General features: G+C 56.7%; 53 protein-coding genes and 1 pseudogene. 24 read left to right on the top strand and 30 right to left on the bottom strand.

Annotated features, from left to right (window positions below; genetic code table 11):
- The coding region (locus A7976_RS14700; protein WP_165601716.1) for a glycosyltransferase at nucleotides 1-368 on the top strand (368 nt) is incomplete at its 5' end.
- Here the strand turns inward: A7976_RS14700 and pseI are convergent.
- The 14 genes from pseI to A7976_RS15135 all read right to left on the bottom strand — a co-directional run bounded on the left by pseI (nucleotide 334) and on the right by A7976_RS15135 (nucleotide 13,064).
- Nucleotides 334-1,401: a pseudaminic acid synthase gene (gene pseI / locus A7976_RS04155; protein WP_067107577.1), complete on the bottom strand. Its 1,068-nt coding sequence runs from the start codon at nucleotides 1,399-1,401 to the stop codon at nucleotides 334-336. The two genes, A7976_RS14700 and pseI, sit on opposite strands and share 35 nt — an antisense overlap.
- 22 nt (nucleotides 1,402-1,423) lie before the next feature.
- A complete protein-coding gene (locus A7976_RS04150) occupies nucleotides 1,424-2,326 on the bottom strand; it encodes a class I SAM-dependent methyltransferase (RefSeq protein ID WP_067107574.1) in 903 nt (300 codons plus the stop codon).
- A gap of 64 nt (nucleotides 2,327-2,390) precedes the next feature.
- Complete coding sequence (pseG, locus tag A7976_RS04145; RefSeq protein ID WP_067107571.1) at nucleotides 2,391-3,905, bottom strand: UDP-2,4-diacetamido-2,4,6-trideoxy-beta-L-altropyranose hydrolase; 1,515 nt, start codon at nucleotides 3,903-3,905, stop codon at nucleotides 2,391-2,393.
- A gap of 11 nt (nucleotides 3,906-3,916) precedes the next feature.
- Complete coding sequence (locus A7976_RS04140; RefSeq protein ID WP_067107569.1) at nucleotides 3,917-5,944, bottom strand: aminotransferase class III-fold pyridoxal phosphate-dependent enzyme; 2,028 nt, start codon at nucleotides 5,942-5,944, stop codon at nucleotides 3,917-3,919.
- Entirely contained in the window at nucleotides 5,941-6,834 is an 894-nt protein-coding gene (locus tag A7976_RS04135; RefSeq protein WP_205633449.1) for an aldo/keto reductase, read from the bottom strand. Before A7976_RS04135 ends, A7976_RS04140 begins: the two co-directional genes overlap by 4 nt.
- Nucleotides 6,807-7,445, bottom strand: a complete 639-nt coding sequence (locus tag A7976_RS04130) for a class I SAM-dependent methyltransferase (RefSeq protein WP_067107564.1) — start codon at nucleotides 7,443-7,445, stop codon at nucleotides 6,807-6,809. Before A7976_RS04130 ends, A7976_RS04135 begins: the two co-directional genes overlap by 28 nt.
- Entirely contained in the window at nucleotides 7,442-8,599 is a 1,158-nt protein-coding gene (gene pseC / locus A7976_RS04125; RefSeq protein WP_067107561.1) for a UDP-4-amino-4,6-dideoxy-N-acetyl-beta-L-altrosamine transaminase, read from the bottom strand. The genes A7976_RS04130 and pseC overlap by 4 nt, the downstream gene beginning before the upstream one ends.
- Nucleotides 8,596-9,594 carry a UDP-N-acetylglucosamine 4,6-dehydratase (inverting) gene (pseB, locus tag A7976_RS04120; RefSeq protein ID WP_067107589.1) on the bottom strand — a complete coding sequence of 333 codons (999 nt, stop codon included), beginning with the start codon at nucleotides 9,592-9,594 and terminating at the stop codon, nucleotides 8,596-8,598. The genes pseC and pseB overlap by 4 nt, the downstream gene beginning before the upstream one ends.
- Nucleotides 9,595-9,696: 102 nt before the next feature.
- A complete protein-coding gene (locus A7976_RS04115; protein ID WP_067107586.1) occupies nucleotides 9,697-10,635 on the bottom strand; it encodes a UDP-glucuronic acid decarboxylase family protein in 939 nt (312 codons plus the stop codon).
- Nucleotides 10,636-10,938: 303 nt separating this feature from the next.
- Nucleotides 10,939-11,109 carry a rhodanese-like domain-containing protein gene (locus tag A7976_RS15475; RefSeq protein ID WP_371440603.1) on the bottom strand — a complete coding sequence of 57 codons (171 nt, stop codon included), beginning with the start codon at nucleotides 11,107-11,109 and terminating at the stop codon, nucleotides 10,939-10,941.
- Nucleotides 11,106-11,717 (bottom strand): cyclic nucleotide-binding domain-containing protein, encoded by a 612-nt coding sequence (locus A7976_RS15345; protein WP_240483797.1) that lies wholly within the window; start codon nucleotides 11,715-11,717, stop codon nucleotides 11,106-11,108. The genes A7976_RS15475 and A7976_RS15345 overlap by 4 nt, the downstream gene beginning before the upstream one ends.
- 14 nt (nucleotides 11,718-11,731) lie before the next feature.
- A complete protein-coding gene (locus tag A7976_RS15340; protein ID WP_240483796.1) occupies nucleotides 11,732-12,001 on the bottom strand; it encodes a hypothetical protein in 270 nt (89 codons plus the stop codon).
- Nucleotides 12,002-12,019: 18 nt separating this feature from the next.
- A complete protein-coding gene (locus A7976_RS04105; protein WP_205633451.1) occupies nucleotides 12,020-12,784 on the bottom strand; it encodes an MBL fold metallo-hydrolase in 765 nt (254 codons plus the stop codon).
- A 4-nt stretch (nucleotides 12,785-12,788) separates the two neighbouring features.
- Nucleotides 12,789-13,064 (bottom strand): hypothetical protein, encoded by a 276-nt coding sequence (locus A7976_RS15135; RefSeq protein ID WP_165601715.1) that lies wholly within the window; start codon nucleotides 13,062-13,064, stop codon nucleotides 12,789-12,791.
- Between A7976_RS15135 and A7976_RS04100 the strand changes: the two genes are divergently transcribed.
- A complete protein-coding gene (locus A7976_RS04100; RefSeq protein WP_067107555.1) occupies nucleotides 13,063-13,728 on the top strand; it encodes an alpha/beta hydrolase in 666 nt (221 codons plus the stop codon). The genes A7976_RS15135 and A7976_RS04100 overlap by 2 nt on opposite strands.
- Here the strand turns inward: A7976_RS04100 and A7976_RS04095 are convergent.
- Nucleotides 13,725-15,419, bottom strand: coding sequence for a hypothetical protein (locus tag A7976_RS04095; RefSeq protein ID WP_067107552.1), 1,695 nt, complete (start codon nucleotides 15,417-15,419; stop codon nucleotides 13,725-13,727). The genes A7976_RS04100 and A7976_RS04095 overlap by 4 nt on opposite strands.
- 129 nt (nucleotides 15,420-15,548) lie before the next feature.
- On the opposite strand from A7976_RS04095, the gene A7976_RS04090 reads away from it, so the two are divergent.
- Genes A7976_RS04090 through folE2 form a run of 4 tightly spaced genes read left to right on the top strand, consistent with a single transcriptional unit; the run spans nucleotide 15,549 to nucleotide 19,348 of the window.
- On the top strand, nucleotides 15,549-15,779 hold the full coding sequence (locus A7976_RS04090; RefSeq protein WP_067107549.1) for an exodeoxyribonuclease VII small subunit: 231 nt from the start codon (nucleotides 15,549-15,551) through the stop codon (nucleotides 15,777-15,779).
- Nucleotides 15,772-16,662, top strand: coding sequence for a polyprenyl synthetase family protein (locus A7976_RS04085; RefSeq protein ID WP_067107546.1), 891 nt, complete (start codon nucleotides 15,772-15,774; stop codon nucleotides 16,660-16,662). Before A7976_RS04090 ends, A7976_RS04085 begins: the two co-directional genes overlap by 8 nt.
- Nucleotides 16,663-18,507 carry a 1-deoxy-D-xylulose-5-phosphate synthase gene (gene dxs, locus A7976_RS04080; protein WP_067107543.1) on the top strand — a complete coding sequence of 615 codons (1,845 nt, stop codon included), beginning with the start codon at nucleotides 16,663-16,665 and terminating at the stop codon, nucleotides 18,505-18,507.
- Nucleotides 18,508-18,544: 37 nt separating this feature from the next.
- Nucleotides 18,545-19,348: a GTP cyclohydrolase FolE2 gene (gene folE2, locus A7976_RS04075; RefSeq protein WP_067107539.1), complete on the top strand. Its 804-nt coding sequence runs from the start codon at nucleotides 18,545-18,547 to the stop codon at nucleotides 19,346-19,348.
- Between the two features lie 93 nt (nucleotides 19,349-19,441).
- Here the strand turns inward: folE2 and A7976_RS04070 are convergent, their stop codons facing one another.
- From A7976_RS04070 to A7976_RS04050, 5 genes are all read right to left on the bottom strand, one after another.
- Nucleotides 19,442-20,083: a TIGR02281 family clan AA aspartic protease gene (locus A7976_RS04070; protein WP_067107536.1), complete on the bottom strand. Its 642-nt coding sequence runs from the start codon at nucleotides 20,081-20,083 to the stop codon at nucleotides 19,442-19,444.
- 30 nt (nucleotides 20,084-20,113) lie between these two features.
- Nucleotides 20,114-21,274 carry an MFS transporter gene (locus tag A7976_RS04065; protein WP_067107533.1) on the bottom strand — a complete coding sequence of 387 codons (1,161 nt, stop codon included), beginning with the start codon at nucleotides 21,272-21,274 and terminating at the stop codon, nucleotides 20,114-20,116.
- Nucleotides 21,275-21,333: 59 nt separating this feature from the next.
- Nucleotides 21,334-22,431: a chorismate synthase gene (gene aroC, locus A7976_RS04060; protein ID WP_067107531.1), complete on the bottom strand. Its 1,098-nt coding sequence runs from the start codon at nucleotides 22,429-22,431 to the stop codon at nucleotides 21,334-21,336.
- A 90-nt stretch (nucleotides 22,432-22,521) separates the two neighbouring features.
- Nucleotides 22,522-23,229 (bottom strand): type 1 glutamine amidotransferase, encoded by a 708-nt coding sequence (locus A7976_RS04055; protein ID WP_067107527.1) that lies wholly within the window; start codon nucleotides 23,227-23,229, stop codon nucleotides 22,522-22,524.
- 16 nt (nucleotides 23,230-23,245) lie between these two features.
- Nucleotides 23,246-23,803, bottom strand: a complete 558-nt coding sequence (locus A7976_RS04050) for an rRNA large subunit pseudouridine synthase E (protein ID WP_067107524.1) — start codon at nucleotides 23,801-23,803, stop codon at nucleotides 23,246-23,248.
- Between the two features lie 28 nt (nucleotides 23,804-23,831).
- Between A7976_RS04050 and icd the strand changes: the two genes are divergently transcribed.
- A complete protein-coding gene (icd, locus tag A7976_RS04045) occupies nucleotides 23,832-25,070 on the top strand; it encodes an NADP-dependent isocitrate dehydrogenase (protein WP_067107521.1) in 1,239 nt (412 codons plus the stop codon).
- A 45-nt stretch (nucleotides 25,071-25,115) separates the two neighbouring features.
- On the opposite strand, the gene A7976_RS04040 is transcribed toward icd, so the two are convergent.
- Complete coding sequence (locus tag A7976_RS04040; protein WP_067107518.1) at nucleotides 25,116-25,319, bottom strand: cold-shock protein; 204 nt, start codon at nucleotides 25,317-25,319, stop codon at nucleotides 25,116-25,118.
- Between the two features lie 324 nt (nucleotides 25,320-25,643).
- On the opposite strand from A7976_RS04040, the gene pilB reads away from it, so the two are divergent.
- Together pilB and A7976_RS04030 are read left to right on the top strand one after the other, a co-directional pair.
- Complete coding sequence (gene pilB, locus A7976_RS04035; protein ID WP_067107515.1) at nucleotides 25,644-27,365, top strand: type IV-A pilus assembly ATPase PilB; 1,722 nt, start codon at nucleotides 25,644-25,646, stop codon at nucleotides 27,363-27,365.
- A gap of 12 nt (nucleotides 27,366-27,377) precedes the next feature.
- Entirely contained in the window at nucleotides 27,378-28,589 is a 1,212-nt protein-coding gene (locus A7976_RS04030) for a type II secretion system F family protein (protein ID WP_067107512.1), read from the top strand.
- 43 nt (nucleotides 28,590-28,632) lie between these two features.
- On the opposite strand, the gene A7976_RS04025 is transcribed toward A7976_RS04030, so the two are convergent.
- The 6 genes from A7976_RS04025 to A7976_RS04000 are packed head-to-tail and all read right to left on the bottom strand — an operon-like array spanning nucleotide 28,633 to nucleotide 34,680.
- Nucleotides 28,633-29,352: a DsbC family protein gene (locus A7976_RS04025; protein WP_067107511.1), complete on the bottom strand. Its 720-nt coding sequence runs from the start codon at nucleotides 29,350-29,352 to the stop codon at nucleotides 28,633-28,635.
- A 16-nt stretch (nucleotides 29,353-29,368) separates the two neighbouring features.
- Nucleotides 29,369-30,544 (bottom strand): UbiH/UbiF family hydroxylase, encoded by a 1,176-nt coding sequence (locus A7976_RS04020; RefSeq protein ID WP_067107508.1) that lies wholly within the window; start codon nucleotides 30,542-30,544, stop codon nucleotides 29,369-29,371.
- The gene (locus tag A7976_RS04015; protein ID WP_067107505.1) at nucleotides 30,541-31,713 is read right to left on the bottom strand and encodes an FAD-dependent monooxygenase; all 1,173 of its coding nucleotides are present in this window, start codon (nucleotides 31,711-31,713) and stop codon (nucleotides 30,541-30,543) included. The genes A7976_RS04020 and A7976_RS04015 overlap by 4 nt, the downstream gene beginning before the upstream one ends.
- Nucleotides 31,710-33,011: a Xaa-Pro aminopeptidase gene (pepP, locus tag A7976_RS04010; RefSeq protein WP_067107502.1), complete on the bottom strand. Its 1,302-nt coding sequence runs from the start codon at nucleotides 33,009-33,011 to the stop codon at nucleotides 31,710-31,712. The genes A7976_RS04015 and pepP overlap by 4 nt, the downstream gene beginning before the upstream one ends.
- The gene (gene murU, locus A7976_RS04005) at nucleotides 33,008-33,676 is read right to left on the bottom strand and encodes an N-acetylmuramate alpha-1-phosphate uridylyltransferase MurU (RefSeq protein WP_067107499.1); all 669 of its coding nucleotides are present in this window, start codon (nucleotides 33,674-33,676) and stop codon (nucleotides 33,008-33,010) included. The genes pepP and murU overlap by 4 nt, the downstream gene beginning before the upstream one ends.
- On the bottom strand, nucleotides 33,676-34,680 hold the full coding sequence (locus tag A7976_RS04000; RefSeq protein WP_067107496.1) for an aminoglycoside phosphotransferase family protein: 1,005 nt from the start codon (nucleotides 34,678-34,680) through the stop codon (nucleotides 33,676-33,678). Before A7976_RS04000 ends, murU begins: the two co-directional genes overlap by 1 nt.
- Before the next feature lie 188 nt (nucleotides 34,681-34,868).
- Between A7976_RS04000 and A7976_RS03995 the strand changes: the two genes are divergently transcribed.
- From A7976_RS03995 to adk, 5 genes are all read left to right on the top strand, one after another.
- Nucleotides 34,869-37,232: an LPS-assembly protein LptD gene (locus tag A7976_RS03995; RefSeq protein ID WP_067107493.1), complete on the top strand. Its 2,364-nt coding sequence runs from the start codon at nucleotides 34,869-34,871 to the stop codon at nucleotides 37,230-37,232.
- A gap of 10 nt (nucleotides 37,233-37,242) precedes the next feature.
- Nucleotides 37,243-38,559: a peptidylprolyl isomerase gene (locus A7976_RS03990; protein WP_067107490.1), complete on the top strand. Its 1,317-nt coding sequence runs from the start codon at nucleotides 37,243-37,245 to the stop codon at nucleotides 38,557-38,559.
- Between the two features lie 261 nt (nucleotides 38,560-38,820).
- On the top strand, nucleotides 38,821-39,753 hold the full coding sequence (gene pdxA, locus A7976_RS03985; RefSeq protein ID WP_067107487.1) for a 4-hydroxythreonine-4-phosphate dehydrogenase PdxA: 933 nt from the start codon (nucleotides 38,821-38,823) through the stop codon (nucleotides 39,751-39,753).
- Nucleotides 39,754-39,797: 44 nt separating this feature from the next.
- A complete protein-coding gene (gene rsmA, locus A7976_RS03980) occupies nucleotides 39,798-40,562 on the top strand; it encodes a 16S rRNA (adenine(1518)-N(6)/adenine(1519)-N(6))-dimethyltransferase RsmA (protein WP_067107483.1) in 765 nt (254 codons plus the stop codon).
- 30 nt (nucleotides 40,563-40,592) lie between these two features.
- On the top strand, nucleotides 40,593-41,243 hold the full coding sequence (adk, locus tag A7976_RS03975; protein WP_067107480.1) for an adenylate kinase: 651 nt from the start codon (nucleotides 40,593-40,595) through the stop codon (nucleotides 41,241-41,243).
- A 68-nt stretch (nucleotides 41,244-41,311) separates the two neighbouring features.
- Here adk and A7976_RS03970 read toward each other — a convergent pair whose 3' ends face one another.
- Nucleotides 41,312-42,199, bottom strand: a complete 888-nt coding sequence (locus tag A7976_RS03970) for a phosphoribulokinase (protein ID WP_067107477.1) — start codon at nucleotides 42,197-42,199, stop codon at nucleotides 41,312-41,314.
- A gap of 174 nt (nucleotides 42,200-42,373) precedes the next feature.
- Here A7976_RS03970 and leuS point away from each other — a divergent pair, with 174 nt between their 5' ends.
- The 10 genes from leuS to A7976_RS03920 are packed head-to-tail and all read left to right on the top strand — an operon-like array spanning nucleotide 42,374 to nucleotide 52,032.
- Nucleotides 42,374-45,067 (top strand): leucine--tRNA ligase, encoded by a 2,694-nt coding sequence (gene leuS, locus A7976_RS03965; protein ID WP_067107474.1) that lies wholly within the window; start codon nucleotides 42,374-42,376, stop codon nucleotides 45,065-45,067.
- A gap of 3 nt (nucleotides 45,068-45,070) precedes the next feature.
- Entirely contained in the window at nucleotides 45,071-45,601 is a 531-nt protein-coding gene (lptE, locus tag A7976_RS03960; protein WP_240483794.1) for an LPS assembly lipoprotein LptE, read from the top strand.
- 16 nt (nucleotides 45,602-45,617) lie between these two features.
- Nucleotides 45,618-46,652, top strand: coding sequence for a DNA polymerase III subunit delta (gene holA / locus A7976_RS03955; RefSeq protein WP_067107467.1), 1,035 nt, complete (start codon nucleotides 45,618-45,620; stop codon nucleotides 46,650-46,652).
- 8 nt (nucleotides 46,653-46,660) lie between these two features.
- Nucleotides 46,661-47,917 (top strand): glutamate-5-semialdehyde dehydrogenase, encoded by a 1,257-nt coding sequence (locus tag A7976_RS03950; protein ID WP_067107463.1) that lies wholly within the window; start codon nucleotides 46,661-46,663, stop codon nucleotides 47,915-47,917.
- Entirely contained in the window at nucleotides 47,918-48,592 is a 675-nt protein-coding gene (gene nadD / locus A7976_RS03945; protein WP_088178382.1) for a nicotinate-nucleotide adenylyltransferase, read from the top strand.
- A gap of 4 nt (nucleotides 48,593-48,596) precedes the next feature.
- Nucleotides 48,597-48,947, top strand: a complete 351-nt coding sequence (gene rsfS / locus A7976_RS03940; protein ID WP_082877981.1) for a ribosome silencing factor — start codon at nucleotides 48,597-48,599, stop codon at nucleotides 48,945-48,947.
- A 9-nt stretch (nucleotides 48,948-48,956) separates the two neighbouring features.
- Nucleotides 48,957-49,430, top strand: a complete 474-nt coding sequence (rlmH, locus tag A7976_RS03935) for a 23S rRNA (pseudouridine(1915)-N(3))-methyltransferase RlmH (RefSeq protein WP_067107457.1) — start codon at nucleotides 48,957-48,959, stop codon at nucleotides 49,428-49,430.
- Nucleotides 49,417-50,883, top strand: a complete 1,467-nt coding sequence (locus A7976_RS03930; RefSeq protein WP_067107442.1) for a deoxyribodipyrimidine photo-lyase — start codon at nucleotides 49,417-49,419, stop codon at nucleotides 50,881-50,883. The genes rlmH and A7976_RS03930 overlap by 14 nt, the downstream gene beginning before the upstream one ends.
- A 3-nt stretch (nucleotides 50,884-50,886) precedes the next feature.
- Nucleotides 50,887-51,426 (top strand): DUF488 family protein, encoded by a 540-nt coding sequence (locus A7976_RS03925; protein WP_067107440.1) that lies wholly within the window; start codon nucleotides 50,887-50,889, stop codon nucleotides 51,424-51,426.
- Nucleotides 51,427-51,429: 3 nt separating this feature from the next.
- The gene (locus tag A7976_RS03920; RefSeq protein ID WP_067107437.1) at nucleotides 51,430-52,032 is read left to right on the top strand and encodes a uracil-DNA glycosylase family protein; all 603 of its coding nucleotides are present in this window, start codon (nucleotides 51,430-51,432) and stop codon (nucleotides 52,030-52,032) included.
- Nucleotides 52,033-52,036: 4 nt separating this feature from the next.
- Here A7976_RS03920 and A7976_RS03915 read toward each other — a convergent pair whose 3' ends face one another.
- Together A7976_RS03915 and A7976_RS03910 are read right to left on the bottom strand one after the other, a co-directional pair.
- A complete protein-coding gene (locus A7976_RS03915; protein WP_088178381.1) occupies nucleotides 52,037-52,291 on the bottom strand; it encodes a hypothetical protein in 255 nt (84 codons plus the stop codon).
- A gap of 12 nt (nucleotides 52,292-52,303) precedes the next feature.
- Nucleotides 52,304-52,548 (bottom strand): annotated as a pseudogene (locus A7976_RS03910) (fructose-bisphosphatase class I); the annotation flags it as partial.

Here is a 52,548-nt window from a genome sequence, read left to right as displayed (position 1 = left end):
ATCTGGGAAATCTCTCTCATACCGAGGTACCCAATGTGTTCGGCGCGCTCGACATCGGCGTCGTCTGCAACCGGGATTCGCTCTTTGCCCGCTACTGTCACCCGCAGAAGATACTGGAAATGCAAGCATGTGGGCTGCCGGTAATCGCAGCGGGAGTAGGCGTACTGGCAGGAGAGCAGGATCCCAGCGGCATCGTGACCTACGCGCCAGAGAACGATACTGATCTGGCAAGCAAAATCAAAGCGGTCTTGGCTGAGGCGAGGTCTGGGGACGACAAAACCGTGCCGACTTGGGGAGGCCGCGCGATGGAACTGGAAAAGCTATTACAGGCAGTCAGTCATCCCTTGCGAGCAGTTGCCACCCCATAGGCGTGCCTCGCCCAACGTCCCGCGCCACCCGCTTGCCAACCAGCACTTCCATGTACTTCGGGGGCAGACCCAAGCCGGGCCGAATGGCGCGCAGGTTCACATGGCTGAGGATATCCCCCGCCTTCATGTCCTGCACAATGTAGAGGGATCGCCGGAACTGCAGGGATTTCTTTTCTGCCTCGGTCGGACCATAGCTGACATGCCCCAGTGCCTGCCACGCACGCTCCGTTTCCGCCACGAGTTGAGCCATTTCATCAGGCTCCATGGAAAAGACGCTATCCACGCCGCCATCAGCCCGGTTCAAGGTGAAGTGCTTTTCGATCACCGTCGCCCCAAGCGCCACACTGGCCACGGCCACCCCCACCCCCATGGTATGGTCCGAGAGGCCGACCTCGCAGCCGAACAGCTCGCGCATGTGCGGGATGGTGAGGATATTAGTGTTTTCCGGGGTAGCCGGATAGGTGCTGGTGCACTTGAGCAGGACCATATCCCTGCATCCCGCCTCGCGCGCTGCTTGCACGGTTTCACCCAGTTCGGCAACGGTTGCCATGCCCGTGGAAATAATGAGCGGCTTGCCGGTGGCCGCCACGCGGCGAATCAGCGACAAGTCGGTATTCTCGAACGATGCGATCTTGTAGCAAGACACGTTCAGGCTTTCGAGAAAATCCACCGCCGTGTCGTCGAACGGCGTGCTGAAAGGGATCAGCCCGCGCGTCCTGGCATGCGCGAAAATGGACTCGTGCCACTCCCACGGCGTGCAGGCTTCGCCATACAACTTGTAAAGCGAGGTACCGCTCCACAGACTTTCCGGATCGCCAATGTGGAATTCGCGCTCATCCAGATCGATGGTCATGGTATCGGGCGTGTAGGTCTGTAGCTTGAGGGCACTTACCCCGGCATCGGCAGCGGCGTCAACAATCTGCAAGGCGCGCCCCAGCGACTGGTTATGATTACCTGACATTTCGGCAATCACGAAAGGCTTGTAGCCTGGGCCGATAGGAATGCCGGCGATCTCCATAGGCAAAGCTACCATACGAGCGTTTCAAACGCTGTTGTCAAAACTGCCGCACTGGAGCGCATGATCGGCATTCCCCCGATGATGGGATAGGCATATCCATGTTGTGGGGAGAAATAGCAGTCTGACAACCGAAGCAGCCGTGAACTGGTTCCCGGATCGGAATATGGCTCCCCGCGACCTTCTGGCAGGCAAAATCCCTTTTGTTCGTGTCGATGATGTAAGCCGCCGTCGGGTTCAAAGGATTGCCTGTCGACTTGATCATTACATAGTCCAGCAGTTTTCCGCCGCTTGCATTGATGGCTTCCGGAAGACCGCGGATATAGCCAAGGCGGGACATCCGCTCTTTACCTTCCGGCGAATTGTTTTCGAAACTAGGCTCGAACAGCACCAGCTTCTTCCGCGCAACCCGCATAAGCTCCTTCATCAATTCCGTTTCCTTGCCGCCGTTCGGTTCCAACGCATGGCTGCTGATCACAACGTCAATGGAATTGTCCATCAGAGGAATCGCGTGGATATCCGCAGTAAACAACCTAAGCCTTCCATAAATGTCCGGCCTAAGTCTGGACTTGGCAAATCGCGCACCATAAGCCACTCGGCTCCAACTGATATCGAAGGCATATATTTCGGAAATATCCATACTGACCTTGTCGACAAGACCAGTCAGCGTTGTGAGTTCGCCTGTGCCCACGTCCAGAATACTATCTCCTGCTGTAAGATACCTGTCTAGAATCTCGGACAACTCGGTGGTATACGATTCGAAATAGCCTGGGTTCCCAGCAACTTGAGTTATATAACTCCCGGCTTGGAGGTCATAGGCTATCTCTATGATTTTAGTTGTATTTTTCTCCACTCCGGCTTGTTTTCTCAGGAATTCAGTTACATTCTCTCCTTTCTGGTATACAGCACGCGCTTCTGCGAAATCAAAAAATGAGTTGTCCATAGTTTTTATATCCTGAAAGCCCCGGAAGATTTTATCGACGTATAAGCAATCTTGAATTCATGATTCATATCGGATTGAGTTTCTTAACATAGAAAATTGACTCGACCCCATAACCCGCCCTTTGAAACAAGCCGACTGAACGTCCATTCGCACCCATCACGTGGGCATGAAGTATTTCCACATCCAGGCGGTTCCGAGCTAACCAGGCTTCTGCGCTTTGCAGCAAGTCGCGCCCGCTTGCCGCACCTGGCTGTCCAGGTACCAGGTATAACGAAATTTCTGCCTTGGCATCCTGGATATCGAAACGTACGACGCCGACCGGCACGGCATCCATTTCCGCGATCAAGAGCAATCTGTTGTGATTATTGAGCACTTCCGAGAACCATACCTTATGATTGTCCCATGGTATTGGCGCGGGGCTGCGGGAAACCTCCCTGATACTAAGATGGTTACGCCAAGCAAAAACAGCCTCGGAATCCTCTGGGCGAGCCATTCTGAGTACCAGGCCAGCACACCCCATCATGCTGGCCACACGAAGCGCGCCTTTGCCGTCGACGGCCTGCATACCATTACGAGAAACGAGGCTCCGCAACTCGCCGTTATCCAGCAACGCGGGCAAATGCAGCGCAATCGCCTGGGCGAATCCCGGTTTACTGTCCGGCGCGTACAACAGACCTTCCGATGCGGCACCTCGGATTTGATCCAACTGGTTTTCCGCCGTGGCAAATGCGATGGTGGGCAATCCAAGGCTGCAAAGTTCCCAAAGCGTCGCCCCCCCCGCCCCAATGGACAGATCCGCCGATGCCATCAGTTCCGCCATCCTATTCGTCTGCACATGACAGCAGTATCCATGCTCAAGGCACATAGCCTCGATCTGGGCGCGTGCCGGATGCTGTATGCCGATCACCACATCCACCCGCATGACTGGCAGCCCGATTTTAGCCAACGTCTGCAAGGCAAGGCTGGTATGGTCATCTACGTCCATGCCGCCGAAGAATACTAACAGTCTGTTTACAGGTCCCTGGCGAAGGGAAAGGTGTTGACGGAGGATACTAAATTCTTCACGTAGCAGTGCGTAACGCGGCCCAAGCAATTGACGGCATTTCTCCGGCACCTTGCCAAGGTATCGCGACTGCTTATCAGGATATACATTCTGATCCAGCAGTAGGTCGCAATCATGCTGACGATTCGCAATGTCATCGATGACGAAAATTCTCCCGACCACTGGACGAAGCACCGATTCCCAATGAATATCCAGCGCATAATGGTCGACGACCAGCCAATCCCAACCATCTCCAAATAGCGCCTCAAGGGTATCCATCGCATCCCTGGCCTGACTGACTCCCAGCCAGGCCGAGTGGTCGAGTTTCCCAAGTTCGACATCTTCCGTTGTCGTTTCGAGCAGTTTGAAGCCATGCGGCCTAGCGTCGAGCATCGCGCGCAAATGGTCTGGCAGATGCCGGGACACGAAGCAGACTTCGGCGCCGCGCGCCTTGAGCGCATCCGCCAAGGTCAGGCAGCGCATGAAATGGCCTGTCCCAATCTGCACGGAAGCATCGACGCGGATGGCGACTCGCATGACCGGTTTTCTCAATTGAGGCGCTTGAATCCGCTGTGGCAGACCGGCCCCTTGAGCAGTCCCGTCACATCACGGCCGTCCTCGCACTCCCTGATGAGAGCGAAGATGGGATCGAGCGCATCGAAATAAGCGGCTACCACCTCGGGCGTGTGTTCGATGCAGGCATAGATGCTGTTGCCTGCCAGATAGCCCTTGGCGAGCATTTCCTGCGTGATCAGGGTCTTGTAGGCGAGTGCAACAGGGCTCTTGATGGTGAACCCGGTAAGCGCGGGAAGGCCCCAATGCTCGAGCATAAGCCCGTGCCGCTGGGCGAGGGCCTGCCATCCCTCGCGAATCCGGTATCCGGTCTGCGTGATGGTCTCCCACGACTGCAGGCGCCCCATCACTTCGAGCGTCTTCAGGGCGGCGGTAGGCCCGATGCGCTCGGTCCAGAAGGTACTGCTGATGAAAGTGGATTGCGCCGCTTCCATGATCTCGCGCCGCCCGATGGTAGCGGTAATGGCGTAGCCGTTGCCGAGTGCCTTGCCGAACATGGCCATATCGGGTTCCACCCCATACATTTTGTGCAGGCCGCCGAAGGTTTGTCGGAATCCGGATGTACACTCGTCGAAGATCAGCACTATGCTGCGATCCGTGGCCAGCTTACGTACCTTGTGCAGAAAATCGTCTTCCGGCCCCTTGTTGCGCGACACTTCCATTTTGATCACGCCGATGTCATGCTCACTGACCAACGCCTCCAACTCGGCAAAATTGTTGTAGTTGAAAGGGAATACCGTGCCGCGCAGGCTTTCCGGTACCCCCTTGGGCTCGAGTCCCGGCAGCAGGTGTCCGGCCAGGTTCTTTTCATCGCCAAGGTTGGCTGAAAGATACCAGTCGTGCCAGCCATGGTAGCCGCAGATGGCGACCTTGTCCTTGCCCGAAGCCGCCCTGGCGATGCGTATGGCGATGGCGTTGGCCTCGCCGCCGGTGCGTGCCAACCGAACCATGTCGGCCCAGGGGTGAATCTCGACTAGCCGCTCGGCCAAGTAGACTTCTTCCGGACAATTGAGGGTGGACATGTTGCCGTCCCCGACTGCCCTGCTTACAGCCGCATCGACTTCAGGGTGGCCGTACCCCAGGATGTTGGTGCCTATGCCCATGATAGACATGTCGATGAACTCGTTGCCGTCCATGTCCCATACCTTGCAGCCCTTGGCTCGGCTGAAATAGGCCGGCCATTGTTCCGGCAGGAACATCTCGGCCCGCTTGGAAAGCAGCATGTTGCCGCCTGGGATCACCTGTTTGGCGCGCTTCCACAGTTTCTGCCCAGTGCCCAAAACGGCACCTTCGTTGCGCATCAGGTTCTGGTTGGCCGAGAACAGCGCAGGCTCACGCTGCTGCAGGTCCAGCACCTGCAGCCAGCCGAAATCCGTGTGCGGGGCGAAATGTTGAAAGACTTTCTCGATCACCTCGAAGTCGGCAGCTTCGTCGACCGTCCAGCGCAGCGCAGAAAGATCGTTGGAATGCTGCATATTCGCTTGCCTGAAGCTGCCAGAAGTGCGCAGATAGGGTGTCACGTGTTCGCGGTCGAAGGGCTTGTCGGTCTCCCGGCTCGCCTGGTCCAACGCATCACGCGTGAAGACCTCGATATCGAGTCCATCCGGGTAAGTCGGTGGGCTGACATTGCTGAAATAATCCACTCCGGCAGCCTTGAATCGCCGTACCGCCTCGTCCACCAGCCCCGGATCGACGAGCGGACAATCGCCCGTAATGCGGACGATGGCATCCGCATGATGCGCCTTGGCGGCCTGCAGGAAACGGTCCAGCACATCGTTCTCGCTCCCTTGCTCTATGGCAATGCCGAGTTTCCTGACATGTTCCACCAGCGGCGCATTTTCCGCGGCGTGCGAGGTTGCCACGACGACCTGGTCGATCTCCCTGGCCTGCTTGAGCCGCGAGAGCAGCAACTCGATCATGGGCACGTCCGTCATGGGTTTCATGACCTTGTTGGGCAGACGGGTTGAGCCCATGCGGGCTTGTACTATGGCGACGGTTTTCATTTCAGCATCCAACGCGAGGGTTCGAGTAGTTTCAGGTTGTCGGAGTATAGATCAGGCAGAGGCAACGGTGGCTGGGCACTGGCTTCGAGGATATCTTCAAGCTGGCTGATGGAGTCGACGCCAACGATGACACGCTCCACGCCCTTTTGTGCCAGAGCGAAGCCCAATGCCGACCGAAGCGCGGAACAGCGATGTTCGCAACACCATGCTGACCAAGCGTCCAGCAGTTCCCGCCAGGGTTGGAAGTAGTCGGGGCGCGATTGTGCGGACATAAGCAGCAGCCCCTGCAGGAATACGGATCGGATATGGACACGCACCCCTACCTTATGCAGACGATCGAGCCAGCCGGTATGGATCAAACGACGATCCAGCACGTTCAAGGGCACCTGAACCAGATCCGGCCTGAACACCTTCCACAAACGATCCAGCTCATCAGGAGCATAAATCGATACGCCGATGGCTTCGAACAAGCCCCCCTGCCGCAGGGAATGCAAGGCCTGGAGCAGTTGTGGACCTCGCTCTCCCAGCAGATCCATCGGACGATGCAGCAACAAAGCGCCAAGCCTCGGTATGCGCAATCGCTCCAGAGAACAGACCACCTGGCTTTCCACCCAGGTCTCGACATTGGCTAGCGTATTCGGCAGCGCCGGCAACTTGGTGATGACATGCCAATCAGCAACACCGTACTCGCCCAGACAGGCCTCGCTGTCACCATAGGCAATTGCCGTGTCCAGCGTATCGATGCCGGCTTGTGCGGCTCGCTCCAGTATGGAATAGGCGGCATGCCGTGGCACCTGGCCGACGGTGTTAGCCACACCGTAGCGGAGACCCAACTGGGCCGTACCCAGAGCCAACCTGGACGTCATGTCCGAATCGACTTCCTCATGCATGACAGGCTCACCCACTCATCACGCTCGTCAGTCCACTGCAATGTCTCATGATGAAATTTCCTATAACCCGAGAGAGTGTAAGCCGGGTGCCACAGGAACATTTGCTTATAATCCATTTTGCGCGACCTGATGCCTTCACGATGGTGGTATGACCGATACGTCGGCGCCTTGGCTTCGAAATCCAGCAGCAGCAGCCAGCCGTTTTCCGACAGCACGCGGTCAGCCTCGCAGGCAATGCGGAATAAATCATTGTCGTCACACAGGTACAGACAGAATCCGAAGATGACGATGTCGAATACACCCCCAGCATAGGGAAGACTGTCCGCAGTCCCCACGTTCGCGCTCAGTCCTTTGCTTGTGGCAACAGAAATGGCTTCACTCGAAGGGTCGATCCCTGCTACCTCGCAGTTCAGGCGATCCCGCAAGTGCGTGAGGCGTGAGCCGTCTCCGCAACCGATTTCCAACACTTTGGCAGTCTTTCCGGTTTCGACCAGCTCAGCCACCTGCAAACAGATGGGATCGCGGGACCAGTCGCGCTCAGCCAGCACCGCCTGATTCCGTCGAAACCACGCATCCCCCTCTGACTTCTTGAATATTTCCTTTTGCTTCATGCCAAAATTCCCTTGAGCGCCTCTGCCACACGATCCTGCATGCTTTCCGTCAGATCTGGGTACAGGGGCAGGGTGATCGCCTCGGCATAATACCTTTCCGCCTCTGGGAAGTCGCCAGGCTTGAAGCCCATGCGCCGATAGTAAGGATGAGTGTGGACAGGGATATAGTGCAGATTGACGCCGATGCCCGCTCTCCGTAGATTTTCAAATACTTCGCACCGTCCAATGCGGGCGTGTGCGGGATCAAGCCGCACGACATAAAGATGCCAGGACGACCTCCGGTCTTCCTTGACAACGGGCAAGGTCAGCGGCAGGCCTTCCAGCAGGCTCTCGTAGCGTGCGGCGAGCTCGTTGCGGCGTACGATGAAGTCATCGATACGGGTCAGCTGACAGAGCCCCAGAGCTGCCTGCAGGTCGGTCATGCGGTAGTTGTAGCCCAATTCCAGCTGCTGGTAGTACCAGGGGCCGTGTGATGGCTCCGTCATCCTGTCAGCATCACGGGTAATGCCGTGAGACCGCAGCAGGACGAGCTTTTCGTAGAGGTCCTGCCGATTCGTAAGCAGCATCCCCCCCTCCCCCGTCGTGATGATCTTGACGGGATGGAAGCTGAATACCGTGAGGTCCGAATACTCACAGCTGCCGATTGGCGCACAACGGTAGCTTGCGCCAATGGCATGAGCCGCATCTTCGATGACGGCGAACCCGTACTGCCACGACAGTTCCCGAATGCGCTCCATGTCGCACGGCTGCCCACCGAAATGCACGGGGATCACGACCTTGGGAATCTTGCCATGCTGGGCCGCTTGCTCGAGCTTGCGCGCAAGCTCGTCAGCATCGAGATTCCAGGTTTCCGAATCGATATCGACAAAATCAACCTTCGCTCCGCAATATCGCAGACAGTTTGCGGATGCAACGAAAGTGATCGGCGATGTCCAGCCCGTATCGCCCCCCCCCAAGCCGAGGGCGAGGCATCCCAGGTGCAAGGCCGCCGTTGCATTGCATGTCGCCACGGCATAGCGTACCCCGCAATAGTCCGCCACCGCCCGTTCGAACCGCTCAATAGCCGGCCCTTGCGTAAGCCAGTCAGAATGAAGCACTGCCACTACCGCGTCGATATCTTCCTGAGTGATGTTCTGCCTGGCGTAAGGAATCATCTGGCGCAGTTGTCGGTCAGGGCTTCGAGTTCCGGCACCGTCAGAAAGTGGGGATTGGTCCCTGAACTGTATTCAAAGCCAGGGCCTACCGGCCTGCCGGGCTCGCCAAGCATGCTCTGGTTAAAATCCACATACGAGTTGAAATTGATAGTCGGCCTGATAACGTAATGGTTGTCGAATTCCAAAGTCAGATGTGCATCGTCGGCCGCCACCATCAACTCATGCAGTTTCTCGCCGGGGCGTACGCCAATGACGCGGTGAGGTAGCCCAGGCGCAATGGCCTCCGCTAGATCTGTAATGCGTGCGGAGGGTATCTTTGGGACAAAAATCTCGCCCCCATGCATGCGCGCGAAGCTGTTTCGCACAAAATCCACCCCTTGCGGCAGCGTGATCCAGAAACGCGTCATGCGGACGTCAGTGATGGGTAGGTTGCTGGCACCCTGAGCTAGGAGCTTACGAAAGTAGGGGACCACCGAACCGCGCGAACCAACTACATTACCATAGCGCACCACGCTGAAGCGGGTGCGCCGGCGCCCCACGATGTTGTTAGCAGCAACAAATAGTTTGTCTGAGGCCAGTTTGGTCGCGCCATAGAGGTTGATGGGGCTAGCCGCCTTATCCGTGGAGAGGGCGATCACCTTTTCCACACCGGACTTAATGGCGGCCGTGATTACGTTTTCGGCACCATGGACATTGGTCTTGATGCATTCCATCGGGTTATATTCCGCGGCCGGCACGTGCTTCAGAGCCGCCGCATGAACCACGTAGTCGATCCCTTCCATGGCCTGTCTGAGCCTAGACAGGTCTCGCACGTCGCCGATGAAATAGCGCATGATCTCATCGTCGAACTCCTGGGCCATTTCGTATTGCTTCAATTCATCACGGGAGTATACGACCACTCGACGGGGCTTATATTCGGAGAGCAAAACACGCACAAAAGCCTTGCCAAACGATCCAGTACCTCCAGTAATCAGAATCGCTTTGTCATTAAACACTTGATTTCCCTGCCATTCCCTAGATTTGAACCATGGTCTTAACATCAGTAGAACATCAACGTTGAGAGACTACTCATAGCCCGTTAACACCGAGAGCCTCGGTCATGCATTCATGCAACCCCTAAAATAATGGATCGTTTCTTTTAATCCATCTTGCAGCGAAACTTTCGGCTTCCATCCTAACGATTTGCTGGCTAACGTAATGTCTGGCTGACGCTGCTTGGGATCATCCATTGGCAATGGCTTAAAGAGTATTTTGGAATGGCTATTGGTCAATCTTAAAACAATCTCCGCCAGTTCCAACATCGTGAACTCTTCCGGATTACCGATATTCACTGGCCCGACGAAATCGGATCCACTCTCCATCATCAACAACAGTCCGTCAATCAGATCATCAACATAACAAAAACTGCGAGTTTGCTGTCCATCACCGTAGATCGTGATATCCCGACCTTGCAATGCTTGAACAACAAAATTGCTTACCACTCGTCCATCATTTGGATGCATCCTAGGGCCATAGGTATTGAAGATTCGAACGACCTTGATATCCAATCGATGCTGTCGATAGTAATCAAAGAATAATGTTTCTGCGCAACGCTTGCCTTCGTCATAACATGACCTAGGCCCGATCGGGTTTACCCGCCCCCAATAAGATTCCGTTTGTGGATGAATTTCTGGATCCCCATAAACTTCCGAGGTCGAGGCCTGCAAAATACGCGCCTTAACCCTTTTTGCCAGGCCAAGCATGTTAATGGCGCCATGGACACTGGTTTTGGTCGTTTGAACGGGATCGTATTGGTAATGAATAGGGGAGGCCGGGCAGGCAAGATTGTATATTTGGTCTACTTCCACATACAGCGGAAAGGTAACGTCATGCCTCATGAATTCGAATTGCGGATGCCCCATCAAATGCGTGACATTCTGCCTACTCCCGGTAAACAGATTGTCAACGCATAAAACCTCATGGCCTTTCTCAATCAGTCTGTCACATAAATGCGAGCCAAGAAACCCCGCTCCCCCGGTTACCAATACACAGGACATATAAAGAACCCAATTAAATTGCCAACTATTGATCAGACCAACACACTTTAACATTAAATCTGTTCTGGCCATCTGAAAAGCTGCAGCCGATGCCCAGCGCCCACATCTGCAATAAGTTAAGTAATGTATTTCTTCTTTTTATCCAAACTTTCCATCAAATCACGAACTTGAAGTAACGATGCATTCACACCCGGTTAATGGCCAAGGCTGAATTCCGACGGTAAACGCACTTCTAGCAAAATCACCCATTTATGTTATTAATTAGTACAAAGATGAGCACGCCGTCGACTTTTGCACTGGAAGTCACAACTCAAACATCGGGTTGTAATTCAGCGTAACCACCAAAAACCCATGCTGCGTCATGACAAACGCAGCTGCCGCAGCCCTTCTCCCCGTCTGACAGACGGATATGTACTCCACATTTTTATCCATCGCTTTCATCGCTTCGCGGATGTCATATAGTGGGATATTCAATGCATTCGGCAATTGCTTGAAGCTGAATTCCTGGGGGTGCGTACATCCAGCAAAACTGCGCCTTTTTCGATTTTTCGCTTGGCTTCATCAAGTCCGATTTCATTCACTAGCGGCTTTTTCAGCAATTCAATAAAATCCTGCTTGCCGAGACGCAACAGTACACCATCTGTTTTCATCATCACGGTAGCATTACGCTTGTTGCCCGATACCAGCGCTTCCTCACCAAATGCACTACCTGCATCGAGCTTGGCAACAATGGCTTTGGCGGCACCTACTTGGGATGAGCGGCTTACTTCTGCAGCGCCACTTTCAATCAGGTAATAATAATCACCCTCGTCACCCTGCCGGATAATAACCTGCCCCGCCTTGACAGGAACTCGCTCCATACGACGAAACAATTCCTCCACATTTGCCGGCGGCAGCGCCCGGAAAATGCCGTTTTTGAGAGACGCGGCATTGAATACACCCGTGCTATACATCCACTCTCCAGCATTACGCTCCTGCTTATCGGATTTGTGTGCGCCTTTCTCGTACCCGGCGAGTTGGTCCCAGGTGAGCATAATATCGAGCAGGTCGGCATCAATGCATAGTATCTGGATGTCCGTCATGGCAACGGCTTCCTTCAGCGGCGCCTTATCGGAAACGACGGGATGGCGGGTAATATCGCTGCCGCCATGCAGTACATCGCTCTGGCCATCCACATAGATAAGCTAAGATCGCCTTTCAACAAATAGAGCAGTTGCTCGCTCTGGACGATATTCATGCGAAAGGGATTCAGCCCTTGGCTCACAGTCTCCACCACGCACATGGCGGCGAGCTCATCCACTCGCCCGGGGGAAAGGGCAGCTATCGGTTCCAGTGTATTAAGCAATGAGGTTTGTGCAGGTTGCATGGTGGGCTCTATCGCAGATTACAAAATGAAGGTCTGTTGGGGCATAAGCGGTTGCAGGTTAATCCCCATTGCGCCATTGCTCACCTGACGCATGATTTCACTTTCCTCGCCTGGTTTGAGGTGCGTGACAAAAATTTCCGGGGAGCTTTCCAGCTTCTTGAGCTCCTCGAACAATAGCGACGGATAAAGATGATGCGAGAGCTGGGCAAGTGCAGCTTCGCCATTCCCGAATGCGGTTTCGATAATCAAGTATTTAAGATTACCGATGCGGTTGAGTGCCTCCCAAAGTGGATCACAGCTTGTCGTATCGCCGGTAAATACCAGGCTCGCCCGACCGCTATCGAGCTGAAAGCCAACAGCCGGGACCGTGTGATTGGCCGGAACTGGCGTTATCTTGCAGCCGTTGAGATCGATGGTTTCACCGAGCCGGATTTCCTGGTGCCTGAGAAAAGGATCGACCTCATCCGGAATCACGCTAAAATCCGGCCAGATTTTCCAGTTGAAAATATGATCCTTGAGGATTTTCCACGTTTCGCAGGTAGCATGCACCGTAATGTGCTTTTCGCGCATGCCGATGACGGTATCTACCAGCAAGGGGATACAGGCAATGTGGTCGAGATGCGAATGCGTCACGAAGATGTGGTCGATAGCCATCATGGCTTCGATAGAAAGATCAGCGACGCCGGTCCCCGCATCAATCAGGATGTCGTCATCCACCAGGATGGAGGTGGTGCGCAAATTGCCGCCGATTCCTCCGCTACAGCCCAATATGCGGACTTGAATTGAATTATTGTTTTTCATTTTTTGGTGAAGGTAAACGCGCCATTCCTGCCCACGCTTGAAGGATGCTCGCGGAAGTAAGCGATACGCTTGAAATATAATTCATAAAGACATCATTCGGGATAATGTTGCTTAAGTAAACCGAACTTCTCTCCGGCGAAGCTCCAATATTACGCACGATATAACGCCAGCGCCTCGCCGTAAAGCGCCCGGCATCATCTCTTAGAGATCTCAGGCAGGTGACATGGCAAAATAGCAATTTCTCTCCCGCATCCAATATCATGACCTCATTGGAATCCCTCGAAATATGCTCCGGCCAGTCGCCCAATGCCAGCATCATCTGGCTACATGGTCTTGGCGCGGACGGTTACGATTTTGCTCCCGTGGTCGAAGCGTTGCAGCCGATGCCCCATACTCGTTTCATCCTTCCGCACGCCCCGGCCGTGCCGGTGACGATCAATGGCGGTTATGTCATGCCGGCCTGGTATGACATATACGGCAACGATATCGCCGACCGGCAGGACGAAACCGGTATACGCGCCTCCCAGTCGCAAATCGAGGCCTTGATTACCGAGGAAAAACGCCGAGGCGTCGCAGCGAGCCGTATTCTGCTCGCCGGATTCTCGCAGGGCGGTGCCATTGCGCTGCATACCGGACTGCGACATGCGGAAAGACTGGCGGGGATCATGGCCCTATCGACGTATCTGCCCTTGCATGAGAAATTCCCGAGTGAGCGCAGTGAGCAGAACCAGCACACGCCTGTTTTCATGGCGCATGGCAGTTTCGACGACATTATTCCGCTAAACACGGCTGCCGCCTCGAAAACCTTGCTGGAAAAACTCGGATACGCTGTGGAGTGGCATAACTATCCCATGCCGCACTCTCTATGCAATGAAGAGATCGCCGACATTCGCGATTTTATTTTACGCGTATTGCCGGACGCTTAACCCAGCGGGATTTCGCTTTCCGGCAATTGGATTTCGACGCGTACCCAATCGTCCTTTTGCTCAATCACCCGGCCGAGCCGCACCTGGCTGTGGTGGTGCTCGGTGCGTAACTCAAAGATGCCACCGGCGATAAACTCTACTCGCGGCAACAGGAGCGTGGATGGAATATCTTTTTCATCATCCCGGGACAAATAAAGCGCGGGAAATGGCGGTTGCCCCTGGGTAGCCAAGCACGCGGCAAGAAAGATATCGGTCGGCAGAAAATCCTGTGGATGTATGCTCTGTGAAAGATTGCGCATCCGCACATACGCTGGGGTATGACAAAGCACTTCAATACCCACATGCCGCTTATCCCCGGCAAGTTGTTTAACGCTACGCACCACGCCGACGACCGGCATATCGGGATTCAATTCGTAATCGAGCGCAATAACCCTGCCCGGCCGCAGCCATAGGTTAAGTTCCCCGCTCACCACAGCGCCGAAACCGTACTTGCTTTCGTTATTGATGGTCCACTTTTCGCCATTGGCACCAGGCAGAACGATACCGCCGGCTTCCAGGCGAGCCTCGGGTTTGATCTCCGACTCGGGCAAAGGGCGGGCGTTGATAGCATCGGGCTGCAAGGGCCGGCCACGGCTGTAGAGCACGTTCTTCACGTGCTGGCATACATTCACGATACCGTTCACCACTTCCGCAACCTTCGCCACCTCATCGCGCTCATCGGTTCTTCGTTGACGGCGATATACATGACGCGACCACTCCACCAGCATGTGCTCGGTCAGCAGCAGACAATCCGAAAACCCAAGGCTCAGCGGCAACATCAAGTCCGGAGGCATTTTGTTCTGGCGGGCATATTGCGTCAGCCGTTCCACCTGCAGCACTACCTTGTCCGTATCCCAGTAGCGATAACTTGGACTTGGCTCGAAATGCCGGATACGCCGCCCGCCGCGGTCTTCTTCCAGTCCGACGAAAAACAGATGCCGCTCTTCCGAATAGCTGCTCTCCAGCGTCAGCATCTCGCACCAGCGCGAAAGCCAGTCGGCGAGGGTTTCTATCTCGACCTTGAGCATGCTGGTATGGTTCAGGGTATCCAGCATCAAGGCCTGAAGATAGCAGGACATCAGCGACGTCTCGGAGCTGTCCGAATAACGCTTCAGTACGTTCCTGGTGCAACCCAGGCTTTCTCCGAGCTGATAGAGTCTGTGCAGTCTCGTCCAACCGCCTTCAGACATGGATTGATAGCGCAAATAGCGCCATTTGGCCGCACACCGCAGGCAGTCGACCAGATTCAGCAATAATTGGGGAAAATCATTGGCGATAGGGGAATCGGGCAAGCGTCCGTCGTAGCGATCAAGAAAGGCCTGATAGGCCCGCTCCAGGACATGATAATAATTGTAGACGGACTGCCACAGACGCTCGTCGATTTCGTATTGCAGCATGGGCGCGGCAATATATTGTTTCGTAAGAGCGGCCACGTTGAGCCGGGCTCGCTCGTCTATCCTGATCAGCGCCTGGAGTGACTGGGCATTGAGCGGGTTATTGTCATCGACAAAATCCCTCAGTCGCTTTAGCACAATATCTTGCGCAATGAGATAATTGTCACGGGGGAGATCATCAAGCCACGCTGTATCAAGGAGCGTCTCTCCCTTGGGCTTGACGAGTGCATGCAGTTTATCGATCAGGTCAACGTTCACTACGAGCCTCGAAATTTTGTTGTCTGCTAAAGCGACTATGACAGATTTCCAAAATATTTGCACCACACGGGCAATTGACCGAACGCAGCTATTTTGTTACGGTTCATCCCCTTCACAGGCCTTCCTTTCATGAGTAAAACCACCCAACCGATCAGCTTCGAACAGGCACTTGCCGAACTCGAAGCCCTTGTTTCCCAAATGGAATCCGGACAGCTTCCATTGGAGCAATCGCTCGCCTCTTACAAGCGTGGCGCCGAGCTTCTTCAGTTCTGCCAGAAATCCCTGGCCGATGTCGAACAGCAGGTACGACTGTTGAACGAAGCCAATACACTGCAACCTTATATCAATAACGATGAGTGATTTCCCTTCCTGGGCTGCACGGATACAAGCCCGTACGGAATCCGTGCTCAGCACGCTTCTGCCCTCCGTAGATGTCGCCCCGCAGCGCCTGCATACCGCAATGCGCTACTCCATCCTGGGCGGGGGCAAGCGCGTGCGCCCTTTGCTGGCGCATGCCGCAGGAGAATTGTTCGGCTCTCATGCAGACAAAGTCGATTACGCCGCGGCTGCTGTAGAGATGATCCATGCCTATTCGCTGGTACATGACGACATGCCATGCATGGACGATGACGACCTGCGCAGGGGCAAGCCGTCTTGTCACAAGCAATTCGACGATGCCACCGCACTGCTGGTCGGCGACGCATTGCAAAGTCTGGCTTTTCAAACCCTGGCGCGCCCCGAATTATGCAAGGATGCACAGCAACAGATGAAAATGATCCATCTGCTGGCGATAGCCAGCGGATCGCGCGGCATGGCCGGCGGGCAAGCCATCGATCTCGCAAGCGTCGGCATCAGCCTGACCCAGCAAGAACTGGAATTCATGCACATCCACAAGACCGGCGCGCTGATCCGGGCCGCCGCATTGCTGGGAGCTTATTGTGCGGAAGCGCCTGAAGACTCCCGATTGCAAGCGCTCGACCGCTATGCCAAATGCATCGGCCTGGCCTTTCAGGTCGTCGACGACATCCTGGATAATCAGGCCGATACCGCTACGCTCGGCAAGACTGCCGGCAAGGACGCCGAGAACAATAAACCCACCTACGTCACCATTCTCGGCCTCGCCCGCGCCAAGGAATTCGCGCGCGAATTGCATACCGAAGCGCTCGACAGCATCGCCCCTTTCGGCGCCGATGGACAGCGGCTGGCACAACTTGCCGATTTCATTACAGAGCGTTCCTTTTAAATGAAACCATTGCTCGAAACCATCGATTTTCCAGCGCAGCTTCGCCAACTGGACCGCAAGCAACTGCCTCAACTCGCTGACGAGCTCCGCGAGTTCCTGATTCACAGTGTTTCGCAAACCGGCGGACATTTATCGTCCAACCTTGGCGTTGTGGAGCTGACAATCGCGCTCCATTACGTGTTCAACACTCCCGACGACCGGCTGGTCTGGGACGTCGGTCATCAGACCTATCCCCACAAGATCCTTACCGGCCGCCGGGAAGCAATGTCCGGCCTGCGCAAGGAAGGTGGCATCGCAGGGTTTCCGCGCCGCGCGGAAAGCGAATACGACGCTTTCGGCGCCGGGCATTCCAGCACATCGATCTCGGCTGCACTCGGCATGGCAGTGGCCGCGCTGCAGGCCGGCTCGGACCGCCGCGCGGTAGCCATCATCGGCGACGGCGCGATGACTGCCGGCATGGCTTTCGAAGCGCTCAACAATGCCGGTGCGATGGACGCCAACCTGTTGGTGATCCTCAACGACAATGACATGTCGATTTCGCCCAATGTCGGCGCACTCAATAATTACCTGGCCCGCCTTCTTTCCGGCAAGCTGTACGACAGAATGCGCCGCGGTACTGAAAAGGTATTGGGCGTGGCGCCGCATATCCTGGAACTGGCCAAGCGCGCGGAAGAACACGTCAAGGGCATGGTCACGCCAAGCACGCTGTTCGAAGAATTCGGCTTCAATTACATCGGCCCGATTGACGGTCACGATTTGGACGCGCTGGTCGCCACTCTGTCCAACATCCGAAAACTCAAGGGCCCGCAGTTTCTGCACGTTGTCACGCAAAAAGGTTATGGCTTCAAGCCTGCGGAAGATAATCCAGGCAAGTTTCACGGCGTGGGGAAATTCGATCCCGCCAACGGCAAAGCCATCACCAGCGGCGGCAAGAAAACCTATACCCAGGTCTTCGGCGAATGGCTGGTGGACATGGCAACCAAGGATAAGCGCCTGGTCGGCATCACGCCCGCCATGTGCGACGGCTCGGGCCTGAATGCATTCCAGGAGCAATTTCCCGACCGCTATTTCGACGTCGGCATCGCCGAGCAGCATGCACTTACTTTCGCTGCAGGCCTGGCCTGCGACGGCAGCAAACCGGTGGTGGCGATCTATTCCACTTTCTTGCAACGCGCGTACGATCAGTTGATCCACGACATCGCCTTGCAGAACCTTCCGGTATTGCTGGCCATCGACCGCGCGGGGCTGGTTGGTGCAGATGGCCCGACACATGCCGGCAGCTTCGATATCTCTTACTTGCGCTGCATCCCGAACATGGTCGTGATGTGCCCCAGCGATGAAAACGAATGCCGCCAAATGTTATACACCGGGTTCATGCTGGACATGCCTTCGGCTGTTCGCTATCCGCGCGGTTGCGGCTCTGGAGTCACTATCGAAAAGACCATGCAGGCCCTGCCTCTGGGCAAGGGCGAAATTCGCCGCAAGGGGAAAAAAGTCGCTATTCTCGCTTTTGGCAGCATGCTTCAGCCCGCACTGGCTGCGGCTGAAAAACTCGATGCCACCGTGGCCAACATGCGTTTCGTGAAACCTCTGGACAACGCACTGGTCTATGAATTGGCGGCAAGTCACGACCTGATCGTTACGGTCGAGGAAAATGCCGTGATGGGCGGCGCTGGCGCCGCCGTAATGGAAGCGCTGCAAGCCGTCGGATCAGCCGTCAAAACACTGGTACTGGGTTTGCCGGACGAATTTATCGAGCACGGTACGCCGGAAAAAATGCTGGCTGCCTGCGGATTGGATGCGGCTGGAATCGCCTCGGCGATTGAGAAAACATTAACCGAGTAGTATACTCAAGTATTAAGCGACTTAAATGGGAACCACCATGAACCACCCCGCCACACTCCCTATCGAGGATGTGCAGAACACGCCTGACGTACGCCACCTCGCTATCGACAAGGTCGGCATCAAGTCCATACGTCACCCGGTCAAGGTCCAGGACAAGACCGGCGGCGTGCAGCATACCGTCGCGGTATTCAACATGTACGTGCACCTGCCGCATAACTTCAAGGGCACACACATGTCTCGCTTCGTCGAGATTCTGAACATGAACGAGCGCGAGATCTCGATTGAAAACTTCGAGACCATCCTGCGCGAAATGGTGAAGCGCCTCGAAGCCGAGTCCGGCCACATCGAGATGACCTTCCCCTACTTCGTGAACAAGGCGGCTCCGGTTTCCGGCGTTCAGAGCCTGCTGGACTACGAAGTGACCTTCATCGGCGAGATCAAGGACGGCAAGTACGATATCACGGTGAAGGTATTGGTGCCTGTCACCAGCCTGTGCCCGTGCTCCAAAAAGATTTCCGACTACGGCGCGCACAATCAGCGCTCGCATGTCACCGTCACGGCACTGATCAATGACTTCATCTGGGTGGAAGATCTCATCGGCCTGGTCGAAGAGCAGGCATCCTGCCAGCTTTATGGACTGCTCAAGCGGCCCGACGAGAAGTTCGTCACCGAACGCGCCTACGACAATCCGAAATTCGTCGAGGACATGGTACGCGACGTTGCCGCTCAACTGAACGCCGAGCCGCGCATTGATGCCTATGTGGTGGAATCGGAAAACTTCGAATCCATCCATAACCACTCGGCTTATGCGCTGATCGAGCGCAACAAGAGACAGAACTAAAAACAAAAAGCGCGGAATCCGCGCTTTTTTATTGCTCAGGAGCCTATCTCCGCAGGTCTTGCCCAACACGGGAAAAGCCTGCTGAACAGGCTCTTAGTATTTTTTGGTCAGCGTCATCACCATGCCGTCGCGCTCCATTTGAACGCGATTCAGCACACTCATCCCCAGCAGCACGACAGGCGGCGAGTCGCCCTCAAGCACCATTGCTTCCACTTGATGCATGACGATGCCGCCTATCTTCACGGTATTCAGGCTGATGCGATAGGCTTTGACCACACCAGCAGCGGTACTGGCAGCGCCGATGTCGCCATTAAGATAACTCAAGCCCAGCCTGCGCGCCTCCTTGCCGCTCAACGCAATACTTGATGCCCCGGTATCGACCAGGAATTTCATCGAGGAGCCATTGATATAGCCTTCCCCGAGAAAGTGCCCGGCATTATTGGCATAAAGCGTCGCCGTTTGTGCGGAGGATCCTCCGCCGGCAATGGCGATACCCTGCCCCATGCCTAATTCCCTGCGCTTGCCATCCACTTCAAGGATGACCTTGCTGCTATCCGCCGATATCACCTTGATGCCATCTGGCGTCACCTGGCCGACAGAATAGGTCTTGGGCTTGCCGCCGTTAATGGACAGGATCGCCTTGCCATTGAACAACCCGACAACGTTGACTTGCGTCTCGGCCGCAGCCTGGGATGAAACGAACATCAAATACAGGAAAATGAGCAACACGCGCACGGAACTTCTCCATCAATGGACGAAGGCAGTTTACACCGCATCCGCCGTCGATGGCGCATGCCTGACTCGCCATAACAGCACAAAATAACCCGCCAGGGCGAACAGTGCGGAGATACTGAACGACCAGTCCGCGCCGAGCGCATCCCAGGTGTAACCGCTCATCAGCCCGCCCAGGGTACCGCCCAGCCCGAAAGAAATGCTGGTATACAGCCCCTGCCCTTTGGCCTGGTGCTTGCCGCGGAAGAATTGATGCACCAGCGCGACAGCCGCCGCGTGGAAAGAGCCGAAACTGGCTGCATGCAATGTCTGGGCGAACACGATGATCAGGATGTATTCAACGCCCCAGCCAATCAAGAAAAATCGCAATGCGGCCAACGCAAAACTGGCGATGAGGATACGCCACAGACCAAAACGCGCTGCCATGCGCGGCATCCACAGAAAAACCAGCACCTCGCAGATTACGCCCAGTGCCCACAACCACCCTACAACGCTCTTGCTGTAGCCATGCTCCACCAGATAAATCGAGTAAAAGGTGTAATACACCCCATGGGCTGCAGCCATCAGGAAACATGCGACCAGGAAAGCCGCCACATCCGGACGGCGCAATATGTTCCAGACCGGCTGGTCATCGGTATGGTGCGGGACGATTTTCGGCTCGGGGATCTTGCGCGAGAGAAGGAAAATACCGGCCTTGAGCCCGAGGACAATCCACAGCAGGGCGCGAACCGGCGCGTAGTCCAGCACATAACCGAGAATGATGACGGCGATGATAAAGCCGACCGACCCCCATAAGCGTATGCGTCCATACCCTTCGCCGCCAGCGCCAAGATGCCCGAGCGTAATCGCTTCCACCAGCGGCAGGGAGGCACTCCAGAACAGACTCATCAGCGCCATGACGACAAACATCCAGATAAAGCTGTCGCCGGCAAAAACCCCCAGATAGAAAATCAGGCTGAGAAATGCCGCCAACTGCACAACTGCCACGCGGCGGCCGGTATGGTCGGCTAGCCATCCCCAAAGGTTGGGCGCAAAAATCCGCGACACTTGAAGCAAGGACATCAGAACGCCTATCTGAAATGCATTGAATTCGAGCGATTGGAGATAGAGGCTCCAGAATGGCGTGAATGCGCCGACAAACGCGAAATAGAAAAAATAAAAACCGGACAGGCGCCAGTAGGGAAGGCTGAACATCGCTCTATTGTACGCAAGCAGAAAATAAAAAAGCCGGCTAGGCCGGCTGCGCTAAGGAATTACAGACTGCCAGGAATTTTAGGAGTAGTGGTGCTCACGTCAGCGCATTGCGCACGATGCCGCAACGCATGATCCATCAGCACCAGCGCCATCATCGCCTCGACGATGGGCGTCGCGCGTATGCCGACACAAGGATCGTGGCGGCCTGTGGTCTGCATCATCACGGCATTGCCGTCCTTGTCGATGGAGCGGCGTTCCTGCGGAATGCTGGAAGTCGGCTTGAAAGCGACATGCGCGACGATATCCTGCCCGGTGGAGATACCACCCAGTATGCCGCCGGCATGATTGGAGGCAAAGCCTTGCGGCGTCAGTTCGTCGCAGTGCTCGGAGCCCTTCTGCGCCACGCTGGCGAAACCGGCTCCGATCTCGACCCCCTTGGCCGCGTTGATGCCCATCATCGCATACGCAATCTCGGCATCCAGCCGATCATAGACCGGCTCGCCCCAGCCGACCGGAACGTTTTCCGCCACCACGGTAATCTTGGCGCCGATGGAGTCGCGCGCAGCGCGGATTTCTTCCATATAGGCTTCGAGTTGCGGTTCCATGCTGCTATCGGCCGCGAAAAAGGCGTTGTTACCGACGTCATCCCACGCGCGGAAAGGGATTTCAATGTTGCCGATCTGGCTCATGTACCCGCGCACTACGACGCCGTAACGCTCCTTCAACCATTTCTTGGCAATGGCCGCGGCCGCCACGCGCACTGCCGTTTCGCGCGCGGAAGAACGTCCGCCTCCGCGATAATCGCGAATGCCGTATTTTTGCCAATAAGTGTAATCGGCATGGCCGGGACGGAAGGTTTCGGCGATTTTGCCATAATCCTGACTACGCTGGTCGCGGTTGCGAATAAGCAATGCGATAGGCGTACCGGTGGTCTTGCCTTCGAACACACCGGAAAGAATTTCAACGGTATCGGGCTCTTGCCGCTGCGTCACGAAACGCGAAGTACCCGGCTTGCGCCTGTCGAGCTCGACCTGAATATCCGACTCGGTCAGTGCAAGCCCAGGCGGGCAGCCATCCACCACGCACCCGATGGCCGGGCCATGACTTTCGCCGAAGGAAGACACACAGAAAAGTTTGCCTAAGGTATTACCGGACATAACAAAACATTCACTGGAAAATTTGCTGAAAGTTTACCACATGCATTCGCGGCAAGCCTTTCCGCTCGCGGGGCGAAAGCACCGGCTAACCTAGGCGGCTACGCCCCTCAGCCATACTTCGTAAACCGATGACGCCATCTGGTTTAGCGCAGGAATACGCGTATCCAGCTTATCCGTGATTTCCGAAACCGGCTGGACTCCTGGGCTGCTCGCCGAGGCCGCCACTTCATCCGCGCCCACGTCGCACCAGATATTGACCATGTCGGCCGTCATTTCGATATGGCATTGAAATGCAAGGTGCTTGCCGACCGTAAAAGCCTGGTTATCGCAATAGCTGCTGGACAATATGGCCGCGGCGCCATCGGGAATGGAAAAAGTCTCGCCATGCCAATGAAAGCCCATAAAGCGTTCCAGCGGGCCGAACCAGTGCCGGGCCTCGTCGTTCCTTCCAACCGTCAGCTCACCCCAGCCGATTTCCTTGACGGGATTGCGCGATACGGTTCCGCCCATGGCCTTGGCCATGAGTTGCCCGCCGAGGCAATGCCCCAGCACCGGGATCTCCTTGGACATGGCTTCCCTGATCAGCGCAAGCACCTGTGGAATCCACGGCAGATCGTCATTGACGCTCATCGGCCCACCCATGAATACCAATCCGCCATAACTTTCCGCCGACTGGGGCAAGGTATCGCCCTCATCGATGCGTATGAGTTGCCAGGGAATGTTCCGTGCATTCAGGAAGTCGGCAAAAAAACCGGGGCCTTCGGTGGCTGCATGACGAAAAATGGCAATGGGCTTCATGTTGTTATCCAAATGATTAAAATTTATGAGGCTCGACCGGGGATTCAATCTTGCGCCACTCGCCGGGCGACAAATTCTCCAGATTGTACTTTCCTATGCTGGCACGTATCAAGCGCAAGGTTGGTAACCCGATTTTTGCCGTCATCCGCCGTACTTGGCGATTCTTGCCTTCACTGATCGTCAGTTCCATCCATGAAGTCGGGATCGCTTTACGTTCCCGTATGGGCGGGTTGCGGGGCCACAAATTCGGCGGCTCGGCGATCATTTTGACCTTTGCAGGCTTGGCGACAAAGTCCCCGAGATCGATGCCACGCCTCAATGGCTGCAACTGATTGTCGTCGGGGACACCCTCCACTTGCACCCAATAGGTCTTGTCTTCCTTATGCCGGGGATGCGCAATGCGGTGTTGCAGTACGCCATCATCGGTTAAAATAAGCAATCCCTCGCTGTCCGTATCGAGCCGCCCCGCTGCATACACTCCCGGAATAGGAATGTAATCCTTCAGGGTCGGGTGTTTTTCATGCTCGCTAAACTGGCAGATAACCCCATAGGGTTTGTTGAACAGGATCAGCATTCCAAATATTGAATCCAGGAGTTTATTGATGTCGCAGAAAATCAGCGTACCCGTTGACGGGCAAAAAATTGCCGTCAATGCCGACAACAGCCTCAACGTGCCCGACCGTCCGATTATCCCATTTATCGAAGGCGATGGCATCGGCGTCGATATCACGCCGCCGATGAAGCGCGTCGTGGATGCTGCGGTCGCCAAGGCCTACGGCGGCAAACGTTCGATTGCCTGGATGGAGGTTTACGCCGGAGAGAAATCGCTGAAGGTCTATGGCGAAAACGCCTGGCTGCCCGACGAAACCATGCAGGCCGTCCGCGAATACGTCATTTCGATCAAGGGCCCCCTGACGACGCCGGTCGGCGGCGGCATCCGCTCGCTGAACGTCACGCTGCGCCAGGAACTCGACCTCTACGTATGCCTGCGCCCGGTACAGTATTTCCAGGGCGTTCCCAGCCCGGTCAAACATCCCGAAAAAACCGATATGGTGATTTTTCGCGAGAACACGGAAGACATTTATGCCGGCATTGAATGGGCCGCCGGCACGGATGAAGTGAAGAAGGTAATCGCCTTCCTGAGCGATATGGGCGTACGCAAGAAAATCCGTTTCCCGGAATCCTCGTCCATCGGCATCAAGCCGGTCTCCGTCGATGGCAGCAAGCGCCTGATCCGCAAGGCCATCCAGTACGCCATCGACAATGGCCGCAAATCGTTGACCATCGTACACAAGGGCAACATCATGAAGTTCACCGAAGGTGGCTTCAAGAATTGGGGATATGAGCTGGCGAAGCAGGAATTCGGCGCGGTAGAGATCGACGGTGGACCGTGGTGCAAGCTTGAAAACGGACTTGTAATCAAGGATTGCATCGCCGATGCTTTCCTGCAGGAAATCCTGCTGCATCCGGAAGACCACGACGTGGTGGCGACACTGAACCTCAATGGTGACTATGTTTCCGATGCATTGGCCGCGCAAGTCGGCGGCATCGGCATCGCACCGGGTGCCAACCTCTCAGACACGATCGCCATGTTCGAAGCGACCCACGGCACGGCACCCAAGATCGCAGGCAAGGATATTGCCAACCCGTCCTCACTGATTCTTTCGGCGGAAATGATGCTGCGGCACATGGGATGGACAGAAGCGGCCGACCTGGTATTGCAGGCAGTCGGCAAGGCGATCTCGGAAAAGCGGGTAACCCACGACTTTGCGTCGCAAATGGACGGCGCTACGCAGGTTACCTGTTCACAATTTGGCGAAGAGATCGTTCGCCAAATGTAAAACAAAAAAAAGCGACCCGATTTTCGGGTCGCTTTCCAGAAGACGTCAGGCCTTCTGAATATTCGATGCTTGCTTGCCTTTGGGGCCCTCGGTCACGTCGAACGTAACCTTGTCGCCCTCCTTAAGGCTCTTGTAGCCGGAGGCGACAATCGCGGAGAAGTGCGCGAACAAGTCATCGCCACCTTCGTCAGGAGTGATGAAGCCAAAACCCTTAGAGTCATTGAACCACTTCACGGTACCAGTTGCCATTTCTTACTTCCTTGCGTAAACCAGAGGAGGCGCCCCCAAAAGTTTGTATTTCAAGACCTTAAGTCGGGTTTTCCGGCTACAAATAACTTGGAATCCAAACGCCTGTGTGCGTTTTTACGTGTGTTATTCCAATAAGTCAAGATTTTTCTAAGGGTATTTAGCAGTTATTTATCAGAATGATCATACAGTCGTAAAATCTTTATCAAAATACTCGGCAGAGCACCAACCTTTACAAACCGAACGTCACCGTGCATCATTCAACAGGCTTTGGTTTGAGCTATTCACCTTGGGTACTCGCTTAATCCTTCATGAAAAATTATTGAAATGGTTGCTGCCGCTACCCCAACAAAATTAGGTGGACTTGCCCGCATGCTGGTGCAAGAGAAACTACTGTCCGAAAACGAGGCAGAGTCCATCCAGGCTCAGGCCAATACCCAAAGCATTCCTTTTGTCACCCAGCTCGTTCAGAGCAGAAAACTCTCCGCAATCGAAATCGCCCAGTCTGCCGCGACGGCTTTCGGATTTCCGTTGCTGGACCTGAACAGCGTTAACCCGGAATACCTGCCGCAAAAGGCAATCGATGCCAAACTGATGCAGAACTATCGCGTCATGGCTTTGCAAAGTCGCGGCAACACATTGTTCATCGCACTTTCCGATCCAACCAATCTTCATGCGCTGGACGATGTGCAGTTCCAGGTAGGCATGGCACTTTCTCCGGTGGTGGTGGAGGATGACAAACTGGGGAAATGGATCAACAAGGTCATCGATGACAGCGATACCACGCTGAAATCCCTGGGCACGGGCGATGATCTCGATCTCGATTTCGAAAAAGAAGACAAAGCGGCAGAGCCCGAACAGACAACCGAAATCGACGACGCCCCCGTCGTCAAATATATTCAGAAAACATTGCTCGACGCCATCAACATGGGCGCATCCGACCTGCATTTCGAACCCTACGAAAAGTACTATCGCATCCGTTATCGCATCGACGGCGAGCTTCGCGAAATCGCCCGGCCGCCATTGGCAATCAAGGACAAAATCGCATCTCGCATCAAAGTCATTTCGAGCATGGATATTTCCGAAAAGCGCGTCCCGCAAGACGGGCGGATGAAACTGGTTCTTTCCAAGAATCGCGCCATCGATTTCCGGGTGAGCACGCTGCCTACCCTGCAAGGCGAAAAGATCGTCATGCGGATTCTGGATCCTTCCAGCGCCACGCTGGGCATCGACGCGCTGGGGTATGAGCCGGAACAACGTGAAGCGCTGCTAAGCGCCGTCCAAAGACCTTACGGCATGGTGCTGGTGACCGGCCCGACCGGCTCCGGGAAAACCGTTTCGCTCTATACCTGCCTGAATATACTGAATCAGCCCGGCGTCAACATTTCGACAGCGGAAGACCCAGCCGAAATCAACTTGCCGGGCGTCAATCAGGTTAATGTCAACGAAAAAGCGGGGTTGACCTTCGCCGCAGCACTGAAGGCCTTTCTCCGCCAGGATCCGGACGTGATCATGGTCGGTGAAATCCGCGATCTCGAAACCGCCGACATTGCGATCAAGGCGGCGCAAACAGGTCACATGGTGCTATCGACCCTGCATACCAACGATGCTCCGGGGACGCTTTCCCGTCTGATGAATATGGGCGTCGCGCCGTTCAATATCGCTTCTTCCGTCATTCTGATCACTGCACAGCGGCTGGCTCGCCGCTTGTGCAAGATATGCAAGCATCCTGTCGACATTCCGAAGGAAGCCCTTCTGCGGGCAGGTTTCAAAGAAGAGGATCTGGATGGAAGCTGGCAACTTTACGGTCCCAAAGAGGGGGGATGCGACGCTTGCAACGGCAGTGGCTACAAGGGCCGGGTCGGCATTTACCAGGTCATGCCGATTACCGATGAAATGAGCCGCATCATCATGAGAAACGGTACTGCACATGATATTTCCGACCAGGCCAGGCGCGAAGGGGTGAAGGATCTGCGCCAGTCAGGGTTGCTCAAAGTCAAGCAGGGATTGACTTCGCTGGAAGAAATCGAAGCCTGCACCAACGAATAAGGGAAACAACAAATGGCAGCTAATTCCGCCAAGGAAACCACCTTCTCATGGGAAGGAATGGATAAACGGGGCAAACGACTCAAAGGGGAAATGAAAGGGTCGGGCCTCGCATTCGTTACAGCGACTTTGCGACGCCAGGGTATCACTGTCATCAAGATCAAGAAGCAAAGCGCATTCAGTAGCAGCAAGAGAATATCGGAAAAAGACATCACATTGTTTACCCGCCAATTGGCAACAATGATGAAATCCGGCGTGCCGTTGCTGCAATCCTTCGATATCGTCGGCAAAGGACACAGCAACGCATCCGTCTCCAAACTGCTGGCGGACATCAAAGGCGACGTCGAAACCGGTAGCAGCTTGAGTCAGGCATTCCGCAAATATCCGCTTTATTTCGACAACCTGTTCTGCAATCTGGTCCAGGCCGGCGAGCAGGCCGGTATTCTCGACACCTTGCTGGATCGGCTTGCCACTTACAAGGAAAAAATTCTTGCGATCAAAAGCAAGATCAAATCCGCCCTTTTTTATCCTATCTCGATTCTCGTCGTAGCCTTCATCATTACCGCAGTGATCATGATTTTCGTGATCCCGGCATTCAAGGATTTGTTCTCCAACTTCGGCGCCGATCTGCCCGCACCAACGATGGTCGTTATCGCCATGTCAGACTTCTTCGTGCAGTATTGGTGGGCCATCTTCGGGGCGATAGGGGGCGGCTTCTGGTTCTTTTTCTATACCTGGAAGCGTTCAGAGAAGATGCAATCGACCATGGACAGATTGCTGCTCAAGATACCAGTGTTCGGTGAACTGATCCGCAAGGCCACCATCGCACGCTTTGCGCGTACGCTATCTACCATGTTCGCTGCTGGTGTGCCGCTGGTCGAAGCACTGGATTCCGTCGCAGGCGCTTCCGGGAACCGGGTTTATTACGATGCCACCAAGCAAATCCAGAGCGATGTGACGACTGGGACCAGTCTGACTGTCTCCATGCAGAATACTGAAGTGTTCCCGAATATGGTCTTGCAGATGGTCTCCATCGGTGAGGAATCCGGCGCGCTGGACTCCATGCTATCAAAGGTTGCGGATTTCTACGAAGGCGAAGTGGACGACGCCGTCGCCGGGATTTCCAGCTTGATGGAACCGATCATCATGGTCGTGCTGGGCACCTTGATCGGCGGCTTGGTTATAGCCATGTATCTGCCAATTTTCAAAATGGGTCAGGCAGTCTAGGCAAGGTTAAGCCGGGCATGTACATATGCCCGGCTTAACTTTTCTATTTGCGGGGAACCGCTCCCATCATCTTTTCGATTTCCTTGGCAGGATATGCGCCCAATAAGCGCTTGCCATTGGAAAATATCAATGTGGGGGTGCTGGTAATCCCGAGCTTCGTACCGAGTTGAGCAACATCGTCGATCGGTGAATCGCATGCAGTTGAATTCTTTGGTAGCTGTCCGTTCAGTATCCAGTCCTGCCAAGCCTTGCTTTTATCAGGCGCACACCAGATCGCACGGGATTTATTAGCCGCATCGGGATGCAGCGATTCCAGCGGATAAAGAAAGGTGTAGATAGTCACATCAGAGAGCGCGACCAAATCCTTCTGCTCCAGCTTCTTGCAATAAGGGCAATCGGGATCTGAAAATACGACCAACTTGCGGCTGCCGTTTCCCTTTACCACCTTGATTGCTTTCTCCAGCGGCAAGGAAGAAAAATCAATGCGTGTCAATTCGTCGATTCGCTCTGCAGTCAGGTCTCGCTTGCTCTTCGGGTCGACGAGACGCCCTTCGACGATCAGGAAGTTAAAGCTCTCGTCGGTATAGATAATCTGCCCATCCAGAAACACCTCGTACAAGCCGGAAAAGGGCGTCTTGGTGATGCTCTGGATCTTGACCTTCGGATACGTCGATTCGATGGTTTTCTTGAGCGATGCTTCGTCCGCCCATGCAGTTGCAGCCATCACTCCTGCCAGAAGCGCGACCATCGTTCGTTTCAACATTTTTGTTTCCTTTTGGTTAAATCATCGCGTGCGCCATCAGGCGCCGCTTGAGCCATTGCTGGCGGTTAGTGAAAGTCATGCCCAGATTACGCAAGCGGCCTGCTCCCGGCAAATCGCTGCCGAAGAGTGCGTGCAAGCCCGTCGTCGTGATCTGCATTGCGTAAATATCCATTTTGCGCGAGCGCTCATAGCGACGCAGCAAGGCGTAATCGCCCACATCGACCTGGACGTTGCGGTTATTGAGAGTTTCTTCCAGACCGATTACATCGTGAAAACCCAAATTGACTCCCTGGCCGGCGAGTGGATGCACCAGATGGGCGGCATCGCCGACTAATGCCAAGCGGGGCTTGACCATGACTTCGGCGTTTTGCAAGCGCAACGGGAAGGCCGCCGCCGGAGTGATCAGAGAGAGCGGGCCCAGCAAATTTCCGCCGGCCGCCGCGACTGTGGCGCCAAGCTCCGTGGGCGACATCGCCAATAATTTCCGGGCATGCGCAGGATCGGTGGACCATACCATGGACATGCGATTTTCCGGCAACGGCAGCCACGCGAGCACTCCGTCCTTGCGGAACCATTGCCGAGCGATATTGCGTGGCGGCATGCCTGTCGCAAAATTGGCGACCACGCCCAGCTGCCCATAGTCGCGAGTATTGACTCCAACTCCGGCCTGCGTACGCACCCATGAATTTCCGCCATCCGCGCCGACGATGAGCCGGGCCGACAAACTCGTCCCATCCGACAACGCCAATCGCGCGCAGGAAGTCTCCCATGTCAGGCTGACGCAATGCGCCGGGCAGAACAATTCGATTTCCGATATTTGCCGCATTTGCGTCCACAAGGCATGCTGCAATTGCCGGCTTTCGACGATATAACCCAAGGCCGGCACGCTCGCTTCATATGCGCTGAACTCCAGCTCCGCATGCTCGTCGCCCCAAATTTGCATGGCCTCAATCGGGGCAACACGACTCAATTCCTGTGTTCTCCATGCGCCCAATGAGTCAAGAAAACGCATATTGCCGGGGCTGATCGCATAAATACGGCTGTCCCAGCTTTCGTCCTGCGGTAACGACGGCTCAGGCGAGGCCTCGACCAGGGCGATCTTCAACCCGTGGCGTGCCAACGCCAGTGCCGTCGCAGCGCCCACCAGGCCGCCGCCGACGACGATAATGTCGTAATCCCGATTCAGGCTCATCCTTTTGCTCCGAAACTCATTTTCCGGGCGACAAAATGCCGAGCCGGCGCCAGCATTTCCAGCATCGCCAGACCTGCACCGCGCACCGGGCCCAGTCCTGGAATATCGTTGGAAAAAGTCCGTACCAGAAAATCGGTAAAGAAAATGCCGCCGCCTGTATCCAAGCATCGTCCGGATTGATATTGCTTCAGCATGTCACTGCCGCCTACGGCCTCGCCGGGAATATTCCGTGCAATACCTGCCAACTCCCACGCATCGCGCAATCCGAGGTTGAACCCTTGTCCGGCCACCGGGTGAAGCGTTTGCGCGGCGTTGCCGATGACGGCCAGATGCGGCCGTACTACCGGGCGCAGAGTGCTCAATCGCAAAGGAAAAGTCGCCCGCGCCCGAACCTCCAGAAATTTACCTACGCGGTCACCGAAATGACGATGCAATTCTTCGAGAAACTCGGTTTCAGGCGCTCCACACAAACGCTCGGCCTCCTCCGGCCGGGCTGTCCAGACCAGCGCAAAGCCACGTTCGCCTTCAGGGAGCAAGGCCACCGGCCCAAGCGGCGTGAATCGCTCGTATGCAATATTGCCATGCGGCAATTCGCACTCGACGTGCCCGACCAGGGCGCTGTGCGCATACTCCTTCGTTTCGCGTTTCATACCGGACAGTTCGTTCAAGCTGCGCCCGCCGTCAGCGATCACGGCAAGGCGAGCGCTGAGCTTGTTGATCGCGCCCTCCTGCTCAACGCTGACTACCGCACAGTCGTTACCGGTTTCCAATGCCTGCGCCCTGGTACCATATCTGACTGCAATTTCCGGCGACTCCGCCAAAGCGCGATCCAGCGCAGCACTCAAATCGGCATAGGACAACACATAGCCCAAGGCTTCCTGATGTTCGTCGCTGGCACGCAATATCGTTCGACCCAAACGGCCGCGCTGGGAAACATGGATGGTAGTTATTGGGGTCGCGTTTGAAGCCAATTCCGGCCAGACACCGAGGCGCTCCAGAATCAGCCGGCTCCCCTGCGATAATGCCAGGGTTCGCGGATCGCGCGCGCCTGCACTCGGGTGACGAGCCTCAAGCAGCGCAACCGAATGCCCGTATCCTCGCAAGCCCAGTGCAAGCGTCGCGCCAACCGGGCCGCCGCCGACAACAAGAATGTCGTAGTCTGGCTTCATGACGCCATGAGCGCTTCAATGTCGGCAACGGATTTCGGTGCCGCTTGCGTAATAATGTCGCAACCCTGCTGAGTCACGACCGCGTCGTCCTCGATGCGTATGCCGATATTCCAATAGTGCTCGGGCACGTTGTCTGCGGGCCGCACATAGCAGCCTGGTTCAACAGTGAGCGCCATGCCCGGTTCGAGCAGGCGCCATTCGCCATTTTTCTTGTACTCGCCGGCATCGTGCACGTCCAGGCCGAGCCAGTGGCCGGTGCGATGCATGTAGAAACGGCGGTAATCGCCGGATTCGAGCACGGCATCCACCGTCCCCTTGCACAAGCCAAAATCGATGAAGCCGCGCACCAGCACCTGCAATGCAGCTTCATGCGGGGCATTCCAGTGATTGCCGGGACGCACGGCTTCGATGGCAGCGGCTTGCGAGGCCAGAACCAGTTCGTACAAGTCCCTTTGCGGACTGCTGAATTTTCCATTCACGGGAAAGGTACGCGTGATGTCGGAGGCGTATCCGTCCAGCTCGCAACCGGCGTCGATCAAAAGCAGATCGCCGTCACGCAGTGGCGCATCGTTGAACACGTAATGCAGCACGCAGGCATTGGCGCCGCCGGCCACAATGGAATGGTATGCAGGCGATTGCGCGCCGTGGCGGCGGAACTCGTGGATCAGTTCGGCCTCGATCTCGTATTCGGTCGAGCCCGGCTTTGTGGCGCGCATCGCACGGCGATGTGCACCGGAGGAAATTTCCGCGGCGCGGCGCATGATCGCGATTTCGCCTTCCGACTTGAACAGCCGCATTTCGTCCAGCAAGAGACGCACATCGGCGATCTCGGCGGGAGCACTTACGCCGCCACGGACCTGAGCACGCACTTGATTGAGCCAGCCGGTCACGCGCGCATCCCATGACGCGTCAGCGCCCAGCGAATAATGCAGGCGCGGCTGGTTGGCGAGCAGTTGCGGCGCCAATTCATCGAGACGCGAAATGGAATAGGCCTCGTCCACGCCGAACACCTCCTTCGCACCCTCCGGGCCATGGCGGAACCCATCCCAGATTTCGCGCTCGATATCCTTGTCGCGGCAGAACAATACGCTCCTGGGCTTTTCGCCCGCGACAAGCAACAACACCGATTCGGGCTCGGTAAACCCGGTCAGGTAATAAAAATAGCTGTCGAAACGATACAGATAATGACTGTCGCGGTTGCGTATGGCTTCCGGTGCGGTCGGGATGATGGCCACGCCATCCTCCATATGCTGAATGAGCTGATGGCGGCGATTGATGAATGACACGATTTCTTTCATGAACTGAGCTTGCGATCCAATGCTTGTAAGCGTTCGGGTGTACCGACATCGACCCAGTCGCCGCGATAATGTTCCGCTGTCGCACGTTGCTGCGCGATAGCAGCATGCAGCAGCGGCGCCAGTTTGGCCTTGCTACCCGGGACAATGGCGGCAAATAATTCCGGCCGGTAAACACCGATGCCAGAGAAAGTCAGGCGCGAGGCGCCCCGCTCGACCAGCCTGCCATCCTCCAGATAAAAATCGCCTTGGGCATGCTGTGGAGGATTGTCCACCAGCACGAGATGCGCGACAACGCCGCCCATCGGCTGAGTAGTCAGTCGATTGAAATCGTAATCCGTGTAGACATCGCCGTTGACGACCAGGAAAGGCTCTTCGCCCAACAACGACAACGCCTGGGCGATTCCGCCAGCGGTTTCCAGTGCCTCGCCCTCATCGGAATACGCAATACTCACGTCGAAGCGGCTGCCGTCGCCCAGCGCGGATTCAATCTGCTGGCCAAGATGGGCATGGTTGATCACCAGTTCGCGAAACCCTGCCCGGGCCAGACGCTCAATATGCCATACAATCAATGGCTTGCCGCCGACCTGCAATAGCGGTTTCGGCGTGTGATCGGTCAACGGGCGCATGCGTTCACCACGCCCTGCGGCCAGTATCATGGCCTTCATCAGAAGGTGTATCCGACCTGTGACTGACGATTCTCCAACTGGTCCAGCAAGCGCACCAATGGCCGTAATTCGATGTATCGCTCGCAGGCGCGGCGCAGATAGTCCATGACCAGCGGCAAATCCTTGAGATAGCCATCCTTGCCGTCGCGATGGTAAAGACGGGCAAAAATGCCGAGCACCTTGAGATGCCGCTGCGCGCCCATCCATTCGAAGTCGCGGTAGAAATCGGAAATGTCCTGCGGTACCGGTAAACCGGCCTTTTTTGCCTTTTCCCAGTAACGTACGACCCAATCGAGTACCTGCTCTTCTTCCCAGCGTATGTAGGCATCCTTGAACAAGGACACCAGATCGTAGGTGATCGCGCCGTACACCGCATCCTGAAAATCCAGGATTCCCGGATTCTCGCCGATGGCACCGTCGCACACCATCAGGTTGCGGGAATGATAGTCGCGATGTACGTACACCTGGCCTTGCGACAGAATGTTGCGATTGAGCGTGTCGAATGTCTTTTGCAATACCGCCTGCTGCTTGTCATCCAACGTGGCATTCAAATGCTTGCCAACGTACCACTCCGGGAACAGGCGCATTTCTCGCGTCAGCAAAGCCTCATCGTACAAGGGAAATACGCCGCTCCGGCTCGCCTGCTGGATGCGGATCAGCGCATCCATCGCATCGCGGTACAAATCCGCAGCCGTACCCGCATTCAGCGCACTCAGGTAAGTGGTGTTGCCAAGATCGGTCAACAGCAGAAAACCTTGCGCGAGATCCTGCTCGATCACGCGGGGCACATGCACACCAGCCGCGCCAAAAACTTCGGCGACATGCACAAAGGGCCTGCAATCCTCGTGCTGCGGCGGGGCATCCATGGCGATCAGTGTTCGCTCCGGCAGGGTCACGCGGAAATAGCGGCGGAAACTGGCATCGGCGGAAGCTGGTGCGAGGCTGAATTGCTCGCCCGGCAGAACTTTTTCCAACCAGCTATTGAGTTGTTGCTGTCTTTGCACCTTTGAAGCTCTCCATAATTCGAAACAAGGCCCCGGCGACCAACTCTTTGTCTAATAACATTAAAAAAACAAGAAGCCAGAAATGACGCGGTTTGAGCCATATGCGCGCATTGCCTAAAACCCAAATTTATGCGATTTTATCACCATAAAAAACATTCCCCCTACTTAAGACCTCCGCCTTGCAGCCCATGCTGAAATACCGCGCTATTGCCTTGTTGTTTGCCCTGCCCTCCATGGTGATCGGGCACGCACGGGCTGCCGATGAAACTTCTCCCGACAAAACATCCGCGAACCCGGAGGCCATGGTCATCGAGGCTCAGCATCTGGAGATGTTTCTCGACAGAAAAATGCGCGCGACAGGCGATGCCGAAATGCGCCAGGACGACAAAGCCATTTTCGGCGATCGCATCGATTACGACACGCTCAACGAAGAGCTGCACGTGGTTGGCAACACGCGCGTAGAGCAAAACGGCCTGGTTGTGCTCGGTCCGGAGTTGCGCCTCAAAATGGATGATCGTGAAGGCGAAATGAAGGAGCCGGTGTTCACATTCAACCGCCAGCCCACTACACCCGAGGCTCCCGCGGTCTTGGATACGGCCGGACTGACGGCCTATTCCACCGTATCGCGGATTCCCGGTGCATCCGCTGCACCCAGCGCCAGCACGGGGTTCGCACGCGGCGATGCAAAACGCATCGTTTTCGAAGGACCGGACAAGGAGCGCCTCTACAAAGCCCGATACACCACTTGCGAAGCCGGCGTGGACGACTGGTATTTGAGAGCGAGCGAGCTGGAGCTCGATCACCACACGGAAACAGGCACTGCCACGCATGCCAGCGTGGAATTCAAGGGCGTTCCCATCCTTTATACACCCTGGATCGACTTCCCTTTCAACAAGCAGCGCAAGAGCGGACTCCTTGCCCCGAGCTTCGGCACGACGACCAAAAGCGGTGTCGAACTCAGCATTCCGTATTACTGGAATATCGCTCCGGACATGGACGCCACGATTGCGCCGCGCTATCTCAGCAAACGCGGTACGCAGCTTCAAGGCGAGTTTCGCTATCTCGGCCAGGATTACTCAGGCGAGGACAGCCTGGAACTCTTGCCGAACGACAGCCAGGCGGACCGGGATCGCTACTACGCGAAAATTGTACATAACCATGCATTTGGACACGGCTGGTCCGGGAATCTTCATATCGAACGCGTATCGGACGATCAATACTTCTCCGACATGACCACCAGCATTGTATCCACCAGCCGGGTGAACCTGCCTCAGCGCGGCAATATCGCATATAGCGATGATGTCTGGAGCTTTTCTGGCCTTGTCGAGCGTTACCAGACGCTGGATGACGTATCGTTTCCTTATCAGCGCCTCCCGCAATTCACGCTCGCAGGAGAAAAGGAATGGGATTACCTGACTGGCAACCTGTACGGCCAATGGACAAAATTCGATCGCAGCGATCATGCCCCCATTTCGCAAGCCATGATCAGCGCTCCGGGCACTTCCCTGGTGACTGGCGTAACCGGCAGCCGCTCAGTACTTTATCCCAGCATCAGCGCTCCTCTGGCGCGCTCCTATGGCTACATCACGCCCAAGCTGGGCGTGCATTACACAAGCTACAAACTGGACAATGCCGGCTTCACCCTGACGGACAACGACGGCAACGTCACGAGCTCCGAATTTGTCAATGATTCGCGCTCCTTGCCGATTTTCAGCCTGGACAGCGGCCTCTTTTTCGATCGCGATTTCCGCGTCGTGAAAAACACGTACACGCAAACATTGGAACCCCGCCTCTTTTACGTTTACGTGCCATACGACGACCAGTCGCGCCTGCCGGTTTTCGACTCCGGCGAAGCCGACCTCAGCCTGAGCACGCTGTTCTCCGAAAACAAGTTCACCGGCAATGACCGCATTAATGACGCGAACCAATTATCGCTGGCGGTGACCACCCGTCTTATCGATTCCAAGACCGGCTTGCAACGACTGGCAGCGACCATCGGCCAGCGCTTCTATTTCAGCGACCGCCGTGTCGGCCTTCCGGGCGCGGAAGAAATCACCAGCAGCACATCCGACATCGTTGCCGCAATCACTGCCCGTCTCCGCAACCACTGGAACGTCGATGCCGGCTGGCAATACAACACCGATATCGAACGATCGGTCAAAAGCAATATCGGCGCACGCTACAACCCGGAACCCGGCAAGGTCCTGAACCTCAGCTACCGCTTCACGCGCGACAGCCTGGAGCAAATTGATATTTCTTCCGAATGGCCGCTGGCTCCCCAATGGTTCGGCCTCGCGCGCTGGAACTACTCCTTGCGCGAAGATCGCCCCATTGAAGGCCTCGCGGGTGTGGAGTACGATGCAGGGTGCTGGCAGGCTCGCGCCGTCATGCAACGTGTATCGGTTGCGACCGATGAAGACCCCAACTATGCGTTCTTTTTCCAGCTTGAACTCGGCGGCATGACCTCCATCGGCACCAGCCCGCTCAGTCTGCTCAAACGCAGCATTCCGGGCTACACTAACACCTCCTTGATCCCAGACCAAACTCGCTGATCGTAACCAAATGAATGTATTCACAAAATTGGCAGCTCTCCTGCCAGCCGCCTTGTTCCTCATTTTTTCCGGCCCAGCCTTCTCCGCTGTCGAGGATAACGTTTCCCAGATCGACCGCATCGTGGCTGTGGTCGACCGCGACGTTATTACTTATAGCGAACTGCAGGATCGCATCCGCATCGTACTCGGCCAACTGGAAAAGCAGGGCACGCAACGCCCACCCCAGGATGTTCTGGAAAAACAGGTGCTGGAACGCCTGATCGCCGACCGGCTGCAATTGCAGCTTGCCGCGCAGACGGGACTGCGCGTTGAAGACAATCAGCTCGACAAGACTGTGGAGCGCATCGCCGAGCAGAACAAGCTCAGCATCGGAGAATTCCGCGATGCCTTGGAAAAAGACGGCATCAATTATCGGAAATTCCGGGAAGACATCCGTAATGAAATCATTCTGGCGCGGCTTCGCGAGCGCGAAGTCGATAATCGCATCAACGTCACGGAAGCGGAAATCGACAACCTGTTGACGTCGCAGGCATCGCGCAACGAGATCAAGGACGAATTCGATATCTCCCACATCCTGATCCGCACACCGGAGGAAAGCTCTCCCGAAGAATTGCAAAAACTGCACAGCAAGGCCGACGAAGCCATGCAGCGCCTGAAGGCAGGCGAGGATTTCGGACAGGTTTCCGCACGTTATTCCGATGCGCCCAATGCACTGGAAGGCGGCAAGATAGGCTGGAAAAACGACACCCAGATTCCGAAACTTTTCGTCGATGCGTTGAAACCGCTCAAGTCGGGTGAAAACACCGAGGTCATACGCAGTCCCAATGGCTTCCATATCCTCAAGCTCAATAATCGCCGCGGTGCGTCTTCACCCTTGCTGGTGCAACAGACCAATGCCCGCCACATTCTCATCAAGCCCAGCGAAGTGGTCTCGGACGACGATGCCAAACACCGGCTTGAAGACTTGAAGGAACGCATCGAGAACGGCGGAAATTTCGCAGAACTCGCGCGCCAGTACTCCGAAGACGGCACCGCAGCCAAAGGCGGCGAACTCGGCTGGGTCAATCCAGGCGACACCGTGCCGGACTTCGAGAAGGCCATGAACGAGCTTCAACCCGGCCAGGTCAGCGCGCCGGTACGGTCGCCTTTCGGCTGGCACCTGATTCAGGTACTCGAACGTCGCAGCCAGGACATGAGCAAAGAAGCCGCACGCCTCAAGGCACGTCAGGAAATTCGCGCCCGCAAGTCGGATGAAGCCTATCAGGACTGGCTGCGCGAGTTGCGCGACCGGGCTTATGTCGAATACCGCATCGAAGACAAATACTAAGAGCCTATTTCAGTAGGAAACGACAGATGCGATATGACACAAAAGCGATGGATGCAAGGCGCAGCGCGCGGCCAAAGGTCGTCCCATTGGCAAGCGTTGCAACGCCGCAGACGCGCTTTTGTGCCATACCCCGAAGGGGCAGCTCTGCATGGCGTTGTTGCTCGCCGCTTATTTGGAATACCAAACCGCGCGACTTGCGCCTGACCCTGCGCACAAGGCAGAGCTGTCGCACAGTTGTTTCCTACTGAAACAGGCTCTACGGTGATCAGACCCCGCATCGCCCTGACCGCCGGCGAACCTGCTGGCATCGGTCCCGACCTCTGCGCAATGCTGGCGCAGAATCCGCCGGCTGACATCACCGTCATTGCCGACCGCTCGCTGATTGAAGCACGCGCCAGCCTGCTCGGTCTGCCGCTCAAAGGGCTACGCGTTCACCATATTCCGCTTGCCACTCCAGCCGTTCCCGGAACACTCAACACCTCCAACGGCCGCTATGTGCTGGAAACGCTGACCCATGCCGTAAAAGGCTGCCTGGCCGGCGAGTTCGACGCCATGGTTACCGCTCCCGTACACAAAGGCATCATTAACGATGCTGGCGTACCTTTCACCGGCCACACCGAATTCCTCGCTGAACTGACCGGCACCCGGGACGTCGTGATGATGCTGGTCGGCGGCGGAATGCGCGTCGCCCTTGCAACCATCCACATGCCCATACGAGAAGTGCCGGACGCCATCACTCAGGAAAGTCTGGAAACCACGCTACGTATCCTGCATCACGATCTGGTGCATCGTTTCGGTATCGCCCAACCTTGCATTCATGTGGCAGGCCTGAACCCCCATGCCGGCGAAGGCGGACATCTGGGCATGGAAGAAATCGACACACTCATCCCCGTGCTCGACAAGCTGCGAGGAGAAGGAATGAATCTGAACGGCCCGCTCCCGGCCGATACCATGTTCAGCCAGCACAACATCAAGAGCTGCGATGCATTTCTCGCGATGTACCACGACCAGGGCCTCACCGTGCTCAAGCATGCAAGTTTCGGAGGGGGCGTCAATGTCACGCTGGGATTGCCGATCATTCGCACCTCGGTAGATCATGGCACGGCACTGGATTTGGCCGGCACGGGTAAAGCAGATGCGGGAAGCTTGTATGCAGCGATCGAGCTTGCCATTGCGCTAGCAAAGCGAAACTGATCGTCACGCTGACGATCCACCACTTCGTCCAGTAGAATGCCGGGATGAAACATATCCCTCGCAAACGCTTCGGCCAGAACTTCCTCACCGACGCCGACATCATCCGTTCACTTGTAGAAGCCATCCGGCCTCAGCCCGAGGACATCATGGTCGAAATCGGCCCCGGCCTCGGAGCCATGACTCAGCCTTTGCTGCAGCGATTACATCATCTCCACACCGTGGAACTCGACCGCGACATCGTCGCCTGGATGCAGAAGCATTACCCGGCAGGGAAAATCACCATCCACAACGTCGATGCGCTGAAGTTCGACTTTGCGTCGCTGGGCGAAAACATTCGTGTCGTCGGCAATCTGCCCTACAACATCTCCACGCCTATCCTGTTCCATTTGCTGGAAAATGTCGGGCACATCGTCGACATGCATTTCATGCTGCAAAAAGAAGTGGTGGAACGCATGGTGGCTGCACCCTCCACGCCGGAATACGGACGGTTGTCGGTGATGCTGCAATACAAACTGCAGATGGAATACCTGTTTACCGTCCCGCCGGAAGCCTTCGACCCGCCGCCCAAGGTGGAATCCGCCTTTGTCCGCGCCGTGCCTTATGCCACGCTACCGCATCCGGCCAAAGACGAAGCCTTGTTGGGAAGAATTGTCACCGCCGCCTTCGGCCAGCGCCGCAAGACGCTGCGCAATACGCTCAAAGGCCTACTCGACGACGCAGGCTTTGCCACACTCGGCATTGATCCGCAACTGCGCGCGGAAAATCTCGCGGTGGCGCAGTTCGTCGCTATCGCCAACCATCTCGGCTGATATAATTCGGCATCAATCTTGGGAGGAAACATGAGAGTCATACTGTTGGGCGCGCCTGGCGCGGGCAAAGGCACGCAGGCCACGGCCATCAAGGAAAAATTCAATATTCCGCAGATTTCCACGGGCGACATGCTGCGCGCAGCCGTCAAGGCAGGCACTCAGCTCGGGCTGGAAGCGAAGAAATTCATGGATGCGGGCGGCCTGGTTCCCGATGAAGTGATCATCGGTCTGGTCAAGGAACGCATCAAGGATGCCGATTGCGCCAACGGTTTTCTCTTTGACGGGTTTCCCCGCACGATTCCGCAGGCGGAAGCCATGAAGCAGGCCGGGGTGGATATCGATTACGTCGTGGAAATCGACGTGCCCGACGAAGAAATCATCAAGCGTCTGTCAGGCCGCCGCGTGCATCTGGCTTCGGGCCGGACTTACCACGTCATGTTCAACCCGCCTAAAGTTGCAGGCAAGGATGACGTCACCGGCGAAGATCTGATCCAGCGCGACGACGACAGCGAAGATACGGTAATGAAACGGCTGGAGGTCTACCACAGCCAGACCAAGCAGTTGGTCGATTACTACTCCAATTGGGCAGCACAAGGTGGCAAGGCCCCGAAGTATGTGCGCGTCAACGGCATCGGCTCGGTAGACGGCATCCGCGACAATATTTTTGCCGCATTGAATTAACTCAGGACCGTGAAATACAAAAGGCCTGCGGTCATGCGACCTCAGGCCTTTTTCATGGGTGTTGCGACTCAGTCGCGGCGTCGCGCGACCATTTCCTTGATCAGTGGCGACAGGATCAGTTCCATCGCCAGGCCCATCTTGCCACCCGGAACAACGATGGTGTTGCGGCGAGACATGAAGGAATCCTTCAGCATCGCGAGCAAATATTCGAAGTCGGCCTTGGCCGGATCGCGGTAGCGAATCACTACGAAGCTTTCGTCCAGCGTCGGGATGTCGCGTGCGACAAACGGATTGGACGTATCCACCGTTGAAACGCGCTGGAAGTTGATGTCGGTATTGGAGAACTGCGGGCAGATGTATTCCACATAGTCGCGCATGCGGCGCAGAATGGTCTGCGTCACTGCCTCGGCGGAATAGCCGCGCTCGGCCGTATCGCGATGGATTTTCTGGATCCATTCGAGATTGACGATAGGCACCACGCCGATCAGCAAATCGACATATTTGGCAATATTGACCTTATCCGTCACCACGCCGCCATGCAGGCCTTCGTAGAAAAGAATGTCGGAACCCGCCGGGATGTCTTCCCAGGGCGTGAACTCGCCGGGCTGCAGCTTGCTGCCCAGGCGTGCGTTGAACTCGGCCGCCTCGGCGACACTATGAACATAATAACGACGCTTGCACATGCCGGTTTCGCCGTATTGGCGGAATGTCTCTTCGATCTTGTCGAAATGATTGGCTTCCGGGCCGAAATGGCTGGGCGCGCGTTGGTTATTCTTGTCTGCATCTTCGACGGCATCCTTGAACTCGGCACGTGTCAGGCTATGAAAACTATCGCCTTCCAGAACGGCTGCTTCGATGCTTTCGCGGCGGAAAATCTGCTCGAAAGTACGCTTGACCGTTGTCGTACCCGCACCGGAAGATCCGGTGACAACAATCACGGGATGCTTCTTGGACATGGGGGTTCTCCTCAAAATTTGCGCCTGATCAGAAACCTGTCAGGCGCGGCGTTTGTGCTCTAGAGCCGATTGCCGAGCTCTTGTTACGAAATAATTATACGTGAGCTTGGACAATCAACCAACCAATCGCAAGGTATAATTTGCCACTTTCCCATAGTCCGATAATCCTATTCCATGCAACCGCAGTATCTACCCAACGAAATCGAACAACGCGCCCAGCAGCACTGGGAGTCGCAACGCACATTCACTGCCGTCGTCGACCCGAGCCGGCCCAAATACTATTGCCTGTCGATGTTTCCTTATCCGTCCGGCAAGCTGCATATGGGCCACGTGCGCAATTACACCATCGGCGATGTGCTCAGCCGTTATCATCGCATGCGCGGCTATAACGTGCTGCAGCCCATGGGCTGGGATGCGTTCGGCCTGCCCGCCGAAAACGCGGCGATCCAGAATAAGGTGCCGCCTGCGCAGTGGACCTACGACAATATCGCCTACATGAAAAAACAGTTGCAGTCGCTGGGTTTCGCCATCGACTGGAGCCGTGAACTGGCAACGTGCCAGCCGGATTATTACAAATGGAATCAATGGCTTTTCCTGCGCATGCTGGAAAAAGGCATCGCCTACAAGAAGACGCAGGTGGTGAACTGGGATCCGGTCGACCAGACCGTGCTCGCCAACGAACAGGTGATCGATGGACGCGGCTGGCGCACCGGCGCGATTGTCGAAAAACGCGAAATCCCAGGTTATTACCTGGGTATCACCCAATATGCCGAAGAATTGCTGGCCGACCTCGACAAGCTGCCCGGCTGGCCAGAGCGCGTGCGCACCATGCAGGCCAACTGGATCGGCAAGAGCGTGGGCATGCGTTTCGCCTTCCCGTATGAACTCGACGGTAAGCCGGAAAAGCTGTGGGTGTTTACCACCCGCATCGACACCGTGATGGGCGTCAGCTATTGCGCAGTAGCGGCAGAGCACCCGCTGGCCGAGCGCGCAGCGCGCGACAATCCGGAACTGGCAGCCTTCATCGAGAAATGCAAGCGGGGTTCGGTAATGGAAGCCGACCTCGCCACCATGGAAAAGGAAGGCATGGATACCGGACTTACCGTCACCCATCCGCTCACCGGCGAGGCAGTGCCGGTGTGGGTGGCCAACTACGTGCTGATGAGCTACGGCGACGGCGCGGTGATGGCGGTGCCGGCGCATGACGAACGTGATTTCGCCTTCGCGCAGAAATACACATTGCCGATCAAGCCGGTGATCCTGCCGGCCGGCTGGAACGAGGCGCCAGCGGCCGTGATCGACGCCAACCATGCCGCTCCGCACGAAATTGGCGAGGCGCCCATATTCACCCCGGCAATGCAGATCGCTGACGGCAACACCCTCCTGGATTGGCAACGGTGGTCGGACGTGTTTGCGCAGTACGGCGTGCTGTTCAACTCCGGCCGCTACGACGGCATGAACTTCGAACAGGCCTTCGATGCCATCGCTGCGGATCTCGGCGCACAGAACCTGGGCGGACCGAAGACGCAGTTCCGCCTGCGCGACTGGGGCGTTTCGCGCCAGCGCTACTGGGGCTGCCCGATCCCCATCATCCACTGCGACAGTTGCGGCGACGTGCCGGTGCCCGATGACCAGTTGCCGGTCGTGCTGCCGGAAGACTGCGTGCCGGACGGCTCCGGCAATCCGCTCAACAAGCGCGCGGATTTCGTCAATTGGACCTGCCCCAAGTGCGGCCGGCCGGCGCGGCGCGAAACCGACACCATGGATACCTTCGTGGACTCCAGCTGGTACTACGCGCGCTACGCCAGCAAGTTCAACACTACCGCAATGGCAGACGCCGAGACCAATTACTGGATGCCGGTGGATCAATACATCGGCGGCATCGAGCACGCCATCCTTCACCTGCTCTACTCCCGTTTCTGGAGCAAGGTGATGCGCGACATGGGCCTGGTCGATTACGACGAACCCTTCGCCAACCTGCTGACGCAGGGCATGGTGCTGAACCACATTTTCTCGCGCCGCACCGACAAGGGCGGCATCGAGTATTTCGCGCCGGAAGAAGTCGAACTGGTGCACGACGCCGCCGGCAAGGTATGCGGAGCAAAACTGCTGGCCGATGGACAACCGGTGGACTTCCAGGGTATGGGTACGATGTCGAAGTCCAAGAAGAACGGCGTCGACCCGCAAGCGCTGATCGAACAATACGGCGCGGATACGGCCCGCCTGTTCATGATGTTCGCCGCACCGCCGGAGCAGACGCTGGAGTGGTCGGACAGCGGCGTCGAGGGCGCACACCGCTTCCTGAAGCGCTTGTGGACATTCGGCAGCGAATTCGAAGGCATAGGCAAGGCGCCAGTCGACCTGGCCAAACTGGCCGCGGACGCAAAAAAACTGCGCCATGAGATTCACACCACGCTGAAGCAAGCCAATTACGACCTCGGCCGCTTCCAGTTCAATACCGTGGTTTCTGCTGCGATGAAGATGCTCAACGCGCTGGAAAAAGCCGGCAAGGAACCGGCCAATCGCGCCGTTATCGGTGAAAGCCTGTCTATCCTGCTGCGCCTGCTGTCACCGATCACCCCGCACATCTGCCACGCCCTGTGGAGCGAACTGGGTTACGATGCCGACATCCTCGCCGCTTCGTGGCCCGAACCGGATGCGGCAGCCCTAGTGCAGGATGAAATCGAGATGGTAATCCAGGTCAACGGCAAGCTGCGCGGCAGTATTACCGTCGCACGGGACATGGGACGCGCTACCATCGAGAAACTTGCGGTCGAAGAGCCATGCGTGCAAAAACATCTGGAAGGCGTCGGCATCAAGAAGGTTATCGTCGTCCCAGGCAAACTGATCAATGTCGTCGTAGGGTAAACCATGAAACTCACGTCACCGAACTCGCACATGATTTCCCGAAACCTGCTGCTTGCTTTCTGCCTGCTGGCGCTTGCCGCCTGCGGTTTCCAGCTTCGCGGAGCAACGGAACTGGGGTTCAAGAAGCTTTACCTGCAAAAAAGCAACGCATCCGCTCTGGCCAAGGAATTGCGGCGTTCCCTGACCAGCAGTGGCGTGGAAGTCGTGGCAACACCTGAAGAAGCCGAAATGCTGCTGGAATTGTCAGGAGAATCGACCGAGAAGAATATTCTTTCGCTGTCCGGCGGCGGTAAGGTTCGCGAGTATGAACTGATCTATCGCGTCACTATTCGCCTGCGCGAAGCTTCGAGCGAATTGTGGGGAATTCCGCAACTCATCGAGCAGCGCCGCGATTACTCCTATGACGATACGCAACTGCTCGCCAAGGAAGGCGAAGAGGCGCGACTCTACAGCGACATGCGCAGCGACTCCGCGCGCGAAATCCTGCGCCGCTTGAATGCGATCAACACCAGCAAGCCGAAGGCAGCGAATTAGGAGCATGTCGTAAGCCGTGCATCTTTCTTTCGATCAACTTTCTGCGCACCTCGAACGCGATTTACGCCCGCTCTACATCCTGACGGGAGACGAGCCTCTGGCATTGAAAGAAGGCGTCGATGCCATTCGACAGGCAGCGCGGAGCCAAGGTTATGACGAGCGCCTGTCTTATACGGCCGAGCGTTATTTTGACTGGAAACAATTAAAAGCCAGCAGCCAGTCTATTTCGCTTTTCGCCAGCCGGCGCCTGCTCGAACTGCATATCCCTTCCGGCAAGCCGGGCGTCGAGGGCAGCAAGGCCTTGCAGGAATTCGCCGTCAATTTGCCTGGCGATACCGTTGCGTTGATGACGCTGCCCAAGCTGGATAAAGCCGGGCAAGGCAGCGCCTGGTTCTCCGCGCTGGAAAAAGTCGGCGTCGTCGTCCCGCTGCAGACTGTGGAGATCGAGCGCTTGCCGCGCTGGATAGGCAACCGATTGCAGGCGCAAGGCCAACAGGTCGATGAGGCGACGCTGGAGTTCCTCGCCAATCAGGTCGAAGGCAACCTGCTGGCCGCACATCAGGAAATCCAGAAATTGGGCCTGCTTTACCCTGTCGGCCCACTGGACCCGGAAGCCGTACGCGAAGCGGTGTTGAATGTTTCGCGCTTTGACGTGTTTCAGCTCGGCGATGCGCTGCTGGCGGGCGATCCGGCAAGAACCGCAAAGATATTGCAAGGACTGGAAGCCGAAGGCGCCCAGCCCTTGGCGCTACTGGGCGTGCTGGCATGGCTGCTGCGCGGCGTAACGCGCGTCAAATTGGCGGAAACACGCGGCGAAAACTTGGCAAATGCGATGCAACAGGCCAAAATCTGGGGAGACCGCCAAGGTCAGGTCAAGCGCATGCTGGCACGCGTCAGTCTGCGGCAGTTGCAGGCAGCCATGCTGAAAATGGCAGAGATCGACAAGATCTGCAAAGGCATCGCCCCCGGCAAGCCCTGGCTGGAACTTTCGCGCCTGTGCATCGGCCTTGCGCGCAGTGGTACGCGCCGGCCTGCGGCACGGTCACATTAGGAATGAACATGGACATCAAGCAATACATGCAACAACTCGGACAAGGCGCCCGCGCCGCGTCGCGAATGATGGCAAAAGCCGACACCGGCACCAAGAACCGTGCCCTGCTCATCATCGCCGCCGCGATTCGCCGTGAAAAAGAAGCGCTGCTGGCCGCCAATCGCGCCGACATGGAAACCGCGCGCGCCGCCGGCCTGGACGCCGCCATGCTCGACCGCCTGGCGCTCTCCGAAAAATCCATCGCCACGATGGCGGAAGGCCTGGAGCAGATCGCTGCGCTGCCCGACCCCATCGGCGAAATCAGCGACCTCAAATATCGTCCGTCCGGCATACAGGTCGGCAAGATGCGCGTTCCGCTCGGCGTCATCGGCATCATCTACGAAGCCCGGCCGAACGTGACGGTCGATGCCGCCGGCCTGTGCCTGAAGTCCGGCAACGCCGCCATTTTGCGCGGTGGCTCGGAAGCCATCCATTGCAACCGCGCCCTGGCCGCGCTGGTACATGAAGGCCTGGAAGCAGCCGGGCTGCCCAAGGGCGCTGTGCAAGTGGTCGAAACCACCGACCGCGCGGCCGTGGGCGAACTCATCACGATGAAGGAATACGTGGATGTCATCGTCCCGCGCGGCGGGAAAGGCCTGATCGAGCGCATTTCGAACGAAGCGCGCATCCCGGTGATCAAGCATCTGGACGGAAACTGCCATATTTACGTGGACGACGAGGCCGATCTGGGCAAGGCGCTGCGCATCCTCGAAAACTCCAAGACCCAGCGCCTTGGCACCTGCAATACCGCCGAATCGCTGCTGGTAGCGCGTTCGGTCGCCGCCGAGATGCTGCCGCAGCTGGCCGGCATGCTCACAGCCCTCGGCGTGGAAATCCGCGGCTGCGCCGAGACGCAGGCCCTGGTGCCGCAAGCCAGGATCGCAACGGATGAGGACTACTACACCGAATACCTGGCCGCGATCATTTCGGTCAAGGTAGTCACGGGCCTGGACGAAGCAATCGAGCATACCAACAAATATTCTTCGCAACACACCGAAGCCATCGTCACCGAGAATTACACCAAGGCGCGACGCTTCCTGCGCGAGGTGGATTCCAGCAGCGTACTGGTGAACGCCTCGACGCGCTTCGCGGATGGGTTCGAGTATGGGTTGGGCGCGGAAATCGGCATTTCCACCGACAAGCTGCACGCACGCGGCCCAGTGGGCCTTGACGGGCTGACCAGCATGAAATACATCGTTCTCGGCGATGGGCAGGTACGCGCCTAATTGAATGCCATCGGCATTCTGGGCGGTACTTTCGACCCCATTCACTTCGGCCATCTGCGGATGGCGGAAGAGTTACGCGAACAACTCGGGCTGGAACGCGTACGCTTCATCCCTGCCGCCGTTCCGCCGCATCGGGCCAGCCCGCAGATTGAGGCGTTTCATCGTGCCGAAATGGTACGGCTCGCGATTGCGGGCAACCCCGCCTTTACGCTGGACAACCGCGAACTGGCAAGATCCGGACCGTCTTACTCGCTCGACACATTGACCGAGCTGCGCGCCGAGCTGGGTACGGAAACTCCGCTGTGCCTGCTGATTGGCAGTGATGCCTTTCTTGGATTGCACACCTGGCACCGCTGGCGTGAATTGCAGGATCTCGCACATTTCGTCGTCGCCCATCGGCCCGGCACTATCCCGAGGGAGGACGCCATGTCGCCCGAACTGAGGCAAGTTTGGCAACAACGCGGTACCCTGCAGCCGGCCGATGTGCAAGCCATGCCAGCAGGCCGAATACTGCTGCTACCCATAACCGCGCTCGACATTTCCGCCAGCGCGATACGCACTGCGCTCGTGGAAGGGCGCAGCACTCGTTATCTCATACCGGAAACTGTCCGAGCCTATATCGACTCACATCATCTTTACGCCCGACAAGCATCAAAGGAACACCATGGAACTTGAAGCAATGAAAAAAGCAGTCGTTGACGCGCTGGAAGACATCAAGGCGCTCGACATTACCGTGCTGGACGTGTCCAAGCTCACATCGATCACCTCGTGCATGATCATCGCCAGCGCCACCTCGACGCGGCATGCCAAATCGCTTGCGCACAATGTGCAGGTAAAACTGAGGGAAAACGGCATTGCACCGACCGGCGTTGAGGGCGAGCAGGAAGGCGAATGGGTACTGGTCGATCTGGGCGATATCGTCGTCCATATCATGCTGCAAAATACCCGCGACTATTACAACCTGGAGCAGCTCTGGGGCGCCGCGGAAGGCCGCCGACTGACCCTCGCCGGCAAACAGCCCGCCGCCTGACCTGGCGCGATGAAGCTCCGCATCATCGCCGTCGGACACAAGATGCCCGCGTGGGTGGAGCAAGGCTGCGCCGAATACTTGAAACGCATGCCGCGCGAAGCCACGGTCGAAATGGTCGAACTCAAGCCGGACAAGCGCGCAGCCGGCAAGGGCGGCGAGCAGGTACGCGAATCCGAAGCACAGCGCATTATCGAGGCCGCCGGACGGGATTACCTGATTGCGCTGGATGAACACGGACAGGAGCCGACCACGCTGCAACTCGCCGACCGCATGCAGCAATGGATGCGCGACGGCCGCGACGTCGCGCTGGCCATCGGCGGCGCGGACGGCCTGCATGACAGCGTCAAGCAAGCCGCTGACTGGCAATGGAGCCTGTCCAGGCTGACGCTGCCGCACGGCATGGTACGGGTCATGCTGGCGGAACAACTCTATCGCGCATGGTCGGTGATCAACAACCATCCCTACCACCGTGGCGACATTTGATTTCCGGTACGACGCTGCGCTGGTCTGGTTCCGCCGCGACCTGCGCGATTTCGACCATGCCGCGCTCTACCATGCGCTGAAATCCGCTCCGCGCGTCTATTGCACGTTCGTCTTCGATACTGACATCCTCGGCAAGCTCCCGGACAAGGCCGACCGACGGGTGGAATTCATCTGGGAGAGCGTGCGCGAACTCAAGGATGCCTTGCGGGCGCATGGCGGAGAACTGATCGTGCGGCATGGCCGCGCGGAAGAAGAAATTCCTGCGCTGGCGGACGAGCTGGGGGTAAATGCCGTCTATGCCAACCGCGACTACGAACCCGCGGCCAAAATCCGGGATGCCGCAATTGCAGGGACATTAGCGCAGAAAACCATCCACTTTCATGACTTCAAGGATCAGGTCATTTTCGATCAGGATGAAATCCTGACGCTGGACGGCAAGCCGTATAGCGTGTTCACCCCATACAAGAATGCCTGGCTGCGCCGGGCCGAGGATTTTTTCCTGCGTCCTTATGCCATCGACCCATCCTCGGCACGGCTGGCGCAACACGACGCCGGCGCCATGCCGGCCCTGGAATCGCTCGGCTTCGAACGCAGCAATCTTCGCGACCTTGGAGTTCCGACGGGCATGCGCGGCGGCGCGCAATTGTTCACGGATTTTCTGGAACGGATTGGCGGCTACAAAAATACACGCGACTATCCCGGGGTAAAAGGCCCTTCTTACCTCTCGGTACACCTGCGCTTCGGCACCGTGTCCATCCGACATCTGGCGCGCACGGCCTGGCGCATGGAGGACAGCGGCGCGGCAACATGGCTCTCCGAACTGATCTGGCGCGACTTCTATTTTCAGATACTGCACCATCATCCGCATATTGCCGAAGGACGCGCATACAAGCCGGAATTCGAGACGCTGCCTTTTCCGGATGACCCCGTGCTGTTCGAGAAATGGTGCGAGGGCCGTACCGGTTATCCGCTGGTAGATGCCGCCATGCGCCAACTGAACCAAAGCGGATACATGCACAACCGTCTGCGCATGGTGGCGGCCAGCTTCCTGGTCAAGGACTTGCTCGTAGACTGGCGCTGGGGCGAGCGTTATTTCGCGGAAAAGCTGATCGATTACGACTTCGCCGCCAATAACGGGGGCTGGCAATGGGCGGCCTCCACCGGCTGCGATGCCCAGCCGTGGTTCCGTATTTTCAATCCCGTGACGCAATCGGAGCGGTTCGATGCCCAGGGGAAATTCATCCGTCGCTATGTGCCGGAGCTCTCTCCCTGCAACAACAAGGAAATCCACGCGCCCTGGACAATGCCCAACATGCGGCAAGAATCCCTGGGGTTGATGATCGGCCGGGATTATCCGCTGCCGGTGGTCGATCATGCATTACGGCGTGCGCAGACACTGGCGCTGTACAAATCTGTCCAGCCGGCTTCCACGCAACAGGCCGGCAAGGAGTAATCCATGCAGGTTTTCACCATAGGCCATTCGACGCGACCGCTGGAAGCATTCATCGACATGTTGCAGGGCCACGCCATTGATCGGCTCGCCGACATCCGCACCATACCGCGTTCGCGCCACAATCCGCAGTTCAATATCGACACGCTGCCGGCTGCACTTTCATCGGCGGGCATCGCCTACACGCATCTTCCCGGGCTCGGCGGCCTGCGGCCGAAGAAAGCGCACTCCATCAATACCGGTTGGCGCAATGCCTCGTTTCGCGCTTACGCCGACTATATGCAAACCGGGGAATTCACGGCTCATATCGAGCAATTGATCGCGATGAGCCAGCACGAGCGTATCGCGCTGATGTGCGCCGAAGCGGTGCCGTGGCGTTGTCACCGCTCGCTGGTCGCGGACGCATTGCTCGTGCGGGGTGTTCTTGTGGAAGAAATCGTTAGCGAGAAAAAGTGCGAACCGCGCACATTGACGTCTTTCGCTCACGTGGAAGGCACGCGCCTCACCTATCCATCGAGCGAGCCTGTAAATGGGCAGCTTTTCTGAACAATGACGCGGCAAAACAAAGTACCACTCGAAAAACTGTTACAAGAGGTGCGCGGCTGCCGGGCCTGCGAAGCGTATCTTCCTCTCGGCCCGCGCCCCATTCTGCAAATATCGGGCAGTGCCCGCATCCTGATCGTCGGCCAGGCTCCCGGTGTTGCGGTTCACCGGACAGGCATCCCCTGGAATGACCCCAGCGGCAAAACCCTGCGTGCATGGATGGGAGTCGACGAGGCGGTGTTTTACGATGCCAGGCGGATTGCGATCATCCCGATGGGATACTGCTACCCGGGGCGAGGCAAAAGCGGGGATTTACCGCCCCGGCGCGAATGTGCCGAACTGTGGCTGGACAAATTACTGGAGTATTTGCGGGATATCGAATTGACGTTGCTTATCGGACAATACGCCCAACGCCATTTCCTTGCATCCCGGCGCAAGGCATCGCTGACGGAGACCGTGCGATCCTGGCAGGATTATGGTCCCGACCTCCTGCCATTGCCTCATCCTTCACCGCGCAATCGCGGATGGCTGAAACGGAATCCGTGGTTCGAAAGCGAACTGTTACCCGCCATGCGCGGCCGCATTACCGAAGTACTCGGCTGCGGTTGACGCTTCAAGCGAGCGTATCCAGCTCCTGCGCGATCCGCTGCAACTCGACGCGCGGATCCATGTATTCCTCGTATTGGTGCCGGGTCCGCGCATACCAGTAGCGGCTGTTCCCGGCATCGCCTTCGATCTTGTGCAGCACCGCGTGTATCCAGCATGCATGTGAATCGCCATACTCCTGCACGATTTTATGGGAGCGATCCCATTCGTCGTTCAGTGCGGCCTGGACCGCTACCTTAAGCTCTTCGAGATTGCCTGCCACTTCAGCCTCCTTTCACTCCCGGTAATAAGCATCGATACGCTCCACCTCATTCTTCGACCCCAGGATCACCGGCACGCGCTGATGCAAGGCCTCGGGCGTGAGGTCGAGGATGCGGCTGCGCCCGGTCGAGCTCGCGCCACCCGCCTGTTCGACGATGAAGCTCATCGGGTTGGCTTCGTACAACAGGCGCAGCTTGCCGCCCTGGTCTTTCAGCTTGCTGTCCAGCGGGTACATGAAGAGACCGCCGCGGATCAGGA

This window comes from Methylobacillus sp. MM3, from assembly GCF_001645185.1.
Classification (GTDB): Bacteria; Pseudomonadota; Gammaproteobacteria; order Burkholderiales; family Methylophilaceae; genus MM2.
Note: the sequence above shows the minus strand (reverse complement) of the source record. Positions and strands in the feature narration are given on the sequence as shown.

Excerpts from the sequence above, each read along its gene's own strand:
- pseI (WP_067107577.1), bottom strand. The coding sequence starts at position 1,401 with ATGGTAGCTTTGCCTATGGAGATCGCCGGCATTCCTATCGGCCCAGGC.
- A7976_RS04150 (WP_067107574.1), bottom strand. The coding sequence starts at position 2,326 with ATGGACAACTCATTTTTTGATTTCGCAGAAGCGCGTGCTGTATACCAG.
- pseG (WP_067107571.1), bottom strand. The coding sequence starts at position 3,905 with ATGCGAGTCGCCATCCGCGTCGATGCTTCCGTGCAGATTGGGACAGGC.
- A7976_RS04140 (WP_067107569.1), bottom strand. The coding sequence starts at position 5,944 with ATGAAAACCGTCGCCATAGTACAAGCCCGCATGGGCTCAACCCGTCTG.
- A7976_RS04135 (WP_205633449.1), bottom strand. The coding sequence starts at position 6,834 with ATGCATGAGGAAGTCGATTCGGACATGACGTCCAGGTTGGCTCTGGGT.
- A7976_RS04130 (WP_067107564.1), bottom strand. The coding sequence starts at position 7,445 with ATGAAGCAAAAGGAAATATTCAAGAAGTCAGAGGGGGATGCGTGGTTT.
- pseC (WP_067107561.1), bottom strand. The coding sequence starts at position 8,599 with ATGATTCCTTACGCCAGGCAGAACATCACTCAGGAAGATATCGACGCG.
- A7976_RS04115 (WP_067107586.1), bottom strand. The coding sequence starts at position 10,635 with ATGTCCTGTGTATTGGTAACCGGGGGAGCGGGGTTTCTTGGCTCGCAT.
- A7976_RS15345 (WP_240483797.1), bottom strand. The coding sequence starts at position 11,717 with ATGACGGACATCCAGATACTATGCATTGATGCCGACCTGCTCGATATT.
- A7976_RS15340 (WP_240483796.1), bottom strand. The coding sequence starts at position 12,001 with ATGCAACCTGCACAAACCTCATTGCTTAATACACTGGAACCGATAGCT.
- A7976_RS04100 (WP_067107555.1), top strand. The coding sequence starts at position 13,063 with ATGACCTCATTGGAATCCCTCGAAATATGCTCCGGCCAGTCGCCCAAT.
- A7976_RS15135 (WP_165601715.1), bottom strand. The coding sequence starts at position 13,064 with ATGATATTGGATGCGGGAGAGAAATTGCTATTTTGCCATGTCACCTGC.
- A7976_RS04090 (WP_067107549.1), top strand. The coding sequence starts at position 15,549 with ATGAGTAAAACCACCCAACCGATCAGCTTCGAACAGGCACTTGCCGAA.
- A7976_RS04085 (WP_067107546.1), top strand. The coding sequence starts at position 15,772 with ATGAGTGATTTCCCTTCCTGGGCTGCACGGATACAAGCCCGTACGGAA.
- dxs (WP_067107543.1), top strand. The coding sequence starts at position 16,663 with ATGAAACCATTGCTCGAAACCATCGATTTTCCAGCGCAGCTTCGCCAA.
- folE2 (WP_067107539.1), top strand. The coding sequence starts at position 18,545 with ATGAACCACCCCGCCACACTCCCTATCGAGGATGTGCAGAACACGCCT.
- A7976_RS04065 (WP_067107533.1), bottom strand. The coding sequence starts at position 21,274 with ATGTTCAGCCTTCCCTACTGGCGCCTGTCCGGTTTTTATTTTTTCTAT.
- aroC (WP_067107531.1), bottom strand. The coding sequence starts at position 22,431 with ATGTCCGGTAATACCTTAGGCAAACTTTTCTGTGTGTCTTCCTTCGGC.
- A7976_RS04055 (WP_067107527.1), bottom strand. The coding sequence starts at position 23,229 with ATGAAGCCCATTGCCATTTTTCGTCATGCAGCCACCGAAGGCCCCGGT.
- A7976_RS04050 (WP_067107524.1), bottom strand. The coding sequence starts at position 23,803 with ATGCTGATCCTGTTCAACAAACCCTATGGGGTTATCTGCCAGTTTAGC.
- icd (WP_067107521.1), top strand. The coding sequence starts at position 23,832 with ATGTCGCAGAAAATCAGCGTACCCGTTGACGGGCAAAAAATTGCCGTC.
- A7976_RS04040 (WP_067107518.1), bottom strand. The coding sequence starts at position 25,319 with ATGGCAACTGGTACCGTGAAGTGGTTCAATGACTCTAAGGGTTTTGGC.
- pilB (WP_067107515.1), top strand. The coding sequence starts at position 25,644 with ATGGTTGCTGCCGCTACCCCAACAAAATTAGGTGGACTTGCCCGCATG.
- A7976_RS04030 (WP_067107512.1), top strand. The coding sequence starts at position 27,378 with ATGGCAGCTAATTCCGCCAAGGAAACCACCTTCTCATGGGAAGGAATG.
- A7976_RS04025 (WP_067107511.1), bottom strand. The coding sequence starts at position 29,352 with ATGTTGAAACGAACGATGGTCGCGCTTCTGGCAGGAGTGATGGCTGCA.
- A7976_RS04020 (WP_067107508.1), bottom strand. The coding sequence starts at position 30,544 with ATGAGCCTGAATCGGGATTACGACATTATCGTCGTCGGCGGCGGCCTG.
- A7976_RS04015 (WP_067107505.1), bottom strand. The coding sequence starts at position 31,713 with ATGAAGCCAGACTACGACATTCTTGTTGTCGGCGGCGGCCCGGTTGGC.
- pepP (WP_067107502.1), bottom strand. The coding sequence starts at position 33,011 with ATGAAAGAAATCGTGTCATTCATCAATCGCCGCCATCAGCTCATTCAG.
- murU (WP_067107499.1), bottom strand. The coding sequence starts at position 33,676 with ATGAAGGCCATGATACTGGCCGCAGGGCGTGGTGAACGCATGCGCCCG.
- A7976_RS03995 (WP_067107493.1), top strand. The coding sequence starts at position 34,869 with ATGCTGAAATACCGCGCTATTGCCTTGTTGTTTGCCCTGCCCTCCATG.
- A7976_RS03990 (WP_067107490.1), top strand. The coding sequence starts at position 37,243 with ATGAATGTATTCACAAAATTGGCAGCTCTCCTGCCAGCCGCCTTGTTC.
- rsmA (WP_067107483.1), top strand. The coding sequence starts at position 39,798 with ATGAAACATATCCCTCGCAAACGCTTCGGCCAGAACTTCCTCACCGAC.
- adk (WP_067107480.1), top strand. The coding sequence starts at position 40,593 with ATGAGAGTCATACTGTTGGGCGCGCCTGGCGCGGGCAAAGGCACGCAG.
- A7976_RS03970 (WP_067107477.1), bottom strand. The coding sequence starts at position 42,199 with ATGTCCAAGAAGCATCCCGTGATTGTTGTCACCGGATCTTCCGGTGCG.
- leuS (WP_067107474.1), top strand. The coding sequence starts at position 42,374 with ATGCAACCGCAGTATCTACCCAACGAAATCGAACAACGCGCCCAGCAG.
- lptE (WP_240483794.1), top strand. The coding sequence starts at position 45,071 with ATGAAACTCACGTCACCGAACTCGCACATGATTTCCCGAAACCTGCTG.
- A7976_RS03950 (WP_067107463.1), top strand. The coding sequence starts at position 46,661 with ATGGACATCAAGCAATACATGCAACAACTCGGACAAGGCGCCCGCGCC.
- rsfS (WP_082877981.1), top strand. The coding sequence starts at position 48,597 with ATGAAAAAAGCAGTCGTTGACGCGCTGGAAGACATCAAGGCGCTCGAC.
- rlmH (WP_067107457.1), top strand. The coding sequence starts at position 48,957 with ATGAAGCTCCGCATCATCGCCGTCGGACACAAGATGCCCGCGTGGGTG.
- A7976_RS03925 (WP_067107440.1), top strand. The coding sequence starts at position 50,887 with ATGCAGGTTTTCACCATAGGCCATTCGACGCGACCGCTGGAAGCATTC.
- A7976_RS03920 (WP_067107437.1), top strand. The coding sequence starts at position 51,430 with ATGACGCGGCAAAACAAAGTACCACTCGAAAAACTGTTACAAGAGGTG.